General features: G+C 56.9%; 46 protein-coding genes, 1 tRNA gene and 4 pseudogenes (1 of these 51 only partly in view). 26 read left to right on the forward strand and 25 right to left on the reverse strand.

Annotated features, from left to right (window positions below; all coding sequences use genetic code 11):
• Positions 1-698 precede the first annotated feature (698 nt).
• Positions 699-1,088: a hypothetical protein gene (locus NDO75_RS06615; RefSeq protein ID WP_310905357.1), complete on the forward strand. Its 390-nt coding sequence runs from the start codon at positions 699-701 to the stop codon at positions 1,086-1,088.
• A 299-nt stretch (positions 1,089-1,387) separates the two neighbouring features.
• Complete coding sequence (locus tag NDO75_RS06620; protein WP_310905358.1) at positions 1,388-1,654, forward strand: hypothetical protein; 267 nt, start codon at positions 1,388-1,390, stop codon at positions 1,652-1,654.
• Between the two features lie 121 nt (positions 1,655-1,775).
• Here NDO75_RS06620 and NDO75_RS06625 read toward each other — a convergent pair whose 3' ends face one another.
• Positions 1,776-3,566, reverse strand: a complete 1,791-nt coding sequence (locus NDO75_RS06625; protein WP_310905359.1) for a bifunctional metallophosphatase/5'-nucleotidase — start codon at positions 3,564-3,566, stop codon at positions 1,776-1,778.
• A gap of 288 nt (positions 3,567-3,854) precedes the next feature.
• Between NDO75_RS06625 and NDO75_RS06630 the strand changes: the two genes are divergently transcribed.
• The 3 genes from NDO75_RS06630 to NDO75_RS06640 all read left to right on the forward strand — a co-directional run bounded on the left by NDO75_RS06630 (position 3,855) and on the right by NDO75_RS06640 (position 6,246).
• Positions 3,855-4,640: a sulfite exporter TauE/SafE family protein gene (locus tag NDO75_RS06630; protein ID WP_310905361.1), complete on the forward strand. Its 786-nt coding sequence runs from the start codon at positions 3,855-3,857 to the stop codon at positions 4,638-4,640.
• Positions 4,641-4,872: 232 nt separating this feature from the next.
• A complete protein-coding gene (locus tag NDO75_RS06635; RefSeq protein WP_310905362.1) occupies positions 4,873-5,499 on the forward strand; it encodes an isoprenylcysteine carboxylmethyltransferase family protein in 627 nt (208 codons plus the stop codon).
• A gap of 84 nt (positions 5,500-5,583) precedes the next feature.
• Entirely contained in the window at positions 5,584-6,246 is a 663-nt protein-coding gene (locus tag NDO75_RS06640; RefSeq protein ID WP_310905363.1) for a class I SAM-dependent methyltransferase, read from the forward strand.
• A gap of 410 nt (positions 6,247-6,656) precedes the next feature.
• Here the strand turns inward: NDO75_RS06640 and NDO75_RS06645 are convergent, their stop codons facing one another.
• Together NDO75_RS06645 and NDO75_RS06650 are read right to left on the reverse strand one after the other, a co-directional pair.
• A complete protein-coding gene (locus NDO75_RS06645; RefSeq protein WP_310905364.1) occupies positions 6,657-7,103 on the reverse strand; it encodes a hypothetical protein in 447 nt (148 codons plus the stop codon).
• A 75-nt stretch (positions 7,104-7,178) separates the two neighbouring features.
• Positions 7,179-8,105 (reverse strand): complex I NDUFA9 subunit family protein, encoded by a 927-nt coding sequence (locus NDO75_RS06650; protein ID WP_310905365.1) that lies wholly within the window; start codon positions 8,103-8,105, stop codon positions 7,179-7,181.
• A gap of 219 nt (positions 8,106-8,324) precedes the next feature.
• Here NDO75_RS06650 and NDO75_RS06655 point away from each other — a divergent pair, with 219 nt between their 5' ends.
• The 4 genes from NDO75_RS06655 to NDO75_RS06670 all read left to right on the forward strand — a co-directional run bounded on the left by NDO75_RS06655 (position 8,325) and on the right by NDO75_RS06670 (position 11,515).
• Positions 8,325-8,711, forward strand: a complete 387-nt coding sequence (locus tag NDO75_RS06655; RefSeq protein ID WP_310905366.1) for a DUF302 domain-containing protein — start codon at positions 8,325-8,327, stop codon at positions 8,709-8,711.
• Between the two features lie 183 nt (positions 8,712-8,894).
• Positions 8,895-9,323, forward strand: coding sequence for a multicopper oxidase domain-containing protein (locus NDO75_RS06660; protein WP_310905883.1), 429 nt, complete (start codon positions 8,895-8,897; stop codon positions 9,321-9,323).
• On the forward strand, positions 9,320-9,997 hold the full coding sequence (locus NDO75_RS06665) for a hypothetical protein (RefSeq protein ID WP_310905367.1): 678 nt from the start codon (positions 9,320-9,322) through the stop codon (positions 9,995-9,997). Before NDO75_RS06660 ends, NDO75_RS06665 begins: the two co-directional genes overlap by 4 nt.
• Before the next feature lie 51 nt (positions 9,998-10,048).
• Positions 10,049-11,515, forward strand: a complete 1,467-nt coding sequence (locus tag NDO75_RS06670) for an amidohydrolase family protein (protein ID WP_310905368.1) — start codon at positions 10,049-10,051, stop codon at positions 11,513-11,515.
• 998 nt (positions 11,516-12,513) lie between these two features.
• Here the strand turns inward: NDO75_RS06670 and NDO75_RS06675 are convergent.
• The 5 genes and pseudogenes from NDO75_RS06675 to NDO75_RS06695 all read right to left on the reverse strand — a co-directional run bounded on the left by NDO75_RS06675 (position 12,514) and on the right by NDO75_RS06695 (position 21,395).
• The gene (locus tag NDO75_RS06675) at positions 12,514-13,863 is read right to left on the reverse strand and encodes a helix-turn-helix domain-containing protein (RefSeq protein WP_310905369.1); all 1,350 of its coding nucleotides are present in this window, start codon (positions 13,861-13,863) and stop codon (positions 12,514-12,516) included.
• Between the two features lie 277 nt (positions 13,864-14,140).
• A pseudogene (locus NDO75_RS06680) lies at positions 14,141-16,381 on the reverse strand (PAS domain S-box protein).
• A 425-nt stretch (positions 16,382-16,806) separates the two neighbouring features.
• Positions 16,807-17,340, reverse strand: a complete 534-nt coding sequence (locus tag NDO75_RS06685) for a hypothetical protein (protein WP_310905370.1) — start codon at positions 17,338-17,340, stop codon at positions 16,807-16,809.
• A 646-nt stretch (positions 17,341-17,986) separates the two neighbouring features.
• A complete protein-coding gene (locus NDO75_RS06690; RefSeq protein ID WP_310905372.1) occupies positions 17,987-18,286 on the reverse strand; it encodes a HalOD1 output domain-containing protein in 300 nt (99 codons plus the stop codon).
• Between the two features lie 97 nt (positions 18,287-18,383).
• Positions 18,384-21,395 carry a GAF domain-containing protein gene (locus NDO75_RS06695; protein ID WP_310905373.1) on the reverse strand — a complete coding sequence of 1,004 codons (3,012 nt, stop codon included), beginning with the start codon at positions 21,393-21,395 and terminating at the stop codon, positions 18,384-18,386.
• 375 nt (positions 21,396-21,770) lie between these two features.
• Here NDO75_RS06695 and NDO75_RS06700 point away from each other — a divergent pair, with 375 nt between their 5' ends.
• Both NDO75_RS06700 and NDO75_RS06705 read left to right on the forward strand, forming a co-directional pair.
• A complete protein-coding gene (locus NDO75_RS06700) occupies positions 21,771-22,211 on the forward strand; it encodes a response regulator (RefSeq protein WP_310905884.1) in 441 nt (146 codons plus the stop codon).
• Positions 22,212-22,396: 185 nt separating this feature from the next.
• Positions 22,397-23,599: an ATP-binding protein gene (locus NDO75_RS06705; RefSeq protein ID WP_310905374.1), complete on the forward strand. Its 1,203-nt coding sequence runs from the start codon at positions 22,397-22,399 to the stop codon at positions 23,597-23,599.
• Between the two features lie 41 nt (positions 23,600-23,640).
• Here the strand turns inward: NDO75_RS06705 and NDO75_RS06710 are convergent, their stop codons facing one another.
• Positions 23,641-24,111 carry a response regulator gene (locus NDO75_RS06710; RefSeq protein WP_310905376.1) on the reverse strand — a complete coding sequence of 157 codons (471 nt, stop codon included), beginning with the start codon at positions 24,109-24,111 and terminating at the stop codon, positions 23,641-23,643.
• Between the two features lie 599 nt (positions 24,112-24,710).
• Here NDO75_RS06710 and NDO75_RS27735 point away from each other — a divergent pair.
• A pseudogene (locus NDO75_RS27735) lies at positions 24,711-25,092 on the forward strand (hypothetical protein).
• Between the two features lie 42 nt (positions 25,093-25,134).
• Here the strand turns inward: NDO75_RS27735 and NDO75_RS06715 are convergent.
• Together NDO75_RS06715 and NDO75_RS06720 are read right to left on the reverse strand one after the other, a co-directional pair.
• The gene (locus tag NDO75_RS06715) at positions 25,135-25,605 is read right to left on the reverse strand and encodes a response regulator (protein WP_310905377.1); all 471 of its coding nucleotides are present in this window, start codon (positions 25,603-25,605) and stop codon (positions 25,135-25,137) included.
• Between the two features lie 351 nt (positions 25,606-25,956).
• The gene (locus tag NDO75_RS06720; RefSeq protein ID WP_310905378.1) at positions 25,957-26,262 is read right to left on the reverse strand and encodes a HalOD1 output domain-containing protein; all 306 of its coding nucleotides are present in this window, start codon (positions 26,260-26,262) and stop codon (positions 25,957-25,959) included.
• A 316-nt stretch (positions 26,263-26,578) separates the two neighbouring features.
• Between NDO75_RS06720 and NDO75_RS06725 the strand changes: the two genes are divergently transcribed.
• From NDO75_RS06725 to NDO75_RS06740, 4 genes are all read left to right on the forward strand, one after another.
• Positions 26,579-27,046 (forward strand): response regulator, encoded by a 468-nt coding sequence (locus NDO75_RS06725; protein ID WP_310905379.1) that lies wholly within the window; start codon positions 26,579-26,581, stop codon positions 27,044-27,046.
• A gap of 450 nt (positions 27,047-27,496) precedes the next feature.
• On the forward strand, positions 27,497-28,165 hold the full coding sequence (locus NDO75_RS06730) for a helix-turn-helix domain-containing protein (protein ID WP_310905380.1): 669 nt from the start codon (positions 27,497-27,499) through the stop codon (positions 28,163-28,165).
• A 65-nt stretch (positions 28,166-28,230) separates the two neighbouring features.
• Positions 28,231-28,590 carry a hypothetical protein gene (locus NDO75_RS06735; protein ID WP_310905382.1) on the forward strand — a complete coding sequence of 120 codons (360 nt, stop codon included), beginning with the start codon at positions 28,231-28,233 and terminating at the stop codon, positions 28,588-28,590.
• Positions 28,591-28,900: 310 nt separating this feature from the next.
• The gene (locus NDO75_RS06740) at positions 28,901-31,114 is read left to right on the forward strand and encodes an MEDS domain-containing protein (protein ID WP_310905383.1); all 2,214 of its coding nucleotides are present in this window, start codon (positions 28,901-28,903) and stop codon (positions 31,112-31,114) included.
• Positions 31,115-31,397: 283 nt separating this feature from the next.
• On the opposite strand, the gene NDO75_RS06745 is transcribed toward NDO75_RS06740, so the two are convergent.
• Positions 31,398-32,429 (reverse strand): PAS domain-containing sensor histidine kinase, encoded by a 1,032-nt coding sequence (locus tag NDO75_RS06745; RefSeq protein ID WP_310905385.1) that lies wholly within the window; start codon positions 32,427-32,429, stop codon positions 31,398-31,400.
• Between the two features lie 154 nt (positions 32,430-32,583).
• Here NDO75_RS06745 and NDO75_RS06750 point away from each other — a divergent pair, with 154 nt between their 5' ends.
• Positions 32,584-33,564 (forward strand): ATP-binding protein, encoded by a 981-nt coding sequence (locus NDO75_RS06750; protein ID WP_310905386.1) that lies wholly within the window; start codon positions 32,584-32,586, stop codon positions 33,562-33,564.
• A gap of 345 nt (positions 33,565-33,909) precedes the next feature.
• On the opposite strand, the gene NDO75_RS06755 is transcribed toward NDO75_RS06750, so the two are convergent.
• On the reverse strand, positions 33,910-35,163 hold the full coding sequence (locus tag NDO75_RS06755; RefSeq protein ID WP_310905387.1) for a hypothetical protein: 1,254 nt from the start codon (positions 35,161-35,163) through the stop codon (positions 33,910-33,912).
• Positions 35,164-35,610: 447 nt separating this feature from the next.
• On the opposite strand from NDO75_RS06755, the gene NDO75_RS06760 reads away from it, so the two are divergent.
• Positions 35,611-35,973, forward strand: a complete 363-nt coding sequence (locus NDO75_RS06760; protein WP_310905388.1) for a hypothetical protein — start codon at positions 35,611-35,613, stop codon at positions 35,971-35,973.
• An 88-nt stretch (positions 35,974-36,061) separates the two neighbouring features.
• Here NDO75_RS06760 and NDO75_RS06765 read toward each other — a convergent pair whose 3' ends face one another.
• Positions 36,062-37,831, reverse strand: coding sequence for a PAS domain-containing protein (locus NDO75_RS06765; RefSeq protein ID WP_310905389.1), 1,770 nt, complete (start codon positions 37,829-37,831; stop codon positions 36,062-36,064).
• An 81-nt stretch (positions 37,832-37,912) separates the two neighbouring features.
• Positions 37,913-38,206: a HalOD1 output domain-containing protein gene (locus NDO75_RS06770; RefSeq protein ID WP_310905390.1), complete on the reverse strand. Its 294-nt coding sequence runs from the start codon at positions 38,204-38,206 to the stop codon at positions 37,913-37,915.
• Between the two features lie 144 nt (positions 38,207-38,350).
• Here NDO75_RS06770 and NDO75_RS06775 point away from each other — a divergent pair, with 144 nt between their 5' ends.
• A complete protein-coding gene (locus NDO75_RS06775; protein WP_310905391.1) occupies positions 38,351-40,810 on the forward strand; it encodes an MEDS domain-containing protein in 2,460 nt (819 codons plus the stop codon).
• A gap of 11 nt (positions 40,811-40,821) precedes the next feature.
• Here NDO75_RS06775 and NDO75_RS06780 read toward each other — a convergent pair whose 3' ends face one another.
• Positions 40,822-41,112: a HAMP domain-containing sensor histidine kinase gene (locus NDO75_RS06780; protein ID WP_310905885.1), complete on the reverse strand. Its 291-nt coding sequence runs from the start codon at positions 41,110-41,112 to the stop codon at positions 40,822-40,824.
• Positions 41,052-41,396, reverse strand: coding sequence for a histidine kinase dimerization/phospho-acceptor domain-containing protein (locus NDO75_RS06785; RefSeq protein ID WP_310905886.1), 345 nt, complete (start codon positions 41,394-41,396; stop codon positions 41,052-41,054). Before NDO75_RS06785 ends, NDO75_RS06780 begins: the two co-directional genes overlap by 61 nt.
• 312 nt (positions 41,397-41,708) lie before the next feature.
• Here NDO75_RS06785 and NDO75_RS06790 point away from each other — a divergent pair.
• The 4 genes and pseudogenes from NDO75_RS06790 (at position 41,709) to NDO75_RS06805 (ending at position 45,306) form a co-directional block, all read left to right on the forward strand.
• Positions 41,709-42,385: pseudogene (locus NDO75_RS06790) on the forward strand (IS6 family transposase).
• 67 nt (positions 42,386-42,452) lie between these two features.
• Positions 42,453-43,100 carry a hypothetical protein gene (locus NDO75_RS06795; protein ID WP_310905392.1) on the forward strand — a complete coding sequence of 216 codons (648 nt, stop codon included), beginning with the start codon at positions 42,453-42,455 and terminating at the stop codon, positions 43,098-43,100.
• Positions 43,101-43,413: 313 nt separating this feature from the next.
• The gene (locus NDO75_RS06800) at positions 43,414-44,070 is read left to right on the forward strand and encodes an HAD family hydrolase (RefSeq protein WP_310905393.1); all 657 of its coding nucleotides are present in this window, start codon (positions 43,414-43,416) and stop codon (positions 44,068-44,070) included.
• Positions 44,071-44,433: 363 nt separating this feature from the next.
• Complete coding sequence (locus tag NDO75_RS06805; protein WP_310905394.1) at positions 44,434-45,306, forward strand: universal stress protein; 873 nt, start codon at positions 44,434-44,436, stop codon at positions 45,304-45,306.
• Positions 45,307-45,837: 531 nt separating this feature from the next.
• Here the strand turns inward: NDO75_RS06805 and NDO75_RS06810 are convergent.
• The 4 genes and pseudogenes from NDO75_RS06810 to NDO75_RS06830 form a co-directional block, all read right to left on the reverse strand.
• Positions 45,838-46,125, reverse strand: a complete 288-nt coding sequence (locus tag NDO75_RS06810) for an amphi-Trp domain-containing protein (RefSeq protein WP_310905395.1) — start codon at positions 46,123-46,125, stop codon at positions 45,838-45,840.
• 1,048 nt (positions 46,126-47,173) lie between these two features.
• A pseudogene (locus NDO75_RS06815) lies at positions 47,174-48,280 on the reverse strand (site-specific integrase).
• Positions 48,281-48,715: 435 nt separating this feature from the next.
• Positions 48,716-48,790 (reverse strand) — tRNA-Glu (locus tag NDO75_RS06825).
• Between the two features lie 100 nt (positions 48,791-48,890).
• Positions 48,891-50,147, reverse strand: coding sequence for a hypothetical protein (locus NDO75_RS06830; protein ID WP_310905399.1), 1,257 nt, complete (start codon positions 50,145-50,147; stop codon positions 48,891-48,893).
• A gap of 167 nt (positions 50,148-50,314) precedes the next feature.
• On the opposite strand from NDO75_RS06830, the gene NDO75_RS06835 reads away from it, so the two are divergent.
• Positions 50,315-50,893: an MBL fold metallo-hydrolase gene (locus NDO75_RS06835; protein WP_310905400.1), complete on the forward strand. Its 579-nt coding sequence runs from the start codon at positions 50,315-50,317 to the stop codon at positions 50,891-50,893.
• A gap of 14 nt (positions 50,894-50,907) precedes the next feature.
• Here NDO75_RS06835 and NDO75_RS06840 read toward each other — a convergent pair whose 3' ends face one another.
• Both NDO75_RS06840 and NDO75_RS06845 read right to left on the reverse strand, forming a co-directional pair.
• Positions 50,908-51,738, reverse strand: a complete 831-nt coding sequence (locus NDO75_RS06840; RefSeq protein WP_310905402.1) for an ATPase — start codon at positions 51,736-51,738, stop codon at positions 50,908-50,910.
• Complete coding sequence (locus NDO75_RS06845) at positions 51,735-52,001, reverse strand: DUF5827 family protein (RefSeq protein WP_310905404.1); 267 nt, start codon at positions 51,999-52,001, stop codon at positions 51,735-51,737. Before NDO75_RS06845 ends, NDO75_RS06840 begins: the two co-directional genes overlap by 4 nt.
• Before the next feature lie 114 nt (positions 52,002-52,115).
• Between NDO75_RS06845 and NDO75_RS06850 the strand changes: the two genes are divergently transcribed.
• Positions 52,116-53,948: a histidine kinase N-terminal 7TM domain-containing protein gene (locus tag NDO75_RS06850; protein WP_310905405.1), complete on the forward strand. Its 1,833-nt coding sequence runs from the start codon at positions 52,116-52,118 to the stop codon at positions 53,946-53,948.
• 47 nt (positions 53,949-53,995) lie between these two features.
• On the opposite strand, the gene NDO75_RS06855 is transcribed toward NDO75_RS06850, so the two are convergent.
• Positions 53,996-55,123, reverse strand: a complete 1,128-nt coding sequence (locus tag NDO75_RS06855; RefSeq protein ID WP_310905406.1) for an RNA ligase — start codon at positions 55,121-55,123, stop codon at positions 53,996-53,998.
• Positions 55,124-55,250: 127 nt separating this feature from the next.
• Between NDO75_RS06855 and NDO75_RS06860 the strand changes: the two genes are divergently transcribed.
• Complete coding sequence (locus tag NDO75_RS06860) at positions 55,251-55,937, forward strand: RNA ligase partner protein (RefSeq protein ID WP_310905407.1); 687 nt, start codon at positions 55,251-55,253, stop codon at positions 55,935-55,937.
• Positions 55,938-55,970: 33 nt separating this feature from the next.
• Here NDO75_RS06860 and NDO75_RS06865 read toward each other — a convergent pair whose 3' ends face one another.
• Positions 55,971-57,671, reverse strand: partial view of an FAD-linked oxidase C-terminal domain-containing protein gene (locus tag NDO75_RS06865; protein WP_310905408.1) — the 3' portion only. The gene runs 1,329 nt beyond the window's last position; only the last 1,701 of its 3,030 coding nucleotides appear in the window; its start codon lies off the right edge, out of view; the stop codon is at positions 55,971-55,973.

Genomic DNA, 57,671 nt, shown 5'->3' on the forward strand with positions numbered 1-57,671 from the left:
CGCGATACAGAGTTCAACAGAATTCGAGCTGAATCATTAGCACCTCAGTATCCACCACGTCTGGCCAGAGGGCCAGGAGGCGTTCTCCTCTGGTACGTCGGCTTCCACCTTTCGGGTGTGTTTTTCATCGTCGATTGCTACGCCGTGATCCGGCTCGACGGACGGTCAGTTGCCGGCGCTCAAGGCGAGCGCGCGACAGACGGTCGACTGACGTGATCGTGGTCCGTAACCGTACTCCTGATCGTAGCGGTGCCGATCAGTCGTATTCGAATAGAGGAGTGACGTTCCGAAAGGTACTGACTTGAAATACGTCTCACACGTAGCAGTCAGGTGGCTTTTAACGGTCCCGAGTCCAGGATACGTTTGTGAGCACGACGGATCCGAAAGCGATGGCGAAATCTGTGTTCAACGGTGGCGCTCTCGAACGGTTTGTGGTGGCGAGCACGTGGTTGAACCTGCTGTTTGCGGTCCAGGTGATCGCCGGACTCTCGTTTGCGTACGCCACTGGGGAGACGGGACATCGAGTTACACTCTTTTTGATCCCATTTATCTGGAGTACTGCCTCTGTCTGGGTCGTCTGGCACACTCAACCCACCCCAGCACAGCGTCGCTTTCGAATTTTCGCCGCAGTCGTTGTCGCGGCGTATCTGCTAGTGCTGTTCTACCTCTCGGGGTTACTCCAATCGAGTACGCCGCTCATGGAACAGATAACCGGACCGAGCGGGATCGGGATCACGTGGGGTCGATCGCTGGGTTGGAGCCCGGTACTGATGTATACCGGAGAGTGGATCGCGTTAACGATCGTTCCGTACCAAGCGATCGGACTGGCCGCGCTGGCCTATCTCGTCTACGATGCGCTCCTCGAACTCGCCCGGTCGACGATCGGGGGCGTTATTGGAGCCGCTGCGTGTCCGGCGTGCGTCGGACCGGTACTCGCCCCGTTGCTCGCAGGCGGTGCCAGCGGTTCCTCGTTGGTCTTGGTAGTTGGACGGTACGGGTACGAAATCGCAACGGTCCTATTTCTCGTCGCGATCACGATCCTCTATCACCGACGGCGTCTCCACCGTCTCTACGCAAGCGTCCGGTGATGAGCCGACGAGTCCGGCACAGGTGAGCAGATTGTAGCCGTGGGCGAACTGACGGTCCCTTCGTTTACCTGCAAAGCGATCTTTGGCGACATTGTCGTGTCCTCTATTGTAAATAGAAGACAATACCTTGCGGGAACAGGAGCACTGGTCCCGAGCGGAGCGATCGGTGCTTCGGAGACCGGTCGCGCACACTAGGACGCCAATTCCGCCAGTCGGATAGGCGAGGAGACGGGCAACGGTCAGGGCCGGCGGCCCGGACGGTCCTTCACCTCTCGGGCGACGACGTGGTGGAGCAAGAGATGGCGCTGATGAACGCGAAGAACCTCTTGGAGGACCCGACGGTCAACAACCGCGAGATCCGATTCGTCGCCAACATGCGGGCCATCTTCGGCTACGTCGAGGGCGAAACCGAGCACGCGGACCTCGTTCGATCCCTCGCGGAGTCGGGCATCGAGTTCAAGGCATGTGAAAACGCCATGGCGACGCTCGATGTCTCAGAGTCCGAACTCCTTCCGGTTGTCGACACGGTCCAGCTTCGAAGCTGTCCTCGAGCCGCGTGTCGATGAGCGTGAACTGTTCATCGGCGTCGATCTTCTCCGCGAGTTGTTCCGCAGTGATGTTCTTGACCATTATCTCTCACCTGTATTCTGCCCGTGTCTACTGTTGAGTCGTTGGCTCTGTCGTCGTCTAGCGCTTGTGGTTACGCCCTTCTTCAGGGAAGGCATTCCCACGAGGGATCATCGCCGTCTCGCAGTAGGCCTCTCCGCCCTGGTAGTCGACGCCCGGTTGAATGAACGGATACGGCCCGTCGGCGGGCGTGTTCTGTGCGCGGCCGCCGTCGTCGGCCGTCTCGACCAGTCCCATCACCTCGTAGTCGACCGGCGAGCGCTCATCGAGGTACTCGACGATGACGTCGACCGGAATCGTCTCGTCGTCCACCTGAACGTCCTGGAACGGGAACCCGCAGTTGCCCAGGTCGCGTTCGGGGTCGCCGGGCCGGCGGAACGTTGCCACGGAGTAAGTCTCCTCGGGGTCGACCGGCTCGCCGTCGATTCGCATTTCGACGAGGCGACGCCCACGCTTGGCCGTCGGGTCGACGGTCACCTCGACGTTCGAAGAGAAGTTCCGGACTCGACCGTCCTCTTGGTCGTAGGGATACGGGGTGAAGTTGTCCTCGAGGAACTCCTCCATGTGATTCGTGAGCTGCTGGCCGTAGGCGACGCCGCGAGCGACCGGCGTGGTCATCGGGAAAAACGTGTACAGCTGGCCGAGCGTGATCTCGCCGGGCGGGATAGCGGTCCCGTACCGGAATCCGTGTGAGACGGCGAGATCGGTGTCGAAGTGCGCCTGCAGTGCGTCGTTGAACAGCGTGTTCCAGGCGCTCTCGAGGAACGACTGCCGGTAGAGCGACGTTTTCGTCTCCCCGACGATCGTATCGAGGGGACGGTCGAGCGTTCCAGCTCCCCGCTCGAACCCGGGGTCGTTCGCAAAGAATGGCTCGCGAACGGCCTCGACCGTCTCCTGTGCATCGGCGTCCGGTTCCGGCGTGTGCTCGCCGTCCTCGGTGAGACAGTAGAGGTGGTGTCGGAACTGCACGTCACCGTCGCGTACGCGGAGGCCGACACGGCCGAGTGCCTCGCCCATCCCCGACTCGACGACCACCGTCTCGGTCTCCTCGACGACGATCGGGTCGTAGGTGTACTCGTGGGTGTGCGCGCTGAACATCACGTCGACGCTCGGGCAGTCCTTGGCGGCCTGGACCATCCACGGGAGGCCGATCTCGGTGACGGCGACCACGACATCCGCGCCGTCTTCACGGGCGGCATGCGCTGACTCTTCGAGCAGCGCGGGGTGTTTGCCGAAGCGGTATTTTCCCTCGTAGAACGCTGGCGCCATCCGGTCGACGTAGACGTTCGTCATCCCGACGACGCCGATCGAAACTCCCCCAACGTCAAGGAGTTCGTAGGCGTCGTACAGTCGGTCGTCGGTCTCCCAGTCGTAGAGATTGTTCGCGAGGACGGGGGCGTCGAGTTCGTCCATCAGTTCCACGAAGTTGCCGTCCTCGGCAGCCTCGTTCGAGTAATCCCAGTTTCCTGGGACGTAGACGTCGGGGTCGATGTGCTCGTTGATGGGATCGAGCATCGCCCGCCCGTCGGTGTAGGTCGTCACGGCGGAGCCGTGGAACGTGTCGCCGCTCATCAGCGTACAGATATCGTGGTCCGTGCGGAGTTCCTCGAGTTTGGCTGCGAGGAGCGGAACGCCGCCCCCGCGCTTGATGACGCGGTCGTCGTCTCCGAACTCGAAGTTCGGTTTCGACGTCGAGTTATCGTAGTATACCTGGTAGCGTGGCGTGAGCTGCCCGTGGAGGTCGCTGACGTGCGCGAAGACGACGTCTGGGTCGCCCGCGCCGTCGCTGACAGGATCGCCACCGAGGGACTTCCGCTCACCGATGGACGTCTCGTTCTCGTTCCCGTTCATCGTGGCGCAGTTGCAGATACGTCCTCCTATTGTTCATTGATTGTGGTTACTATTCGAAATACCGAACAAGACCCTCTACGAACACTGTGTCGCAGAAGATTGGACATGACGGCCGAGGATCACTATCCTCGAGTTGGAAACAGAAACTCGTGGCGCAGTCGAGGTGTGATTTTAAAATGTGATAGGGGACGTCTCCTTGCGGTTCTTAGGGACAATTAGTCTAAGCGAGGAAGGCTTAATATCGCCTGCAAAGATGCGAACGCTAACTCGCTCGTGGAGGCGGTACCGATGACGAGTAACTGGGTGACGACGGGATTGTCTACGGTCGTCATTCTGGTGGCGTCCGCCATTCACGGGATCGCCGGATTCGGCTTCGCACAAGTGTCGATGGGCCTGATGCCGCTGTTCCGGTCGCCTTCGAGCGCCTCGATCATCTTCACGGCGACGGCGGTCGTGAGTAACGCCCGCGTCTGGTGGAGCGTTCGAGAGGCGTTCGACTGGGAGAAGTGGATCGTCCCTGTCGGCGGCCTCGTCGTCGGGATGCCGCTCGGCATCTACGTGTTCAGCCAGTTCAACAAAGCACAGATGCGTGTCGCCATCGGCGCAGTTCTCGTGCTCGCGGTCATTATCGTCGGCGCGACCCAGCAACTCGACGTCGTCACCGACTGGATCGAGGAGATGGACTACCGGCCGGGGAAGATAGTCGGCGCGACGGCCGGCCTACTCGCCGGGATTTTCGGCGGTTCCGTCGCCGTCCCCGGCCCGCCGATGATCGTCTACGGGGCGTTCATGTCGGCAAGCGGGTTCTGGAGTGATGAGGAAATGAAGGCCACGTTCACAGCCTTCTTCGGGACGCTCATGCTGTATCGTCTCGGGAGCCTCACGTACACGGGGGCCGTGACGACGCCGCTGATGATCGAGGCCGCAATAGCCGTTCCGATGGTGTTCCTCGGTGCGTGGGTCGGCGTCTACATCTTCGACCACATCCCCGAGCGTATCTTCCAGTGGGTCGTGCTGGCGCTGCTGACCGTGAACGCGTTTGTCCTCCTGTTTACAGCAGTTCCGGAACTCTAACCGCGTCAAACTGTCGCCAGTTCGAGGCGGTTCCAGTGACTCCTTACTGCACTGGTTACACTCGCTAAATCAGCATCCAGTGAGATACACTCGCCGACCGGTTTTCCCAAGCTAACCAGTGACTTACGACTGGGAGACGTAGGTACATCTCACCGCTATCGACCGGAGCACTGACGATCGACTGTGAATGCCGCTTCCAGCAATAATTGTAACCGAACGGGCGTGATCGACTGTGACCGCGACGACTGGAGTAAAGACACTGCTTTTTGACGTGGGGTTGGTAGCCGGTGCTACCCTCGTCGTTGGACTCGTCATCAGTATCCGTAGTCCGACGCGACGCTTCTGGCCGCACGGCGAGCCCGACTGGACGTTCTGGGTCGGTTGGGCGGCTTGGTTACTCTACTTCGGGGGTCTGTTCGGCGTGGCCTATCTCGACTGGTGGAATTGGTACCGACCTCCGACGCTCGTTCAGGTGATCAGTCTCCTGCTGGTGCTCGCTGGAGCCGTGTTGGCCACCTTGGCCGTGTGGCGCCTTGGGTTTTGGGAAAGTAGCGGCCTCGAGGGGCACCTGAACACCGAGGGCCCGTACCGGTATTCGCGTAATCCGCAGTACGTCGGATATGTCGCCATGCTCGGGGGTGGCGCTGTCCTCGCCGGATCGTGGTTGACAGCTGTCCTCGCTCTCGTCGGCATCGTCTGGTTTCTACTCGCCCCACTCGCCGAAGAACCGTGGCTCCGCGAGCAGTACGGGGATGCCTATGAGGAGTATCTGAGATCGGTACCGCGGTTCCTCGGCCGAAGACACCTCGAACCGTCGCGGCAGGACCAGACCGACCGATCGAAAGGAGGCAATCTGTGACCAGTGATTCCCCACAACCGATCGAAGGAAGCAGGTGTATCGTTCCACGTGGTAAGAACACGGTGATTTGAAGAGGAAACACCAATGACAGGCACATCACACCCGATATTTGCCCGACTGTACGACCCGGTGATGAAGCCGGCAGAGCGAACTGTGCTCGCTGACCACCGCCGCTATCTTGTGGATGAGATATCCGGGGCGGTTCTGGACCTCGGTGCGGGGACGGGCGCGATGTTTCCGTACATCAGTGAAGCCACTGCTGATGGTGTAGACGTCACTCTGTTCGCGATCGAGCCAGACCCACACATGCGCCGGCAAGCAGTCGAACGAGCACGCGAGCTTGGACTCGACATCGAGATCAAAAGCGCCAGAGCCGAAGCACTTCCGTTCGCAGATGACTCGTTTGATGTCGTTATCGCGTCACTCGTGTTCTGTACCATCCCCGATTTCGCCGCCGCGCTCTCCGAAGTAGCCCGGGTACTGAAGTCAGGTGGCGAATTCCGGTTCCTCGAGCACGTCCGCGGAGAGGGTGCCGTGGGTGTCGCCCACGACGTACTCGCCCCAGCGTGGCATACCGTCGCTGGCGGCTGTCACCTAAATCGCGAAACGGACGAGATGTTTCGAGACGACGATCGATTCGAACTTGTCGATTACACGCAGGTGGAGGACGTCCCACAGGTCGTTCCAATCGTCCGTGGGACGCTCAAACGCCGACGTGAGGGCTCGATTCTTTCTCAGTTCGTGTGAATAACGAAGCCAAGGTCATCTCTTCGCAATGGGGATGGCGTACTATAGGAACGGCAACGCGTGATGTGCATCCCCCCACCTGCTCGGTAGTCACCGATGGATCGATGTCATACGCTCGTGGCAGTCGTTCAATGATAGACCGGAACGGACTCCTGAGTAGCTGGAGGTACAGCGTCGTTCACTTCCAGAATTGCCTGACGCTGTGTCCCGTGATGTCTTCGACCGCTTTGAGGTTAAACCTCGCATCGTCGAAAGCGGCGTTGTACTGTTCGACAGTACCTAATGACGGTATATCCCACACCGCTGAAATCAACTGTCGTGTGAATCGCTCTATGACACTCTCGGTGGCTGTGGCTAAACTGCAAAAGTGCGTACCGGCTCCCCGGTATCGTTTCGATAGCGGAGAATCCTCAGTACCGACTCTTCCAGTAGAATGGATATCCCTTGACGGCGACGGCTCGTACGAACGCAGGTCCTCGACCGTGATAGACCATTCCGTTCACCGAGAGGAGAGCGTTACCCCCGCCGAGGTCCACAATTCTCGGATGCCACCGGACGTCGTGTCCGATCGGTCGTTGGCCTCGAAGTCCTCGGAGGAGGTTCTTTGCAACTGTTCTGGCTTCGAGTCCGGCGGAAAAGCCGTCCTTCATCTTCTCCGGGGAATTGACGACGTCACCTGCGGCGTACACGTTGTCGGTGTCGAGACAACGCAGATGCGAATCAACGCGCAGTCCGCACTCGTTTTGTGCGAGGCCGAAGTCCTCGATTATCGACTGTTCGACGCGCTCCGCCTCGTCGGACGCCGTGTCATGGTCGTGTCCGTACTCGTGGTCGAAACCGTGATCATGGTCGTCCATAGCACCTACGCGCCCGACTGTGATGGTGATAGAGTGCCCTATGGTCTACTGCGCCGCCCAGACGCACTGGTCGGCTTAGTCGCTCGGAACGGGGCGCCGCTGCGGGCGGTGTCGCTGCCCGTCCCTTAGATACGCCGAGAGCGTCGTCAGGTCCGACTCCTCGTACCCGAACGCGTCGACGTCGTTGTGGTCGGCGACGTTCGTCATCTTCAGCGCGCGCGCCTGATCGACGCCGAGAGGAATCGAGGTGATCGGATCGACCGCGTGCAGCGCGACCGTCGCCAGTCGCATTGGCACCGGAAGGATCTCGACCGATTTTCCGTCGGCCTCGTAGAGCATATGGGTAACGTCACCGAACGAGAGTACCTCCGGTCCGCCGAGTTCGTAGACCTCACCGTCGTAGGCGTCGTCCTCGATGCCGTCCGCGAAGATTTCCGCGCAGTCCCCGACCCAGATCGGCTGGAATCGGGGGCGGTCCCCGCCGTCCGGGAGCGCCGTCACGTACGGCGTGGTGTGGCGCCTGACGAACGTGAACGTCTCGCTGCCCTCGCCGAAGATGAACGACGGCCGGAAGACGATCCAGTCGAGGTCCGAGTAGCGAACGACTTTCTCGCCGAGGCCCTGGGTCCGCCAGTAGGCGGTGTCGCCGTTCGGATCCGCCCCGAGCGAGCTCATCTCGATGAACTTCGAGACCCCGTGTTCCTCGGCGGCCTCGACGGCGTTGATCGACCCGCCGATGCAGACGCTGTCGTGGCTGGTCTCCTTCGGCGGCTGGTGTAGCGGCGGCAGTGCCGCGAGGTTCACCGCGACGTCTTTCCCCTCGAACGCGCCCTCGATCGAGTCGTAGTCGGTCACGTCGCCCTGCTGTAGGTCCACTTCGCGCGGAAGGACTGACGGGTCGGGCGTTCGCGAGAGCGAGGTGACGTCGTGGCCGCGGTCGAGAAGTTCGGAACAGAGGTGTCGGCCGACGAAGCCATCGCCGCCCGTTACGAGTACGTCCATGTGTAGCGGCTACGCCGACCACAGGCGTAAAACGCCGGTACGTCTATCGATCAGTTGCCGGTGACGCACAGCAGATATTGCGCGAATTTCACAAGTATATCTAGTCTATCGACGTCTGCGGCGGCGCGGATGATAGAAATATGTGCTCCAGTCACTCCTCAGGATTCATCAGGTAGTGCCACAAAATGGGTAACAATCCCTCGCGCCGTATTGTGCTGTGTGGAATATACTACACAGACGCAGGTCGACGGCGAGTTCGACGCGGTCGTCGAGAGGACGGTCGATGCGCTCGAAGACGCGGGATTCGGCATCCTCAGCGACATCGACGTCCAGACGACGTTCGAGAAGAAACTCGACGAAGAGTTCCGACAGTACCGCATCCTCGGCGCCTGCAACCCGGGGCTCGCCCGGCAAGGGCTCGACGCCGATATCGAACTCGGCGCGCTGTTGCCGTGCAACGTGGTCGTCTACGAGAGCGACGACGGCGACGTCGTCGTGAGCGCCGTCGACCCTGAGCGCCTCCTCGGCGTCGCCGACGACTCCGACCTCGACGCGGTCGCACAGGACGCCGCCGACCGATTCGACCGCGCGCTGGGTGATCTGTGACCCTGTCGTCCACCTCCCGCCGTCGGTTCCTGCTGTCGCTCGGCGCGGCCGGCGCAAGCGCTGTCGCGGGCTGTCTCGATCAGGGCGGGCAGAACTCGAGTGACGACTACCAGCCGGTGGCCCCGAGAACCCGTCGACGCTCCCGCGGACGCGTCGACGGCGCTCAGGGCGGCGCCGGAGACGGTGGAGCCGGGCGCCGACGCCTCGGCCGAGAACTGGCTGTACGACGGCGAGTTCCCCGGGCCCGAACTCCGGGTGAGCGAGGGCGACGTGATCGAGACCGAGATCGCCAACGACGTCTCGGAGGGGACGACGATCCACTGGCACGGCATCCCGGTGCCCAACGCGATGGACGGCGTCCCGAACGTTACCCAGCCGCCGATCTCGCCCGGTGAGACGTTCACCTACAAATTCAGGGCCGAACCCGCGGGGACGTACTTTTCCACAGTCACGTTGGCTCCAGCTCGACCGCGGGCTCTACGGCCCGCTGATCGTCGAAGAGCCCGACCCGCACGTCGAGTACGACCGGGAGTACGTCGTCGTACTCGACGACTACCTCGAAGGGGAGCCCCGGCCACTTTCGGAATTCAACTCCGGCAGAATGGGCGGTGACGGCGGTCCTAGCGGAGGAGGCGGCCCCGGGCGGAATGGGCGGTGGCGGCAGGCGTGACGACGGGGGCGGCGGCATGGGCGGCGGAGACGGCGGCCCGGGCGGCGGAATGGGCGGCCAGATGGGCGACAGGCGCCCGCCGTACGCCGGCCTGCTGGTCAACGGCCGGCTCCCCGAGTCCGCGCCGACGTTCGACGTCAGGCACGGCGAGCGCGTCCGGTTCCGGTTCGTCAACGCTGGGAGCGCGACGGCGTTCCGCGTCCGACTCGCCGGGCACGAACTGACCGTCACGCACGCCGACGGCCGGCCGGTCGAACCGGTCGCGGCGGACTCGTTCGTCTTCGGATCAGGGGAGCGCTACGACGTCGTCGTCGAGGCCGACACACCCGGCGCGTGGGAGCTCCGGGCCGACGCGCTCGACGGTGACGAACTGCCGGCGCGCGCCGTCGTCCGGTACGAGGGGAGCGGAGAGTCCGGTTCGCCGACCGCGCCGTCCGCCGAGGGGCGACGACTCCAATACGGGGACCTTCAGGACATCTCGCCGCTGGAGGGCATCGACGGTCAGCCGGATCGCCAGTTCGACCTTGACGCTGTCGCGCGCCCGCGGGTCGGTCGAGTGGCTAGACGAACTGCGCCACAACGAACGCTTGCAGTGCGCCGGGTCCGTGGCTGGTAGATATGGAAAACGACATTTCGGATAACTCACAACCTTCAGAGATGAATACGGATGGCGGCTGACATCGCGATTTACGACGCATACGTGCTCACGGTCGACGATAGGAATCGGCTCTACGAACGGGGTACGGTACTCATCGAGGATGGTCGCATCACCGAGGTGCGAGCTTCCCGGGACGACGATGCGGACATCGCGGCCGCCCGCGTCATCGACGGCGAGGGCACACTCGTGATGCCGGGGCTGGTCAACGCCCACACTCACCTCGAGCTGACGCCGCTGATCGGCGCGTTCAGCGACCTCGACCTGATGGAGATGATGAGCGGGATGACCGCCATCTTCGGCCACATCGCCGAGGGCGAGTACGACTACCTCACCGAGGCGGGGTACAAACTCGCCGCACTCAACTTCCTCGCCGGCGGCGTCACCACCGTCAACTCGATGGACGTCCGACCGAGCGCGGGCGCGGAGACGTTCGGCGAGGCGGGCCTCCGCGGGTTTTTCGGAATGGCACTCTCCGACCTCTTCTGGGACGTTCCCATCGACGAGCAGTTCGCCCAGGCCCGTGAGTTCATCGACGAGTACCACAACACGTACGACGGGCGTATCCGGGCGACGATCAATCCCCATGATGACTGGTCGTGTACGCGCAAGCTGTGGGAGCGCACCGCCGATCTCGCCGCCGAGTACCCCGACCTGCTCGTTCACACCCACCTGCTCGAACTCGAGGAAAGCAACACGATGGCGCGGTCGAACGGCGCCGCAGATTCACTGGACCTCCTTGACGACGTCGACCTCCTCGACGACCGACTGTTGGCCGCCCACTTCCGGCTAGCCGACGACGAAGACATTCAGCGGACTGCCGATGCGGACGCATCGGTGGCGCACTGTCCGTCGATCTTCTGTTACTGGAACACGGACGGGGACGTACAGTGGACGCCGGTGCCGGAACTCCGAGAAGCGGGGGTCGACGTCGGACTGGGCATCGATGACCACTACTGGCATGACTCCTACAGTATGTTCGGCGAGGCCCGACAGGCCCGACTCGCAGCCAACCTCAAGCGGTCAACCGGTCAGTACCAGTCAATGGAACTCGTACGGATGCTCACCATCGAAGGGGCAGAGGCACTCGGCGTCGGCGACGAGATCGGTAGCCTCGAACCCGGCAAGCGCGCCGATGTCATCGTGCTTGACGTGGATAAGCCGAAGTTCACGCCCTTGACCAACATTCCGGCGCAGGTCACTAACAACGCGGCGCCCACCGATGTAGAGACCGTCATCGTTGATGGCGACGTGCTGATGGGTAATGGCAAAATCGAGACGATGGACGCCGATGCGGTGCGCGAGCGAGTTGAATCCGCAGTCGACCGCTTCGCGTCGGAGAGCGACTGGGAACTCGACATCGGAGGGAGTGAGCCGCCGAGCAAGATAGATATCGCCCGCGATCTGCCGAAGCGCGGCCCCGCCCAGTTGCTCGGCCGGCTGGCGCTTCAGTCCGCCAGGGACAAGTTCCCATTCTGATACAAGGCAGGAGAGGGTCATGTCTCCCGTTGGGACGGTGCGTTCGAGTTCAAGATGCATGGGCACCACGCCCGAGAGAACCCTCCCGAGCTGGAAGTCCTCGCCGTCGATAGTAAACTCCACGATGACACTCATACGGTTCACTTCGGCTCCCACGCGGATAGATGGAGTGCCAAATCGAACTGCGCTGCGCCATTCAATCAGTAAATCTGTGAACGTATGATGTCGCTTCGCTCACGTTGATGACTCAGGCTGATGCTATGTCATTACTGTCAGAGGTGTACGCGGTTCCCAGAGAAACTATTCAAAAATTGAGGTGGTTTGGTGGTGTTGAATTGAGAGAATATGCAGCAAACCGATGTTGTTTCTTCCGGCCGATTCGTGCTTAATCAGCCGATTAGTAGAGTTACGTGCTTTCTGGCGAGTGGCTGCCCGTTTGAGCGGCGGTTCGACGCGGTCACTTCGAGCAATGTTCGACAGTGGTTCTGCGCCATACCGACCTGCATTCCTCATCACAGAACGTGTGTATCCGAAGATTTCCGTGTTCCCCATCTTCTGTGACTGTGGGATATCGCACTCCCACCCTGAGCGGGGTTCCACAGTAGTCACACCGACCCGGAAACGGATCTGCGTCTTCGCTCATTCTTCTGACTGGATGACTACCTTACCACTGCTTTCGATGCTGACCGCACACCCCTCATACGAAAACGAGAGGTGAACGGCCCCCTCACGTGAGGGATCTATGAGAGCCTCGATTGCCTCCGGGTCAACGACCGAATGTAACGGATCCATCGCGGTAGGCTCCTGCCCAGTGACTCCCGATACAGCCCTGATAACCGTGAAATAGAGCGGGTCGTCCGACGTCCAATCGTGCTGAATGCGAGTCGGTTCCGCAGCCACTTCTGTATCGACGCGAGAACGATCGTCGGTTCGATTTTTGTTTGAGGTCATCACTCCAAAAGACGTGCCAGGGAGGAGTAAGAGGTGGTTCTGACTGGTCAGAGTGCGCCTTTGCCGGAGGCTTCGAATAACTGGTGGAGAACAGTTCGTTCAGCCCTGCGAAGATGGTGGTTGAACGTTTGCCGCGTTATGTCCAACCGGTTTGCTAACTCGTCGCCGGTACTCGTTCGTGGAGTGTCGAAGTACCCGCCGTAGTACGCTGTTTGCAGGGCCGCAAACTGTCGTTCAGTCAATTCATCTGCAACGATGTCGTACAAGAGGCGTGGCGAGTAGCGGAGTTCCTGTGACTCTAACTCGATGTCGGAGTGGGCTTCCCGAGCCGCTTGTACCGCTGTCCGAGGAGGAACATCTCCCGGTAGTTCTCCAGTAAGAGTGGGTGGTTTGTCAGGTTGGTTCTGCAGTAGCGAGGTGACTTCCCCACCGAGATCGGCGAAGACGAGCGGCACAGTCGGATCTTTGACGTGGATTTCGAGACGACAGTGGTCGGAAGCTGACTGGAGTAATCGGATATCGAGAACCGAGGGGTGTTGTTCGAACACGTTTGTCAATGCTTTTGCTGAAATGCCGGTCGCGGTAATATACTGTAACCCCTTCCCGTTCGGAAGATCCACGACCTCGTCCACGGCGATCTGGATTTCACCGTCGGCCGCGTCGAGAAACGGTTGGAACAGCTGTTCGGAATAGAGTTCGAGCACTCGTCTCTTCTCACTCGTCAGTTTATCCTCGCGTTCCTTCAGCGGCGTCGCGTCTTCGAAGCCGACGACCACGAACTCGACCCCGCCGTCGTCGTTCAGCACGGGTGCCGAATTGCTCGATAGCCACCGTTCGGTTCCATCCGGGAGTTGGATCCAGTGTTCGAATCCGAAGTCCGGCTCTTTCGTCTGCAAGACGCGAGTGACAGGGTGTTCGTCCACAGGGACTGGCGTTCCGTCGTCATAATAGATGTTCCAATCGGGTTGTCTGTATGTTCGACTCGTGATCTCGGCGTGTTCGAGCCCGAGTGTTTCCTCCGCACGCCTGTTCGCAAATACGATCTCACCTGAGGGATCAACTACAACGAGACTTACTGGACTGGCTTCGAGAATCCGCTCGATACGGGTACGATCTTTGTAGTCGTGTGTTGGGGTATCGATGTTGTCAGACGCACTATTGTCGGGACTCTGGCCGGTCGCAGTCGAGGGTCGCCACCATGCCTGTATTCGTTCGCCGAACTGCTTTGACTTGAGATGCCCCTGTTCGGTGAGGGTGTCTAACGTGTCATGTGCCACGCGCTGACTGCAACCCGTCGCGTCGGCGACCTCCTCTGCGGTGAGGGGCTCGGTACGCTCTTCCAGATGGTCGAAGACGCTGAGAACATCCTCCTCATCAATACCATTTGAGGAACCCATTCGTTTTCCAGTTGCCATCCCACGAGAAGACGTTTCTCCCAAGTTGTGTTGATGGTCAACGCAAAATCATAAGATAGTGCGTCTGGGAATCACGTGCAGCGTATAGACGGACTGACGAGTTACCACTTTCACAAATTGAGCCGAACCTCTTGCTACTTTCGCGCCCTGTATGCAGCATTTGATATGGAAATTACCGTGATTTTGTCAGAAACGCCGTGACCGATACAGAGGATAAACTCAGCACGAGGGGTTCGATTGTCACTCAGGCACGAGTCGTTTACTCGTGATGAGACGTTTTGGGCAGCGTGAACGAGAACGTTGATCCCTCACCGGGTTCGGAGTCAACCCAGATCTCGCCGCCGTGGCGCTCAACGATTCGCCGGCAGAGCGCCAGTCCGATGCCCGTTCCTTCGAATTCGTCGTGGCTGTGGAGGCGTTGAAACACCTCGAAAACGCGATCGGTCTCGTCCGAGCCGATACCGATACCCTCGTCGTGAACCGAGATGCGCCACATCGATCCATTTCGCTCCGCCGAGACGGCAACCCGGGGCGGTTCGTCGCCGCTGTATTCGATCGCGTTCGTCACCAAGTTCTGGAACACCTGACGGAGCTGTCCCTCGTCCCCGCTGACCTGCGGGAGCGAGCCAGCCTCGATACGGGCGTCGGACTCTTCGATCTGCAGCTGGAGGTCGGTGCGCACGTCGTCGAGCACCTCGTTCAACTCGACCGGTTCGAGCGGGTCGCCTCGCGTTTCGACGCGGGCGTATTCGAGCAGTCCGTCGATCATCTCCCGCATCCGCTCGGCACCATCAACCGCGTAGTCGATGAACTCCTCGGCATCCTCGTCGAGTTCGTCGCCGTAGCGCCGTTCAAGCAACTGGAGGTAGCTCGTGACCATTCGCAGCGGCTCCTGGAGGTCGTGACTGGCGGCGTACGCGAACTGTTCCAGCCGTTCGTTCGATTCCTCCAGCTTTCGGCGATACTCCTCGCGTTCCGTGACGTCTCTGATGACGCCGACGCGCCGTTCTCGCGCGTCCTCGTCCAGAAGGACGAACCGGTTCTCGACCGTTCGGGTCTCGTTCGGGCCAGCGTCGATCGTCTCCTCGAACGACGGGAGTTCATCCGGCGTCGCACGCTCTCACTGTTCGGCCTCGATGGACGCGAACTCGTCGCCGAACACCGTCGAGGCGTGTTGACCCAATAACTCCGATCGGGAAAACGAGGTCAGATCGACAAACGACTCGTTAATGAGTTCGAACCGCCGCTCCTCGTCGAGGACGTAGATACCATCGTGAGCCGTTTTGACGGCCGTTTCGTACTGTTCCAGCTCTCGTTCTCGCTCTAATCGGCCGGTGATGTCTTCGGTGGTGAACACGGCACTGTCGAACGCTCCGCTGTCATCGTAGACCGGCGCCCCGTTAACAGAGATCCAGACGCGCTCCCCATTCGGACGAGACACGCCACTGAGATGGTCGAACACCGGTTCTCCGGACTCCAGAATCTGCGAGAAGGGTTTCTCGTCATCCGGGAGGGGTTCGCCGTCGATGGAGACTTGGTTCCAGACGGAATCATCGAAGCTGAGATCGTTGATTTGCTCTTCGCTCCGCCCGTAAATTTCCTCGGCGCGGTCGTTGGCGAACTGCAACTCTCCGTCACTGTCAGCGATCATAATGCCAATCGGACTCGTTTTGACGATCGTTTCGAAGCGGGTCAGTTCTCGTTCACGTCGCTTCCGTTCAGTGACGTCTCGTCCGATGCCCGCCAACACCGTCTCGCCGTCCGGATCGACGAGCGTTGACGCCATGAACTCGTACGGGATGGAGGCACCGTCCTTAGTGAGTAACTCCGCTTCAACCTGTGCATTCCCCGTTTCGAATCCTTCCTCGATTGCATTAGCGACCCGGTCGTGATCGCTCTCGTCGAAGAACTCCAGCACGTGCATCGACGTGATTTCCGAATCCTCGTAGCCAGTTACCTCACAGAGACTGTCGTTCCAGCGGTGGAGCTTGCCATCAGTTTCGAGTACGTAGAAAACGTCGTGGATCGCGGTCAGCACGTCATCCGTATACTCCCGATAGCGTCCGAGTTGCTGGTTGCGAGTTTCGAGTTCGTATGTCCGCGTTCTCGCTTGCCCGTCGTTGATCCCCACGCCCAAGCCTGCAACGCTGGCAAGTGCGGTCAGGATCGGCGTTGATCTCATGGAAACGCTTTCGCCGGGCTGGAGGTGGTAGACAACGAGGAGGAAGGCCATGACGCCGAAGCCGGCGAGACACCAGCCAGCAATACGTGGATAGAAGTCGGGATCGATGTCGTCGCGTGCGAGCCAATATGCACCGTATACGAGGATGACTCCTGGGACGACAACCATAATCAAATTGATGATAATGTTAACATGGTGGTGAGCGTGGTCACTCTCAACGATCGCAAGTCCGACCGCAACCGCAACGAATAGGGTGCCGAGAAGACCGATGATGTATCTTGCACCGATAGCAGACAGCAGGCGTCTCCGAGGAACCATTAGCCCTTTTTTGAGAGGAAGCAGTATGGATCTTACGTTGGGCACTCAATTGTATTCCACGCTGGATGTGCGAAAATTGGTGGGCAGATGCCTTCGTTGTGCTGGATACGGACGGTCTGTGATTGGTTCACATCACGAAATTGTTGCTGATTCCCTCATGATGCCTCATTCGCGCTCTGTATTCAGCAAGACTTAATCGAACTACCGTACTACTGTCAAGATCGGTGTGCTGAATACAGAGGGTGAGTTCAGCACGACGGTCTCGTTTATTTCACTCCCACCCTACTGAACCAGCCGTTCCGTAGATCTACTTATTTAGCGATTAGAAATCTGTCAGAAAAGCAATGTTCGAAACATCCCGCTGAAGAGAGACGCTTGGCGGCTTTCTGTAAGCTATTAATAGTTTTCACCGCGCAAGCGCCGGTCTAGTCTTTAAATGATTGCGGCGTGACTCCTTTTGCGCCCGATTTGAAGCCTTCCCGCTCATCAGGTTTGAACCGAGACGTTTTGTGAATAACCAACCTATTCGGTCGATTCCCCCGTTCTCGCTCATATTGGTTAATGATTTGCTCAACGATGTCCTCTGCACTCTCTTTAGTCAGATGGTTGTTCCCTGATGACTCGTCTTTAACAGCTGGATCTCCACAAAGGACAAAGCTCTCCCCAGTCCCCAAGAATACCTGCGCCAAGGAAGCATGTGTTTTCCCTCGTTCTTGGCGGTCTCTGTAGAATGAGATTCCTGCATAGCAGGTATCATTTTGGAGGTATGCAAGTTTCCAGGGGCGACCTTCGCGCGACTTATACAACATCGCTACCGCGAGGTTCCAAGCAACTTCTGTCTTCTCCATACTCTGAGCTGTAAAATCGACGGTGCTAGGCCGGATAAGTTGAGTCGGAACATCGTATTCAAGCCCAAATGTCTTGATGCGATCGTGGAAATCTGTATTTCCGGCCTTCATTTTGGCCTTATCCACTCCGGGTGGGGTACACGCATCCCACCAGAACACATGGTTTCCATGAGGGTGTTACTAGGGAAGCAGTTTTATTTGGAATCGGAAATTCGGAGTTTCGATGTTTCCAAACCAACTGGCTCTGTTGGCACCCTATTAGTAGTCATCCTCTCGCACTGGATTCCTCTCCCACGCTGACTGGCAGCCTTCATCACAAAACGAATAGAGATTCAGGTGACCGTTCTCATCTGTTACTGCCCTCACTAACGGATTAACTTCCCCGACGAATCGCTCGCCGCAATTCGTACAACTATGCATCCAATCTGGCCATGTTGGATTCTCTGTCATAGATTTCCTCGGACCCAAAGCAGACGTACACATTCACTCACAGGTGTTTACCTCCCTTCCCACCTCGCACGACAGGCGACACTACAGAACGCATAGAGGTGGAATTCCCCATCCTCATCTATCCGTGCCGAAACTGGATGCCAGCTCGTGAGATCAACCCCCGACCCACACGTACTACACCGCGTCGTGCGATCCACCTCAGTAACGTCTTCTCTCGATCTTCCTCCGGAACTATCTCCCATAGTAGTCATCTGCGTTCTCCACCTTCCACAATCGTTGATTCATAAATGTCTCCCCCTATTGTATTCTATTCGAGTGAGTCTGGTGCTTTCATCGTATCCCCAGAACTCCCAGTCTGCGCTCCCTTCTCGTGTGTTTCACTCTGAGCCACCTCGACTGTTCCGTCCGCCTGAACAGTGACGTTGCACCCTGCCATCAGAAACTCAACATACCCTTCGGAAGTCTCATCCTGAAAGAGGCTGTTGAGACAATCCGGATCGATCCTGTTGTAGAGCGGATCAAGATTGAGTGGATCTGTCCCATTGGCGGCTGCTACCTTTTCGGCGACTCGGTGACTGATATCTGGTGTGTGAATTTCTCCCGTCATCGGTGACTCACTACACTCAGCCGTAGACCCCGCAGGGTGTTACGCGTTCTCAGTATCGTCTTTCAGCAACTCCTTCCGACGGGGTATATTGATACACTCACTTAGAAGCCCTATCGCCAAAGAGCATCGAGAACAACTTCTCCTCGCTCGAGCGAATATGCCGACTGACCGTCGGCTGGGAAATATCCAGAATCTCTGCAAGATCTCGAGCCGTGCTCTCCTTGGGCTGTTCGAAAAACCCTGCAAAGTATGCTGTCTTGAGGACTTCCTGTTGTCGTTCGGTGAGACGATCAATGTAGGCTCGTTCAAACTCCTCTTTCGTCTGGACGGGCTCGGGCGCTTCGCGTCGCCCAACGAGATCTACATCGTCATACTGTTGCTCGAAAAGACTGACGAATTCTCGGACGGACGCTGACTTCGACACTCGAATCGTGACTCGCCCTTCGTTTGGCGTCCCACGAATACTAGTCGGGACTGCACCCCGGTCGAGAAGCCGAACAATGAACGAGTCAGCCGCAAGCGACAGCTCGACGATTGTTTCCCCATCTCGTTCTCGAATCAGCGTCAGATCGTCAACTCCAGCGTGTTGCCCGACGAACGATTGAATCGCCTCAAGAGACACCTGTTCAAACGCAGCAAACACGCGTACCGTCCCGTCCTTTCGCTTCCCAATATTTTCGAGTCGAAACTCAGCTTCCTCGTCTCCGAGAAAATTCAATATTGGATCAGAGAAATCCCGAATGACGAACTCCAATTCAACGGAATCCTTCGATACGAGGGCCTTGTATCGCTCCATTGCATTGAGTGCATAGCCGATCATCTCTCCCAGTTCCGTCAGAACAGCTTGTTCCATCTCCGTGAACACTCCTGGTTCGTTCGCATAGAGATTCAATAACCCATACAATGTCCCTTGGTAGACCACTGGAACCGCGATACTTGCACGATACCCGCGCTGCATGGCTTCCTGTCGCCACGGCTCAAACGGTGGGTCCGCCTGCAGGTTATTCTGAATTTGTGGCTCTTGTCTCCGAATCGCCCGTCCAGCAGGCCCTTGACCGCTCTCACTCGTATCAGCAGTGACAGTCACCGCATCCAAATATCCCTCCTCAACACCCGCTGACGCGACCGGAACAATTTCGTCAGTAGCCAGATCTTGATCAGCGAACCAAACGAAGCGATATGGATCACTGTCCGCTAGCCGTTCACAGATGAGCTGTTTGATTTCGGTACTCGAATCAGCACCCATCAATGCCTCTGTGATGTCGCGGATTTCCTGGTTAACTCGCTGGACGCGTTCCAACTGGTCGTTCTTCGTTTCTAATTCAGATTTCTGCTCACGCAGTGTCGCTTCACGGACGAGGCGGTCGAACGCCGATTCCGTGTTTCCAGCAAGGATTTCGGCGAGCGTGACGCTTTGCTCCGAAAAGTCATTCGGCTCAGGGGACCCACTAATTAGAACTCCATGGGAATCTATTGGGATGATGATCGCACTCGAGAGCGGCGTCTCATCAGCCTCGAGGTCAGTTTCTTGTTCTAGGTCACTGTAGGCATGCGCTTCGTTCTGCACGAACGCCTCCCATGGGAGGTCACGATCCGACTTGAACAGAGGATCATCACCGACGAGTTCTTTCACACGGGGTGTACGTGCACACGGTTCAAGACGGCCTGTCTCTGCATTATACCGTTCAATTGTTGTGATCGAGAGATCAAGGATGTCGTGGGCCGCAGTAAGGGCTTGGTCGCACGCTTCGTCAAAACTCTCGGCATCAGTGAGATCTTGCCCAAGAACATTGAGACGTTCGAGTTGGCCAGTACGGCGCTTTAACTCAGTAATATCCTCAAAGGCAAAAACCGTGTTCGTCACGTCGTTGCTCTCATTGTGGAGGGGAGTACCATGGACAGAGAGCCACCGTCGATCGCCATTGGGGAATTCAATTTGTACATTGCGTCTTATGCCCTCTCCTGTCCGGAGAACATACTGATAGGGACGCTCATCTTCAGGAAGCGGCTCTCCGTCCTCGTCAAGTGTCCGATAGGGTACATCCTCAAACGATGGATGAGTCTCGTACTCGTCCGGGTGAAGCCGAAGAATCTCCTCTGCTCGGTCGTTCAGGTATGTGAACTCCCCATCGGGATCAATCACGACGATTCCAGTAGGGGTGGTTTTGAGAATATTTGAAAGAAGATTGCGTTCGTCTCGAAGGGCGATTTCAGCCTGTTTTCGAGCCATAAGCAGACCAAGATTTGCTGCGACCGTACGTGTGACTTCCACCATTCGCTCATCAACAGGCCGTTCTTCCGCCATCAGAAACACTAAAACTGCAACGACTGTTTCCCCAGAGGTAATTGGGACTCCCGCCGCAGCTTTAAGATCAGATTCTCTTGCAATGTCTGTCCGCTTAAAGGCGGACTCTTCAACAGTGGAGACATCAGGAATCCACTCATATTCGCCAGTTTCCCAGACACGTCCGACAAGCCCCTTTCCCTTTTCGAACGTCGTTTCAGTAGATACCTCTCGAAAGTCCTTGAGATCGTCTGTATCTGCTTCCCAGGCGGCCTCCCACGTGATCTGATCCGTGTCCTCATTTGGAACCCAGGCTTCTCCGTACACCCAGTTCATTGACTCGCCGAGGAGACGGAGTGCGTTTGTGAGTCCATCGGAGAAACTCTCGGCCTCGATCACGCCCTCTCTGGCGGTGTGAAGGAGTTCTCGCTCGGCTTCGAGCTGTTTTCGTTCAGAGATATCCCGAAGGATGCCAGTAAAAAATCGGTCTCCGTCCGTCGTGAATTCGCTGAAGGTTATCCCGAGTGGGACTTCGTATCCGTCTTTGTGTTGACCAGGAAGTTCCACGTAGTCCCAGTCAAGTCGCCGGTCACCTGTTGTGAGATAGCGGTCTACTGCATCCAAGTGGCGTTCCCCCAACTCCTCGGCCATGAGACTTGTTAGTGACTTACCGATCAAATCGTCTGGTGAATAGCCGAGGATGTCCTCTATCGCTGGATTGACGAACTGAATTTGGCTCTCTGTGTCGATCGTTATAAGCGCGTCAGGTGTCGTCTCTGCTAATGCACGGAGTTGCTCGGTGGTGTGTGCCTCGTCGATTCCCATATGGACTCTCTTTTCTCACTCTCGGAGGGCGGCTAGAGTGGATGCCGTCATCGTATTCTCCTTTCTCGGGCGGGATCAGTCAGATATCTGAGCAGCCGTAACCGAAGTATCGGTGCTTCACTGGCAATGGCGGTAAGATGGTGGCTTTCGTATTCGGGGTGTGAGTTCCTCACACTACCTTCAGTCGGAGAACGAAACCGGATGAAACCTCTCAAGATTGTGGATGAGAGCCTCTACATACTCCAGTCATTCAGTGAACCGCCTCGGGGTCAAGCCCCGAGGCACTCGGCCTGCTCCGCCTGTAGAAGACTTGAGATCACCCCTGTGAGTCACCTTATCGAACCGCTTATAGTGAGTTACCCAATTTATCACACGATGGGGTCCAGGTTATCCGAGGCAGTAATACTGCTAGTAGAAGACAACCCCGGGGATATCCGTCTAATCGAAGAAGCCTTCTCAGACGCCAACATCGGAAATACACTCAATACTGTCACTGATGGCCATGCAGCACGCGATTTTATCCACCAACGAGACGCGTACGAGGATGCTCCTCGACCAGATATTATACTACTTGATCTGCATCTGCCGAAGGTAGACGGTAAGGATATTCTGTACGAAATCAAACATCACCCTGAATTAGATGACGTCCCGGTAATCGTCCTGACCGGACTCAATAAAGACCTGGTTGAATCCCGAGAGCTTAATGATGACGCAGATGAAGACGCAATCCTCGAAAAACCCGTTGATCTTGGAGAGTTTGTTAAGGTGATTCAGTCTTTCGAGCAGTTCCGGGTGGCGGTTATGGTAGAATGCTGATGTTTGCGGCTTTTCCACCACCACCTTCTCCTGTACTTACTGTGCATGAAATGCACAGCTCCGAAGGAAGAGCGCATGTGTACTGAAGTCGGGCAAATTCTTTCTGATTTTGCACACTCATTTTCAACACATACCATTGCTCTTAGTCACCATCTTAATGCGACCGAATCTTCTACTGGCGTGTAATGGGGTCAAGGGAGTACTTCTCGTCGTTTGCCGAGGGGAGGAGAATCATCGCCACACTAGGTGTTCTGTACCTTACCATGGCTCTCACGTATCCGCTTCTCTCCTCCCTTCCATTCATTACGGAGCAACCGAGCGATGTCGACATAGTTATCGCTTTTACAACCGGTATTCCTGGTCTTCTTCTCCTCTCCGGCAGCTATTGGCTCCCACACACAAGTCTCCGGCCTGAAACCTTTTCGCTCATCAGTATCTGGTGTACTCGTGGGATTGCAGTGATGCTCGGACTCATTGGGCTGACAGCACTCGCCGCTGGCCTGAATGACCCCATTGCGAACACCCTCATGCTTACCGCAATCGGGAGTGCCTTGGGATTTGCCGCTGGCGTCCATGACGCACGAGCGAAAACACGGGAACTTGAACTCGAGGAAACAGTCGCTCAACTTCGAGCGACGAACGACCAGTTAGAAACAGCGAACGAACGCCTCGAGCGATTCACATACGCCGCCTCACACGATCTCCAAGAACCACTCCGTATGGTTTCGAGCTACCTCCGACTTCTAGAAAGCCGGTATCAGAGCGACCTCGACGAAGACGCACGAGAGTTCATCGCATTCGCCGTCAATGGGGCTGATCGCATGCGAGCGATGGTCGATAGCCTTCACGAATACTCGCGTATCTCCACTCGTGGCGAACCTCTTGAGCCGACAGACACCGAGCCGATCCTCGAAGCCGTTCTCGATGATCTGCAACCACAGATCGACGAGACGGAGGCGACGATCATCACCGATGATCTCCCCACAGTAGTTGGCGATTCGACTCAGCTTACACACGTGTTTCAGAACCTGCTCTCGAATGCCCTCACGTACAGCGGGGATACACCCCCTCAGGTGCACGTCAATGCTGAACGGAACGATGAAGACGATGTGTGGCAATTTTCGGTCGCCGATGAAGGGATCGGGATTGAGCCTGATCACCAAGAGCAGATTTTCGACGTCTTCGAAACGCTCCACGCCACCGACATGGAGTCAGACCCTAGATCAAGCGGGATTGGCCTCGCATTATGCGAACGAATCATTGAACGCCACGGTGGTGACATCTGGGTTGACTCGACTCCCGGCGAGGGAGCGACCTTCTACTTTACGCTCCCTGCACCTGCCGAAGAGGAACTAGAACCCACGACTCAGTCTCTTCCGCCCGAGTAGGCTGTGGTCCGCGAATACCGACCACAACATCAGAATAGGCGTCACTGTGGGCGTTCCGGGAAGTGTACGTGTTCGAACCAGAACGCTTCAACTGCCTCCACGAGTGAGACGAATCGATCGTGGTCTCTGGGTTTCGTCAAGTACGCGTTGGCAGTGGCGTTGTAACACCGTCTGATCTCCTCATGGTCATCAGAACTTGAAAGCATAATTACTGGGAGATACGGCAGATTTGGATCGTTCCTGATCGTCTCAAGAACATCACAGCCGTCTGCCCCAGGGAGATTCAAGTCGACAAAGATGAGCGCGGGGAGAGAACGTGATGGCTCTGTGCGACACTGGGTCAAGAACTCCATGGCGGCATCACCAGTCGGAACAGTATGGAGGTTCATTTCTCTCTTTGTCGCGTCGAACGCCTCTTTGAGGAGCCGAACATCACCAGGATTATCCTCAACAAGGAGAATCTTAATCGGTTCAGGGGAAGAGTGACTGTAGGAATTATTTGACACGGACATTACTGAGACGACACGTCCAATTCACAATTCAGGCTACGTTCCACAGATCGCGGTACTCTCAATTGGGGTAATTCTCTCATGCCCCTCTTTCGACCCACGAGAGAGCCGTTCAATAGCGAAGTCATCACTGACATAATGAACCTCCAGCAAATACCGTTTCTACCTATCTACGTTTGTCCCAGCTAACTCTTTCACCTATCAGTATTGGTCCCCCTCTCGTTCTGATAGAACCGATACCCCACCACCGGTTCAGAGTAGCCGTGCAGAAGAGGCGGTGAAACCCCTCTCGGTACGCTAGCAGAGGCGTCACCTACTCCCTAGTACTGTGCAGTAATGTCCACAAGCGGTACCTATGTCAGGCAGGTCTCCTGAACACGCCCAGAGTTAATTCTCACCCATGATGATTTCCCGAATAGGGCAGTCGTTGAGCGCTAGCCGTGGTGATCTTCTCCGCGAACTATAAACTCCATTGGTCCTCCTGAACGAGCTATGTCACAGGTCAATTCCCTTCGGAGAATGTGGGTGGAACCGGCAGTCTTGTTGCTAGTCAAACTATTGATGTGAGAGGCTCTCGTTTCACTAGAGCGGTGAAATATCGCGTGCACCCCGAGGACGGACATCACGTCAGTAGCCGGTGGAACCACGTCTTCAAGGCGCTCTCAGCAGAGCCCCGCCGCCAGTTGATCCTCTCATTACTTGATGCATCAGAAACTCAGTCCGTTCCCCTTCCAGAAAAGGCGATTCCCCCCTCGTGTCACTGCCGATTCTGAAACGGTCCGTCAGGAACTGTACCATACTCATCTCCCATTGTTGGCAGACCACGGGTTTATCGAGTGGGAAACGAAGCCATTAGTAGCGTCTCGTGGCCCACGGTTTGACCACGTCGCAATCGTTTGTGAAGCACTCCAGACGACTGCAACAGACATTCCCGACCCCCTCGTGAGCGGTTGCCAACGACTTGAACAAGAACGAGAAGAATAATGCCGAGATCAGTAATAGAAGACGCCTGGTCTTGAACTGCCTTCAATCTCCACTACTCTCCAGAGAGGGGAGTTGTGCAGAACTAAACCAGAATTGAGTGATTGACTGAACGAGGCGAACAAACTCGGTCGGGTCAAGTGGCTTCGACAGATAGGCATTCGCACCGCACTCGTATGCCTGGCGGATATCTTCGTCTGCACTCGAACTCGAGAGGACAATTACGGGCATGTACGTGAGACCACACTCATCGAGTTCACAAAGGACATCAATCCCGTCCGTCTGCGGGAGGTTCAGATCGAGAAGCATGAGATCGGGAGACGGAACGACCTCGTAGTCCTCCTCCTGGTGGACGAACTCAAGAGCGGCTGCGCCGTCAGTCACAACATGGATTGTCGACTCAATCTGCGTGTCACGCATCGCTTCTTGGAGCAACCGGACGTCACCAGGGTTATCCTCCACAAGGAGGATATCATATGGTGAATCACCCGAGTCGTGTGATTTTCCTCCAACCATTATCCCGTTCCCTCGCGCCGCTGGTCGTTGTGAAAGGACAGTTCACCCTCGAGGGACAGCGTCACCGTCTCGATCGAATGACCGGTCTCAACGAAATGCTCAACCGCTGCTTGTGATCGATCATATCGGTCGGTGTCCTGTGCTTCGTTTACCTGCCAACCGCAGTGGAGACAGTATTTCATTGGTGTATTTTCATAGAGTACCGCTCATGCCAGTTTTCTCGACATACCAGCTCACAGGCCGTGAGAGCAGGGTCTGCTATTCATTTTCCATGGGTGGAAGGCATCGGGCGTCTGTGGTAGTCCATCGCCACGCGCCCACATATCATAGGGCACCCTCCCCGTATCTGATCTAGTCGCCACTCGCTGTTTCAACCTGCACACTAGTCTGTAGCTCTCCCTCAGCTACTTCCACACTTCCATCAGCGTGCACCCGCACGTCACAGCCACCGTAGTCGAACATCACCATTCCAGAGTCGCGCGGGGACCCGCTTTTCGTCGGCTTAAAGAGCGCATTCAAGCTCTCTGGATTGATCACTTCAAATAGTGGCTCCAGCTCGAGTGGGTCAGTGTTTGTTGCGTCTGCGACGGCCTGGGTGACGCGCTGACTGACTGGAGCCGATTCAGGCAGTTCGATGTCGAAGTCAAGGTGGCTCATTGCAATTCGTAGGTAGGGTGGTACACGGGAAGGCATTACCAGTATCAGGTTAGCCCACTCGCATAGACGGGGCTATTATGCTAGCCCCTCAGTGCTCACCCTCTCAGCAACCCTTTGAATGAAGTCACGGCTGACTCTGGCTGAGGCTCACGTTAGCGGCCACAGTGTTGCTATCGACACCGATCCTCCATGAAAATGATCCAACTGATAGAAGCCCGAATGAACGACGGTCTGGATTGCTCCACTTTCATCGACTGGAGATTCCGAGTGCTGTTACGTTCCCCAAGTTCATGGTCGTTCGAATTGAGGGAGGAATATGACTGAATCCCCCTCGTCCTCTGAGTCAGATTCTTCTGCCGATCTTCTCCTGATAGAGGACAACCCAGGCGACACTCGGCTCTTGGAAGAAGCACTTAGTGACCTCCAATCCGCTCACGCACTTCACACCGTCACCACTGGGGACAATGCCCTCGATTTCGTTCACCAGCGTGGAGACTATACAGATGCACCACAGCCCGACCTAATCTTCCTTGACTGGAATCTGCCTAGAACAAGCGGTGAGGAAATCCTGGCACAAGTCAAAGAAGACCCGCACCTCGCACAGATCCCGGTGATTGTGCTCACAGGATCAACAGCGGACAAAAGCATTTGTACCGCGTACGCGAATCATGCGAACGCGTGTATTCGAAAGGGGACTGATCCGGAAACATTCCTCACCACGATTCGTGCCGTTGAAGATTTTTGGCTGTCTGTCGCCGAACTCCCTGCTCCTACTGAGAGTTGAAACGTCTCCGTACACAGTAGATGCTTAGGAACCACACCCAGATACACTTCGAACCAGATCACTAGCCGACAAGGTCATCCTCCGGAGGGAGACGGGTACGCGCCGTTTTTGTTCAGCTTTGACTCCTAAATTGAATATCGTGTTTTATTATTCGAAATGAGCCTTTGGGACAAGAACAGGCCTTGTGTCCGCTTACTGGACGTATTGAGCCGTCTGTTGAGTGCCAGACGATAGCTGCTTTTCCACAGCCGTCACAGAGGCCTATTTTCCGGTGTTTCTCCGCGCAAGGCTCGCCCATAACAGATACTGTATACGCCACCGTCAATAGGTGTTTCTAGATTCCGGTTGGGTGGACAATCCTTTGGTGAATCCATACTCTATGAATGTGTATTTATGGAGAAGAAGAGCGGATGAGCGTGCCCTTATCTCGATTGTGCTCGTAGGGGCAGTATGAGTCTGTTCGCCGAATTCACGCTCCCCACAAACGCCTTCGCGTTAGAAGAGACCCTCGCCACTCTCCCTAAGGCGGTTATTGAGGTGGAACGTGTTGTCGCCTCTGAGAACCTCCTCACACCGTACTTTTGGGTAGTGAATGTCTCCGAAGAAGACTTTGAATCGGCAGCCGAGACCGATTCCTCAGTGCGTGAACTCCGACGGTTAGATTCCTTCGAAGAGACAACACTCTACCGAGCAGAGTGGACCGAAAACATCGACTCAATTGTCTATGTGTACACCCATGTCGAAGCAGTGATCCTCGACGCAATCGGCCACCACGATACGTGGACGACCCAAATACGATTCGATGACCGCGACCAGCTCACCAGATTCCAGTCCTATTGCGCAGACAGAGACATCGACTTCACCATCAAACGCCTGTATGAGAATACCTATCCCCATACGGGTCGCCAATACGGTCTCACTGAGAAACAATACGAAGCCCTTGTGCTAGCATGGGAGGCTGGCTTCTTCGAATCGCCCGCTGAAACAACCTTAGACGAAATCGCGGCTGATCTCGGGATTTCTCAACAAGCCCTCTCTCAACGAATGCGCCATGGCTATGACGCACTTATTGTCAATACACTCATCACGGAACCACCTCCCTCGTCTGGGGAAGTATGAGACCCGATAAAAAGGCTTGTAGGAACAAGCCAACGCTTTCTCCCCCTGCTCTGCTTAACTAAGGTATGAGTAAACGCTCCACTGAATTCGACACCGTTCTCGAATTATGTCGACACCCACACCGACGTACTGTCCTTGCAGTACTCGCACAGCAAAAGCGAGCGATAACAATACAAGACATCACGAAAACAATCGCTAAACACACTCACGAGGCACCTCTCACAGAGGCCTCTGGCGAGACGCTCACACGGATTCAACACTCACTACATCACGTCCACCTCCCAAAGATCGAAGCCGCCGGAGTGATCGACTACGACGGGCAACGCCACCAGATCGAACCAACACAGCAATTGAGCCAACTACAGCCGTTCCTCACTGCCATCATTAAATCCGATCCGACCCTCGACCCACCGGTTGAGTTGTGAAACTGGGTTATTTCATCGTTGCCAAGGGGAGAGATCGATATCTTTCAGTGACAGTAAGCGAGAGTTGGAGTGTTAGTAGTGTCTTCTAACCGAATCTCTCTTATTGGCCTTGTAGCATCGAAGATAGCATTCCTAACAGTGGGTAGTAGTTCAGTTTCTTTATTCAATCTGAGTCGTGAATATGTATCGGTTGATTCGGTACGTACAGATGCATATCGAACACGAGACTATAGTCAGCAGAAACCCACCGATGGATCAGTAGTCACATTCAGGCGCGATACCTTTTACCATGAGGGGCCTTCAACTCGTAATGAGTTACCCCGAGGACTATGCCACGGCTGCAGAACAGGAGCTGACGTCGGTGCTTCAGTCCTTACGGCAGTTCCCCCGATCTCATGAATCAGACCTGCTCACTGAGCATGAGCAGGGGATCGGCCATTTCGCATCAATCCACGAAAACGCGGAGGATCGATTCGTTCCTGTTGTTTCCTTCATCTCCCATGGTCTTGAGCGAGACGAACAGATCCTCTGTCTAACCACCGATGAATTGAGAGAAAACCTCTTGACGGCGATGCGTGCTGGCGGTATCGATGTTGACATCGCACTCGATTCAGGGTCGCTCTCGGTCGAGCCGATTTCGGAGATTTCGTCCGAAGAAACCCCGGGTGAGACTACCGTGCCTGTGAAGCGACTGGAGCAAATTACCGAGGATACTGAAACGGATGAGGAAGTGCGGCTCATCACCCAGATGAGTGCCGTGTGTAGCGATGACCCGAATAGAGACGATATCGTTGACTATGAGCATCAACTCACCCATGCTTGTAAGGAGTTGGATGCAATCAGCCTCTGTCTCTACGACCGGACGCAGTTCCCATCGGCACTTCTCCGCGATGTGATTCGTCTTCACCCGTACCTGCTCACCGATACTACTGCCTCTCAGAACATTTACTTTGCACCACCTGACGACCTCATCGGTTTAGGCCAGCCTGAACGCCACGTCCAGCGGATGCTCGACACTGTACAGACGCTGACTGGGACGAAAACAACGCTCATGAAAAAGGAGGAAGCGCTCCAGCAGACTGACGAGCAACTTCGGCTGGCGCTCGAAGCCGGTGACCTAGGGATCTGGGAACTCGATCTACAGAGTGAAACGGCTCCCGTCCGTTCGCTTCGGCACGACCAGATCTTCGGGTATGACAATCCCCCCGACGACTGGGGGTTCGAGCACTTTCTCGAACACGTCCACCCCAGCGACCATGAGCGTGTCAAGCGGAGCTTCGACGCCGCCCTTGAGTCTGGCAACTGGTCGTTCGAATGCCGAATTGTTCGTGTAGACGGTGCTGAACGATGGGTTGCTGTCGATGGCGAAATCTACTACGACCGCGAGGGGACACCGATTAAGGCCATCGGTGTCATCAAAGATATCACCGAGCGTAAGGATCTTGAACGAGAACTGCGGACCGAGAAAGAACATTTCAGACTCGCACTCGAGAACTCGCCGTTCACCGCCTTTCGCCTCGACACCGACCTCCGATACACGTGGATCGGAAGTCCCCACGACGACTTCGATCCAGAGGGCATCATCGGCAAGCGCGACGATGAGCTGTTACCACCGGGGGCGGCGGAAACGGTTATGGAACCCAAACGCCGCGTCCTCGAGACTGGCGAGGGTGTCCGAGAGGAGTTGACCTACGAGTTGCCGAGCGGAACGGTCTCCTACGATCTTACGGTCGAACCACTCCATGACGAGTCTGGTGAAATTATCGGCCTTACCTGCGCCGCACTCGACATTACTGAGCGGAAGCAGCATCAGCGCGAACTTGAGGACACGATTTCACAACTTGAGGAGACCAACCAACGGCTCGAGCAGTTCGCCTACGCCGCTTCGCACGATCTCCAAGAGCCGCTGCGGATGGTCTCGAGTTACCTGCGCCTGATCGAGCAACGGTACGCCGACGCCTTTGACAAGGACGGCGAGGAATTCCTTAGCTATGCTATCAATGGGGCTGATCGGATGCGAGAAATGATCGAAGGGCTACTGGCATACTCTCGTGTCGAGACGGAAGGTGAACCGCTGGAACCAGTTGATCTTGAAACAGTCTTCGAGAATGCTTGCGAGGATGTGCAGGTGCAGATCGAGGAGTCGAACGCTGAAATCCAGAAGGAACACCTCCCTTGCGTTGAAGGTGACGCTAGCCAGTTACGGCAACTCTATCAGAACCTCTTGAGTAATGCGATCAAGTACAGCGGGGACGAACCGCCCCAGATTCACGTCGGCGCTGAGCGACGCGACGATTGGTGGCAGATCTCGGTTGCGGACGAGGGAGTCGGGATTGACCCTGATGAGCACGAGTATATCTTTGAAATCTTCAACCGACTCCATACTCGTGAGGAGCATCCCGGCAGTGGGATCGGCCTCGCGTTGTGCCAGCGAATTATTGAGCGCCACGGCGGCGAACTCTGGGTTAAGTCCGAACCCGGTCTGGGATCGACGTTCTCGTTCACCCTCCCAACCAGTGAGTGATTATGCTCTGTCAATCACCTGTATTCATCAGCGCGGTTGATCACGAATAAGCCATTGGGTAGGTCTGCGTAACTGAGCAGACTCGGTCGATGTACTGCAGAGTACGCTTTATCACCATAGAACTCCTTCCTATGGCAGTTATGGATGTTTCCTGTCCTGAGTGTCTGTCCACTCCCTGTGAGGTGATCACTCGGAAAATTCTCGATGAGGGGCTACAAACAACGTTTAAATGCGAGAACTGTGGCCATATCTGGGACGTGCTCTTTTGATCAGTACTATCTCTTTAGTAGATGATTTCAGGAAGCAAGAACCGGACGACATTTCCGCGGGGGTTGTTTTCTTCGAAGACGAGTTCGCCACCGAGCGCGTCAACACACCACTGCATTACCCACAGCCCGACACCAGAGCCGTGATATGTCGTACTCGCCGTGACTGGTTCCTTGAGAACGGTAGTCTCAACCTCCGGAATCGCTGGTCCAGTATCGATGACTCGGATCTCCCCCCGATCAGTTGTCTCCGTCACAACCACCGTGACGATGGGAGTCTTATGATCGGTATGGACGATCGCATTCTCAAGCGCGTGTTTCACTGCATATCGGAGACCTCTATCTGCATTTACTAACGTATTTGATCGAATATCGACAGTGAGTTCAACATCTAGGTACTGAGATCTAATCTCTGCGGCGGTCTCCTCCACTAGATCGCCGAGGTCCGTAGGTGACCGCTCTGTTGCGTCGGGTTCGGCAATCTCTTCGACTTGCCGAATAGAGTCACTCAATGTCCCAATCTCTGTGGCAATCTCTGAAATGGTCTCGACTTCGTCCTCAAGCGTCTCATCTTCGATGGCGCTCTTGAGTCGGTCAGCGTAGCCCATGAGCACGTTGGTCTCGTTTCGGAGGTTGTGCCGGACGACGCGGCTCAAAAGGCGGAGTCGTCGTTCCCGTGCCTTGTACTCCGTTATATCTCGGATTTCAGCAAGAACACACGGTGTCCCATCGATCATGGTCTGGTTGAGACAGACCTGAACCCAGACCAGTTCGCCAGTTGCCCGTTCGATCTGCCATTCGAAGACCTGCTCGTCTCCGTTGGCCGCGGCTCGAATCCGACGAAGCGCTTCTTTCTGTGAGAACCGAGTGGAAGTCGCCATAAAGTCCCCAACTTCCATTTCGCGCATGTTTGACCGAGAATAGCCATATAACTCTTCTAAGCGGGTATTGATATCGAGGATGCCGCCTGTTTCTGGCTCGTGCAATGTGACACCAACCTGCAGGTCATCGAAAACACGTGGCAGCCTCGTGGTGCTCATATCGGTCATAGCAATTACCAGAAAGTAAAATTATAAAAGGTCGAGAGCAGAGGAAGCGATTGCCTGTTGGTGAGTACCCATCATTTGAGTGGGATCTGTCCGGTATTTCAGGCCATCATCTTTAACATACGAAAAGTAATATTGGGAACTACTGACGCTATACATGGAAAGTACACACCCCCCACCAAATGGGCGACGAATTTTGATCGATAATTTTCCGAATGGGGTATTGGTCTTATTCGACGCTGATCTTTACTACCGGATCGTCGGCCCTGAGACGCTCCCATTTTCAGGCCGAAAGGCGAGGGATATGGTTGGCAAATACCTCTATGACCTCTTTCCCGAAGGGACTGCGGTCGAACTCGAGCCAAGACTCAACGCGACAATTAATGGGAAGTCCTGCTCGTTCGATATCGAATACGACGACCGGATTCACCATATTGAGACAAGACCAGCACGAATTGATGCGAACCCATACGGGGTACTGGTGACCCAAGAGGTGACTGAGGTTCGTCAGACTGCGGAGGAACTTGAACGCCAGAATAAACGCTTAGATCAGTTCGCAAGTATGCTCTCCCACGATCTTCGCAATCCGCTCTCGATCGCGCTCGGAGAACTTGAGCAGTACCGCGAAACCGGTGATGCCACGTACCTCGATGGGATTGAGGATGCGTTAGGGCGAGTTAATGATCTTATTGTAGATCTCACGGCACTCGCTCGATCTAGCATCCCGTCTCACGAGCACGAGCCGGTCTCGCTGGCAACAGTAGCTTGGAACGCTTGGGAGGTAATTGAGACTCGATCGGCGTCCCTCGAAACACAGGACTGCACAATCGTCGGTGATTGGAGTCAGTTACAGGCGCTCTTCGAAAATCTATTTAGAAATGCAATTGGCCACGGGGGAGTAGACGTAACTGTTCGAGTCGGCCCTGCGGGCGACGGCTTCTACGTTGAAGATACGGGGAAAGGGATCTCACTCGAGGACCGTGAGGAAGTGTTCAAGCACGGGTTCACGACGGGCTATGGTGGAAGCGGTGTCGGCTTGACAATTGTCAACCGAATCGCTACTGAACACGATCTTGAGGTTTCTCTCGCAGAAAGTGCTGAGGGAGGTGCTCGGTTCGAATTTCGAGATAGCGTATAATTGCCAGTGTGTACAAACTGAATACAGCGAAAACGCTCACCCTACCCTTAGCGATCACTACCTTCGCAAATCAGGCCAGATGTTGTGCGATATCCGTACTTTGTATCCAGCACGCTCGCAGAAACCTACCCAGTTTCTGTTAGAAGTCGCGTGCTGACTACAGAGGATGCATGTAACACCTCTCGTGAACTGAAGGCGTGAGCCATACGCCGCCAGCACCTCAAGACTCGTCTTGAGCAAGGCTTGTCTACGGGCCTGCTGGAACGCTCAGTTACTCTACACCACCCGTGCTGAACAGAATGTTGAATCAGGCCAAGCAGTGAGAGAGCAGTCAGCGGGAGAAAATCAGTTCACTGCTTTCGACAGTTCAGCTCCTGCCTTGAATTTTACCTCGTTCGACACTTGATCCGCGTTCACTAAGTGGAGAATCGGCGCATCCAACGCCACGTGCGTCACCACAATCCGCCCGCCACCATGACCATCAGCCGATCGTCCACCCGGCTTCTTGCGCCTGAAGCTGTCAACACTCTCTTTCTGACCCTCTGACAGCAGACCTGTCTTCACAAGCGTATCGACGGACCCGCTGACGACTTGCGAACCCTGCTCCTTGGAGAGCGAGCGCGCGATCCCGTCACCCAGCCCATCCCCATCCAGGTCCAAATCCCCGACGTCCACACCGATCACCTGCGGGACATCGGACGTCAATAGCACCGTCACCGAATCCTCGTACAGTGCAGCATCATCGATGATCCACCCACCTGTGTACACGAGCTGGTCATCACTCCGCCCACGCGTCACGAACAACAATGCCGGAAACGGGTGCGGACACTCTGGCGGCTGCACCAGTACCTGCGCGACCACGAACCCACCACTCATCGACGACCCCTCGGTCGTCCGAGCCCACACACCCGGTCCACACGGGTCATCACTCACCATCGCCGCACACGTCGTCGCCGACCCACCATCGGTCTCCGGCGGCGAATTCACCACCAGTACCGACCCGTCTCCAGAACGAAGCACCTCAAGCCTACCACTCGTCCCCGTCGGCCCCGTGATATCGGCCATCAAGTGAGGCGAAGTCCCACACACCGCTCCTGGGAAAAGGTCGTCGTCTTCATCATCACAATCACCCGACCCATCCGAAGCCGCCTTCGACGTCCCCCACGAGTACACCCGCCCACCAGCGTCAGACTTCCCCGTCATGTAATCAATGAATCGCTTTGGCGTTACCACCTCCGCGATACTCCCGTTCCCACTCGGAGCCTCCGCGTCAGGCAGGCAGACGGTAAACCGCTCAGCCACAACTGCATTCCCGCCCAGATACGCGAGAACCCGCTCCACCTCCTCGTCCGCGTCAGCCACACCATCCCCATCTGAGTCTCCGTCCGACGACCGCGTCCGGGGCTTGTTGCTCCGCGATGAGTTGTAGTCTGTCGCCATTATTGAGGACGACGTGACCCACCCCTCTAACTCGGCCTCGCCCGACAGCGTCGGAGTCAACCGACTCACGTGCGGCTCACCCAACAACTCCCCGACCGAGCTGCCCATCCCAGAGCCCGCGAACACCGCCGCAGGCGACGCCCCCGTGTTCGTCACCATCGACGCCACCCGATTCAGACATCCACTCAGCCCGCCAGCTACAACGAAACCGCTTGCTGTGAGTAGTTTTCGGCGTGTAATGGTAGCGGGTGTTATAGCAGCCGGGAGACTATCACTTCTTTGTGAATTCATCATCAAGCAGTAGAAGCGGTATACCGTCATAACCTTTCTCAGGCTACAAAATACAAATATATGTGCTGGTGGCCTGCTCGCGCTCTGTATTCAGCACGGCTAAGATCATCTGCTCAGATTCTGTCAGAACACGGTTGATGGATACAGAGGATAAGTCCAGCACAACGAATCCGTTTGTTTCACGCCGAGACCGGTGAACCACTCGCTCACTACACCTTGCGTACTGAACATATCCTAAGAATGTAGCGAGCATGTGCAAGCATACCAATATGGTTAGACAGTACCGCTTTCGCCCTTAGAGACGTTATTTCAGATATGATGGATCAGATGGAGGCATTTCGTATCCTTGCCAGCGCAGACCGTCAGTTGGTACTCCACGAGTTAGTAGAAAGGGATGAAACAAGCAGTATAACGGAACTCTCACGAGAGGTGGCTTCTCGGCGACATCAAATCTCTTCCCAAAAAATCAGCGATACAACGGTTGAACGTGCCCATATCCGATTGGTCCATGGATCCTTGCCACTGCTACGAGAGAAAGGAATCATCAACGTGAATTGGGAGGAGAATAAAGTTTCACTTGCCAGTAAACCAGAAGTCGAGCAACTGTTTGATGCTGCTGAAGAGTTAGAAAATTGGCCTCCAGATGATTTACTGGACCATCCATCTCGTAGTACGTAATTGCCCTATACTGAACACGGGTTTCGTGTTTAACTCTGGATAAAGAAACGTATTACCAACTACTACTAATTAAACGCAGCCAGCACGATCACTGGTGATTCCCGATTGCCTCCTTGGCGTCCAAAAGCATCAGTGTGATCTCATTGCCACCGGACGGATGCTCTGTGACGCTGATGATGCCACCAGACAGTGTAACAATCCACTGAACAAGCCACAGGCCGAGTCCACTCCCATGACGAAGGGGTGTCTCACCTTCACCCAGAAGTACCGTCTGTTCTTGCTCAGTAAGTAGTGGTGCCGAATCGATGACCGAAATCTGAACAACCGGCCAGTCTTCCCCCGCAGGATGAAACTGCTGAACCCCCCGCTCTGTTGCCACCGTGATTGCCGGACAGGAAGTCTCAGCATGCTTAATGCCGTTCTCAAGCAGTTCCTCAACCGCAACCGCAAGGGCACCTGAGGCGATAACAGACAGACCATCTGGAACTTCTGTTATAATCTCCGCATCGGGATAGGTACAACTGACGGCGTCAATAGCAGTCGCAGCAGCTTGCCTCACCGAGATAGCAGTGGGTTCGAAGTGCTCGTGGTCAAGCACGGCATCAATATCACGGGCTCGTTCGGCGATCTGAAGGAGTTCCGTCCCAGATTCGAGTATCGGGGTGATTTGGTCTTCCGCGAGTGCGGAGTTCTCTTCAAGCAATGAGGCCTGACCCAGGATGACGTTCATACCATTTCGCAGATTGTGGCGCAACACCCGATGGAGTAACTCCACACGCCGTTCCTCTTCAATTCGAGTTGTGATGTTCTGGTGGAAGCTGATGAAATGCGTGAGCCTCCCTTGTGGCTCAAACACTGGTGCAATCTGAACTTGGTTCCAAAAGGGAGACCCGTCTTTCCGGTAATGCACAATCGCAATTGAGATCGACTCGTGGGTATCGACAGCTGTCTGGATCTGTTGAATGGCCTCAGTGCGTGTTCGTGGACCATGGAGGAATCGACAATTGCGCCCCCGAACATCTGCCTCAGTATATCCAGTGAGTGTTTCAAAGCCTTCGTTCGCATAGACAATCGGATTGTCCGGCTGTTTGGGATCTGTGATCACAATCCCCAGTTCTGCCGTATCCATCGCTCGTGTCAGAAGTGTGCGACTCGTAATATCCTGAAGAAACACAGAGAGACCCATTTGGGATGGAACGGCAAGTATGTGAAACCAGGTTTCTAGCGGCTCATAGTAAATCTCAAATTCTATGTTCTCCCCCGTATCCTTTGCATGTCTAAATTCCTCAGGAACAATTGTCTCTGTGACTTCGGGGAATACCTCCCAGAGCGTACATCCAAGTAAGTCGTCTGCAGATTGTTGAAGTAACGTTTCAGCAGTTTTGTTCACGTATGTAAACCGCCAGTCATCGTCGAGTGTGTAGAACCCATCCGTGATTTGATTGAGAATCTCCTTGGACTGATCGTGAGTGTGTTCTTGTCCAGTATGGAGATACAGAATAACTTGCTGGATTGTCTCCTGAACACGACCAGAGACGTTAGAGCGGTGTATCGGAACAGTTGCTGTCACCTTCGATCGAGAGGTCTCAGTAAGCGATGTGCTCTCATCGCCAACTAGGGCGATTACTGGGAGAAGTGGCTTTTGTTGTCGCACTTGCCGAAGGAACTGGTTAGTACCCGTGTCGGTGAACCCACACCTGAACAGAAGCATATCAATTGATTCCTCCTCAAGAAAAGCGAGCGTCTGAGTTTCAGTTTCTGCCCTAAGAACCTCGAATTTGGCCTCCTGATCGAGTGTTTGGAGAAGATCACTCTGGACGGGTTCACCAACCGCACAGAGCAGGGTAAGAGAATTCATTTCATCATCGTTTCTTGAATAAGCATTAGTAGTTAGTCTTTCTCAACCCGATAGCTTGGGTGCAGCCATTCTCTTTCCATCTTAGTCGTCTGCCTCTCGAACCAGATACGTCTCTTCAGACGTCACCTCAACTACTCCTGACGCATGAACGCGCACATCATGCTCTCCAAATGCGAAGACAAGTTCTCCTTCACCACGTTGAGCATCTGACCCACGAAACAGATCGGCTAGCGCATCCGGATCAATCACATCAGCAAGTTTTGGACTCAACTCATCTGGGTCAACCTGCTTCGCTTCCGCAATAGCATTCACCACCGCGACCGGAAGCGCCTCAGAGTCGGCCTTTCGCATAATCGGTTGCTCTCCCGAATCCATTGCTGCAATCAACCGACTGCCGTTATATACGGTTTATAGCTATCAATATGTGCACCCGCCATATGTCGGGCCTATCAATATGGCCCTGCCTCTTTTCCCAGTCGAACGATTCCAGTCTTCTGAACGAGTCCCCTCCGCCTCACTATGACTAACACCTCGAATTCAGACACGGATACGGAGAATCAGCCGGTGACACCCTCTGAAATGCACGCCCCGACCGAGCAGCCACCCCCCACGCACGAGCCAGGGCCAGAGAATCATCTCGCATTGATTTACGAAACGTTCGACGAACAACTCGCGGCTGCGGTTCCCTTTGTCCGCCAAGGTCTCGAACAGAACGACCGCGTCATGTACGTCGCTGATGAGAACACGGAAGACGAACTCATCACCGCGTTCAAAGGAGCCGGTATCGATGTCGATGCTGCACGTGATTCAGGCGCGCTCTCATTTCAGACCCCCGCCGACCTCTACCAGCAGTCCGACGAATTCGACGTCGACGAAATGATCGATCTCATCGATGAGACTGCCCATGATGCGGTTGAAAACGACGAATACAACCGGTTTCGAATGGTAGCCGAAATGACGTGGTCCCTCACTGATGACAGTGAGACACTTGACAACCTCGTCAAATACGAAAATAAACTGAACAACTATTTCCCCGATCTCCCTGCTATCGGCCTCTGTCAGTACAATCGAACACGGTTCTCATCTGAACTGCTTCACGATATCATCCGGGCACATCCGCATCAAGTGTACAACGCCACAGTTACACAGAATTTCGCGTACCTGCCACCCGAGGAATTCTTCGAAGCCGAGACACCCACAATGGGTAGTGAAGAATTCGTTGAGACGCACCTTGACCGCGTGCGAACACGTGGAAAACTTCAGGAGCGCGACCGGAAACTGTCGGAACTTGCCGAGTCCAGCCGAGAACTGCTGCACGGGGACACAGAGGAAGTCGTCGATCAGGCAATTGCTACACTCAATAGCGGGATCTCTCCATCGCTTACAGCAGTGTTTTTCTACGATGAACAGTCTGACTCGTTACAGCCAGAGTCAGTTGCCCTTTCTACAGCAGACGATGCTGATACTGTCTCACTTCCCGATAACTATGTGGATCTTCTTTGGGACGTGTTCGTCGCTGACGAAGAACGGGTCTTCCAGAACTTCCAGTCGGAGACCGAACTGCCGGCACTAAATACGGTTCTTCAGAGCGGGATGGTATTCCCCCTTGATCGGCATGGCGTATTGTTCGTCGGGTCTACACATGCGGGCGCATTCGACGAGAGGAATATCGAATTCGCACAGACTGTCGCACGGTCGACGCAGGCCGCGCTGGAGCGGGCTGAGCATGAACGCATGCTCGAGAAACGGAACGAACAGCTGCGTCATCTGAACCAAATCAATCAGACGATTCGTCAGATTGACCAAGCACTCGTCCAGGCGTCGAGCCGTGAGGAAATCGAAACGATCGTCTGTAAGCACTTGGCTGAGACTGAGTCGTATCGATTTGTCTGGATTGGTGATCGTGATCCGCTTACCGAGACGTTCATCCCACAGCAGTGGGCAGGCGATGGGAACCCATATCTCGACGAACTGTACGCATTAACCGATGTAGATGGTGACAATACGGACTCCAGTACGCAGGACGTTATCGATAGTCCGTCTCGACGAGCCCTCAAGTCAGACGAGGTCTATGCCGTTCCCAACGTCTTGACGACCACAGAATTCGAGACATGGCGTCGTGTTGCTCTTGCGAATGGGTTCTATTCGGCTCTGAGCATCCCACTTGTTCACAGCAGTACTGAGTACGGTGTGCTGAACGTGTATGCGGATGAGCCAAACGCAATGACCGAGATGGAACAGAACGTCTTGGAAGAACTCGGTGCGACAATCGCCCATGCGATTGATGCTGCTGAGACAAGGGCGAGCCTCCACACCTCTCAGTTCACCGAAGTCGGTCTCCGAATCACGGACTCGCAGAGCCGGCTTCGCCGGCTAGCGAACCAGATTGAGGGCGACTTGGAGATAAACACAGTCTTGCCGGAAACAGATGATGGATTACAGTTGTTCTTCACGGTCTCTGATGTTCCGGGGGAGACGGTACTCACTACTGCCGAGAAATCGCCAAGTGTGACCACAGTTCGTCAGATTGCGGAGCGGGATCAGGGAACGTTGTTCGAAGCTGTGGTCGATGTGGAATCTGGTATTCCGATGATGATGGAACAGTTTGATGCTTCAGTCACACATCTTAGTGCGACCGAAGAGGCCGTTAAGGCGATCGTGGCGCTGCCACAGAGAAACGATGTCAGTACGTTCGTTGACCAATTCAAGGATGTCTACTCGGACACAACGGTAACGTCGGTTCAGCGCGTCACGCAGTCGGTAGAGACGGCGGAATCGTTCTATGCCGATATCGAGGACACATTGACTGACCGGCAGTTAGAGGCGCTGCAACTTGCCTATCATAGCGGCTACTTTGAGTGGCCTCGAGAAAGCTCGGCGACAGAGGTTGCCGAGTCGTTAGGCGTGACACAGCCAACGTTCAATGGCCATCTTCGAGCAGGACAGCGGAAACTCTTCTCCATGCTCTTCGATGAGTAAACACCATCTCCCTACGGCTCCTTCTTGAATTCAAACCGTGCGCCGCCCTCTGGACTGTCGGTAAGTGCGATACTCAGATCGTGACCGGTGGCGATCCGACTAACAATCGTCAGCCCGACTCCACTCCCACCATAGCCCGTCGTAAATCCATGCTCAAACACCTGCTCCTGTTTCTCTGGCGGGATTCCGTCACCCGTATCCTCAACGTAGAAACCACCATCGAGAGGACCAACTCGAACAGTTACATCCTCGCCACCATGACCGATCGCGTTTCGAAACAGATTTTCAAAAAGTGCCGCAATTGACTCCGATCACCAAGAAGTGTGGACCCTCGCGTTTCTATGGACGCTGATCGGGTTTCAATTCCATCCCATGCATCTTGTGCAACCGCCGAGAGCGACACCGACTGGTGTTCCTGTGCCGGTGTAGTGGATCGGGCCAGTGCTGTGAGATCTACGATTAGCTCCTCGAGTCGTTCTAAGGAGTCTTCGATCCCATCTAAGCAGGTGTCATCGCCTGTCGCTCGATACTGCTCGAGCTCTCCGGAGGCGACTGCTAACGGGTTCCGAAGATCGTGGGACACCATACTTGCAAATTGATCAAGACGCTCGTTTTGGCGCTCAAGTTCCTCCGTTGCCTGCCGGACATCAGTCACTTCCTGTGTGACTAACACACCATACGGTTCTCCATCAAGATGTACTGTCCGTGTCTCAATGTGGTGTACTCGTTCGTCATACTCAACATCAAATGAACGTGTCTTCCCTTCTATCGTCGCTCGGAGGTTCGGCTTCAGGAGTGCGACCGTCTCTTCAGGGAAGAGATCTGAGACATGCTTGCCAACGGCACCGTCTAGTTAGGGCGGTTTGAGAAACGAGCAGGTCGTAGAGCTAGTTTGGCTATGACGCTCGCAGACCTGCTCAGCGAGTGCTACGCGGCGGAATTTGATGAAGCTTGGGAGCGTGAGCGGACGGCGACGCCCGTCAGGGTGTTCGCCGTCCGTCTTCACGCGACCGGGTGTTCGCTTCGAGAGACACAAGCAATTCTTCGCTTGATCGGTGTAGAACGCACTCATCAAGCAATCTGGCACTGGGTACATGGCTGGCTGACAGCGTCCCAGACCCGCCGACGGCGCAGCCGTCGCGGGTCGCTATTAATAAAATTGCTGTCAAGATTAACGGAAAATGGTCTTGGGTATATGCTGCAATAGATTTAGACTCACGGCTGATTCTCGATGTCGCAGTGTTTGGACGGCGAGGCACCGATCCAGCCGCTGCATTCCTGCATAAATTGACCGAGAAACACGATCTCTCCGAGACGGTGTTTCTCGTTGATGGCTACGGCTATCTGACTGCCCTCTCTCGATTAGGGTTGAGCGGTCAACTCGACTACGGTGATCGAAACCTGATCGAAAAGTGGTTTCACACCTTCAAGATGCGAGTTGAGCGCTTCCATAATTCATGGGTGGGCAGTCGGGCGACCGTCAGAGAATGGATTGAACAGTTCGTACACCACTACAATACACAACGACCGCACCAATCACTTAACGGACAGATGCCAGCGGAGGTGCTAAACTAGACAGTGCCGCGTTCATCTATCAGTACTATCAACAGATGTTCAATCCCAGAGAGATTCCCTCGGAACGATGCAACGTCGCACGCTTCTCGGACTGGCCGCCAGCGCCGGGGTCGTCGGCGTCCTCGGAGCCAAAGCCGGGGTTGCCGACAAGCCCTCCATTCCACCAGCCACGTACGCCGAGGAGCCAGTACCTTCGACAGGTCAACGGAACAGCCCCGTCGTGGCCACCGACACGACGACGGCGGGAAGCAAGACGTACGGTACCGTTCGACAGTCCGCGTCAGTTCTTGACCTCGAATCGACAGATCGATACGCCCTCATTACCAAGTGTCAACTTATCCCAGGATCGAACTATGAGGCGAGGAACGGGTGGAAGACTGCCTCCCTGACGGTCGAACACGGCTGGAACTCAGGTTCTCTTGTCTCTCGCTCTGGAGACGTTGTTCCGGCTGACGATGGCAACGCCGACTCGAACCTTTACCTGGGAACTGACCGGTCGACGAGACGGTACCGGTGGCATCTGACGTTTGACGCCGCGACAGGGAATTCCCACACCTTTCGCTTCGCCACTATTGTGAACCATGAGGAGGCACCCGAGAAAGGTGATGCTCTCGTCAACGCGATGTTCGGTGCGGGCTTCACGAAGGGATTCCTCAGGGCCTCAGAACAGGACCTTGTGACGGCACGCCTCGTAATGCAGGGAACGAACAAGTAGAGCCGAAGTTGCCCACACAAATGCGTCGGGCAAACGACACCATGCACGTCTACCCCCGAGCGGTAGGTATCTCACCCGTATTGAGCGTTCGACCTTCCGCGTGGATCGCTCTCTGTCCGTGCCACATTCGCGCCCTGTATTTAGCAAGATCTGATCGAATTACCGAACTGCTGTCAAGGGGGGAGTGCTGAATACAGAGGATGTAGTCAGCAGGGGACACCCTTCATTCCAGACCACCAATGACAAAATAGCCGTTAGGTAGGTGTGCGCACATATCGAAACTCACTTTTCGAGAGACAGAGAGACGACTGTTATGACAACTACGGTGTATTTTGACCTTGACGGGACCCTTATCGACTACACCACCCCCTTCACAGAACTCTTTGCACAGACGGTCCCCACCGACGCCTCTGAGGAGATGGCTAACACATATTTTGAGCAGGTACTTTCAGGAATTACACAGGTGGAGGAAGATCCGTATAGGCGAGCGTTCGAGATCGTTCGTCAAGAGTACGATCTCGACGTGAATCCAGAGGCGATTGCGGCAACATACATCGAGAAAGAAGCCACTGCGACACATATTCGTCCTTCGGTACGACAGCTCGTGGAACGCGTCGCAACTCGGTGCCAGACCGGGATACTCACGAACGGTGACGGGCGCATGCAACGACGGAAGCTTGAGAAACACGGGCTTGCCGACCTTGTGGATACCGTCATCGTCTCGAACGAGGTCGGGTCACGGAAGCCAGAACAGGATATTTTCGAGGAAGCGAAGAAACGGCTCCCAGCGGAAACGTTCATCTATGTAGGAGATACATTCGAGGAAGACATTGTGCCTGCCCTTGAAGTCGGGTTTAGAACTGTCTACGTCGGCGAAGAATACCAGCCTGATGCACCAATCGCTGCCAGAGGAACAGAAGAATTGGCGAGACTTCTTCTTCCGCTGATCAGAGAAGACACTGTGAAGTAGGGCCTCTGTACTGAGCGATCACCGCTCTCGTAGGTCGGTCACGATCTCGTGCCGCATTCGCGCTGTGTATGCAGCACGCTCGCATAATATCCATCGAAGCTGGTAATTTCTCTAACTATCAGTTCCCCACCTGCCTAACGACTATTCTGGCAAGAAAGGTGTCGAGAAAATAGTATTTCAACAGAGCCTATTTGTTCAAAATCGCCCCTCTGACTTTCACGCATTCACGAACAGCGAACTCGTGCCGTAAGTACATGTACGTACTACCAGAGACGCGTGAGCGAAGTCACAATTTTTCTGTCCGCTTACCGTGAGGAGGCAAAATCATTAGGGACCTCTCATCATAGAATCCAAGGCTGAACTATGTACGAGGACATTTTACTTCCATTCGATGGAAATGACAGCGCAGCAGCCGTCCTCCACCATGCTGCCGAAATCGCCCACTGGGCCGACGCCACGGTTCACGTCCTTTTTGTCGCGGATACAACGCGTGATTCGGTGACTGTTATTAAGGGACAAACCGTGGACGCACTCCGCCAACAGGGGAAGGACATCGTCGCAGAAGCAGAAAAGACGCTCCAGACACTCGGTGTTGACTATGAGACAGATGTCGTTCAGGGTAATCCAGCACCGACGATAACTGAGTATGCTGAGCGATACGGGCATGACGTAATCGTAATGCCAACACATGGCCGTGAGGGGGTATCCCGCTATCTCATGGGCAGTATCACCGAGAAAGTGGTTCGTCTCTCGTCGGTCCCTGTATTGACAGCACGAATGCAACCCGATGAACAGTTTGCATTTCCGTACGAAGATATTCTTATCCCGACAGACGGGAGTAGAGGTGCGACTCGTGCGGCTGAACACGGGCTAACACTCTCATCGGCGCTTGACGCAACTGTCCATCTGCTGTCCGTCGTGGATGATGCCTCATTCGGCCTCGATGTCCGGTCAACTGCTTCGAGTGAAACTGGCGAGGCAGCCGCGCAGGAGGCTATTGACGACCTCGTTTCGGTAGCTGAGGAGTACGATCTCAGGGATATCGTCCACTCCATCGAGCACGGGAGCCCGGTGGAAGGCATTCTCGCCTGTATAGATGAAAACGAGATCGAGGCGGTTGTTATAGGGACGATCGGGCGGCGTGGGACCGACCGCGTTCTGTTAGGGAGCGTCGCAGAAAAGACTGTTCGGTCGGCACCAGTCCCGGTCATCACTGTTAGTGAATCTGAACAGTAGGACCTATCGCGCGGGTCCTCTGTATGCCGCAATAGCCGCTCTCCAGCAGGTCCAAAGAGGGCGTGCTGCTCGTCGAGTTTGTGACCGTGCGTCGGAGATCCAGTTCGATTTGAGTGTTCCAGAATGACCGAAGGTTATTGAGGAAAAGTGCGACCACTGGATTTGTCTCTTCTGCCTCATCGACCTATTTCCACCAGTCATCGGTTATGACGATATAGAGAGAAGAAACAGCGACTAACATACCGCCGAGTAAAGCCGTCGTATCTGGTGCTAATGTGTATGCAGCGGTCATGAGCCCAAGGCCGTATCCTATAAGTAGGATCGCCAGTACGGTGGGAGTCATCGCCTTGTCTGCCTGAAACGGTCGTTTGCTCTAGGAGAGAGTGGTTCTACAATCCTCATTTTCGTACTACTGTATATTTCCAACAGGCGTTAAAAATGTCGTCTACCGGGTTGCGTCAGTGGATAACCAAGGTACACCGCATGATGGAGACAGTCGTCTTAAGTGGTGGAAATCGAATGGATTACGATTCACTCGATTTCCAACTGGCCGCTCTTGCCGTCTCCCTCACTGCCGTTCTCGTCCCATTCGAGTTCGAACTCAACACTCAATTTACCGGGCCCGTCTGTTGGCCCCTCGCGTTCGGCTTTGACCTCAAACGTGGGGCGGGCTGGCGGTTCCATCGTCACGGACTCGGAACCAGATTTGAGCGTGACAGCATCGCCTTGTTCAAGTTTCTCAGCGACGCTGTGAAGATACGATGCGATTTCTTCTCGGGTTTGGCCACTCTCTGATTTGAACAGAACTTCTTCGGGCATACAGAGTACCAATCTACCCTTGCATCAATAAATGCCTGACCTGTACTGAGCACCACGTTCGTAGACCGGCCACAGTCTCGTGCCGCATTCGCGCCGTGTATGCAGCACGCTCGCAGAAACCTACCCAGTTTCTGTTAGAAGTCACGTACTGACTACAGAGGATGAGTTCAGTACGATGGTCTCGTTTCTTCCACGTCTAATCTAACGAACCAGCCGTTCCGTAGATCTGCGTACTGAACACCCAATTCGCTCTAAGGCGAGGCGGAAATATCCGCACAGCAATACTCTGTACAGAGGCGGGACTGATTACAGAAGCTTTCGGAACTTCCTATTTCCGCAGGAACAGGAACTGGTTCCGATTGGGCGGATTTCTCCCGATAATAATACCTTTGCGGCGTACACTGATCCGCAACGGTCACAAACGGCGACGACCCGCTTAGGATCGGCCATTGTGTTCACCCAGATTATTCTTACAGTCTCTGTCCCTTTTAGTCACCTCCCTCGCTATTTTGGCCGGTCAGTAGACACGGATGCTGAGCATAAAATCAGCTAATTCTGGTTGAATGAAAATCAGCAGTCACGATACTTCTTTCACCTGTACTTAGCGATCACCACCGTCGTAAATCAGGCCAGATGTTGTGCGACATTCGCGCGCTGTATGCAGCACGGCTGCTGAAACCTATCACCGATTGAGGGTTTCAACAAGGCCATACGAACAACATACGTTCCAAGCACAAAACCCAGCGCAGCTCTCATGAGAAATCATGGCACTGCTTTCTTCCAAGTTAATTCTTGAATAAATGAACCGCGTTACCAACTACTGTTACACCATTCACCTGTATTGATCGATCATAACCCTTCACAGATTGACTCTCAGTTCGTGTTACATTCGCGCCGTGTATCTTGCACGGCAGCGAGAACATCTATTGTAACTGGTAGAATGTCCAGTGGTAAGTACGCACACGTAGTTACCGAATCGCCTAATCCGTTTTCAGGAGATGTTTCTGAATAAAGAAATCGTATTACGGTCTACTGCTAAACTCGTATGTTAGCCCATACGGTCCAAGGCGTCCCGACGATCCTCAACTGGTGCTTGATCGTATTTCATCGTTGTCTGTTCACTCTGATGACGAAGTTGCATCTGTGCTGCTGCCAGTCCTTCTTCCCGTGTCATGTACGTCCCTACTGAATGTCGAATAGTGTACCAACTGATCGAACGGTTTGAGGTATCGATCTCTGCAAGGTCGCACAGTTGTTCGAGGAGATATTTGAGCGCGTGTGAGCGATACCCGTTCCCCTCGCGCGTCAGCCAGAGTGCATCCGTATCGTCATAATCTGGGTATGCGTCTCGCTCATCGAGCCAGTGATCGAGCATATCGGCTGTTCTGGAGTGGAGGCTCACAACCCAATTCTCCCTATTCTTGGAACTCTCGTCTTTGGGGATCCGCAGTACTTGGTTGCCGATATCGACCCAGTATGTACGCGCTCGTTCGACCTCGATCGGTCGTAAGCCCGTATCCAGACTCGTGGCCACGAGTGATGGAACCTTCCACCCGTTCGCATGATCCCAGTCACAGGCAGTCACTTCCGATTTCGGCTTCTCGAACCGCTGAGCGAGGTGCGCGCGCCATCGATCGCGTCCTGCCGGCGAGAGATCATTGTAACCGGGAATACTCCCGTACTCCAGAGTTGCGTCACGGAGTTGTCGCCGTTCTTCCCGTGTGAAAAAATCCTTCGGCTGACTGGCCGAATCCGACGTCGAAAACGTGATAGAGGGATCCCATTCGTCGATCCCGTGTTCGTGTGTACGCCACTTGAATAGCATCTGAACCGCTTTTTGATGATTCTATTTGTCCGCATTACTGGTATCACGGTAGGCGAGTTCTTTCATATAGGCGTCAGCATGCTCGTGCGTCGGTGCTGCAACGTAGCGATCCTCAGTGTTCCAGATCCACCGATAGAACATGTCCATGCGACTGGAGCGCGCTCTAACTGTCTCAAACGCGTACCCTTCTACGTGTTCGGGATCCTTGCCGAAATGAAGCAACCAGCGTAGACAGTTAGCTCGCTGGGTGCGGTAATCCGTGAGCTGTCGTTCATTAAGATACTCCTCTGCTGGACCTGTCACCAGCGTGATCCCGTCTAAATCACTCATCATGATCTGCCTCCTGATATCGAGTACAGCTCAAACCGATCGTTAGGAGTTCATCGGTTGCATCGATTTCTGCAAAGCCTGTGGTTTGCATTGATCGGTAAAAACCGTATAAAGTCGCTTTCACCGTGCGATTTCCCGTCTCTGCGTAGCTGATTTCAGCGTTTTCACGGGCGTCTTCTGGGTTTGTATGAGTACGCTGATACTCAGTGAGAGTCTGATTCGATGGTCGCGTTTTCTCCTTAGAAGTACCTGGCCGGAAAGAGCTTGACCCGTATTCGACCTAACTGAATCCGGCGAGTCTGGCTGTTGGGCAAGAGTAGCTCATCACCCGACTGCGATACGATACTCCGTTCCGAATTACGTGATTGCCCTGTGGCGACATTGGTAAACACCGGAAGCCACAGCTCAAAACCAGGAGACAGCGGAAGGAAGGAGTGCTCCGACAGGGATTCGAACCCTGGTCATTGCCGTGAGAGGGCAATATGATTGGCCGGACTACACCATCGGAGCGCACTTCGTCTGCATTCGATTGTTGCGCGGTACGATGTTTAAGGATTCCGTTTCGCCACGAGAGTGGCGCGCAGTACCACGAATCCGATCTCTGACAGGACTACTCGTCGAACGGCGATTTCGTCGCTTCGGGTTCGAATCCCTCGAGGCTAATGATGTTCTCGCGGCCGACCCGGAGTTTGCTGATGGTGCCGTCGTCTTCCATGTCCGAGAGGAGCATGCTGACCTTCGACTTCGACCAGCCGGTTTCTTCGACGATGTTGACCTGTTTCATTCGGCCGCCGTTTTCGCGGATGAGTTTCACGACGCGATCCTCGTCCGTCATCAGCTCCTCTTCCGACAGCGAGTCCGTTCCGGCGTTTTGGCCGGAAACGGCAGACGAGCCCGGTGATGACGCCTCTTCGCCTCCGGCCGCTGGTTCGCGACCGGTCGTCGATGCCGCCGATTCGGCCGCCGTATCGTCGTCGGTAGCTCCGAAGACGTTCCGCCGATACCAGACGACGGCCGCGAGAACGAGGACGACGACGACGAGGCCGCCAGCGAGGAACGGGACGGAACCCGCAACGGGTGACGATCCGTCCAATTCGTTGCCGCTTCCGGCGCCGGCTCCGGGACGATCGAACACCGCGCGCGGACGGCCGTCGACGAACTCCTGCTCCCCGTTCCAGCTGACCGAGTCGGCGTCCGCGAGCGAGCTGCCGGCGTACTGGCTGTCCGGTTCGACGGTCCGGAAGGTGAGGTCACCGCCGGCTTCGATCACGATTCGCTGATCGGGGCCGATGTAGAGGTCTTCGAAGACGTCACCGACGACGATGCGGTCGTCCTCGACGACGGCGAAGTTCGTCCAGAGGAACGACATCTCGACGACGCCCGTCGGAGTAAGCTGTTCTTCGATCCGGGCGGATCGGTGAAAGTTCGTCGCTTCCATCTCCCGGCCGGTCTCCTGGCTACCGGCCTGGGTCAGCAGTCGTGACTGGTTCCGAAAGCTATCGTAGAGTTCCGTCTGGTTGGCCTCGAACTCCTCGGCGAACGCGTTGAAGTTCTGTCGTGCCTCAGTCTCGTTCTCTCCGTTTCCGAACCGCTGTTCGTGACGGAACGTCCACGTCGCGCTCCCGTTTTCGTGAACGGTGATTTCGAACGTCGTCGTATCGACGTTCGAAACGAAATCCTGGCCCCGAACGGCACCGAACCCGGAGTCATCGAAGTCGGCCGTCCCGCCCCGTGTTTCGTCGGGAGCCGTTTCCATCGCGGTGGGGCCGGCCAGTCCAGACGGTGCGAGAACGGCTGATCCGCTAACGCCCACAACGGCTGCGAGGATGGCGAAAACGACGAGACCGACAGAGACCGGCCGATTCATTCGTCTACCCACTACGTGCCGGAGCTAAAAATCCTTGTGAATACTGGAACGGATACCAATACGGTTGCCTCACGGGTCATAAAGGGTACTCGAGGCCGTTTCGGGCTCGATTGGAGCGCCACGTCCGTGTCGACACCCACAAATCGATCGCCTGCATAGCGGCTGCCATGATCACTAATCTCGCGCAGGGCGTGCAGGCGTTTACGAGCAACGTCTTTCTCGTCGATGGCGACCGCCCCGTCATCGTCGATACTGGCGCGAACTTCGACGTCGTCGACGCCGTCCGGTCTCACGTCGACGACCTCGACGCGATTATTCTCACACACACCCACCGCGACCACGTCGGCAACCTCGAGGCGGTGAAAGACGCCTTCGACGTCGACGCCTGGGGGTACGACACCGCCATCGACGGCGTCGACCACGCTATCGCGGACGAGGAGACGGTCCAGTTGGGAGACTACGAATACGTTGCCCTCCATACGCCCGGGCACAAGAACGACCACCTCTGTTTCTACTCGGCAACCGCGGACGTGCTGTTCGCGGGCGACCTCGTGTTCCAGAACGGGAGCTTCGGCCGCACCGACTTAGAGGAGGGCGATCGGGACACCCTGATCGAGAGCATCGATCGCGTACTCGAGTGGATCGATCCCGACTTCGAGGCGATGCACACCGGCCACGGGCCGAGCGTCACGAACGATCCGTACGACCACGTCGAACTCTCGGCGCAGATGGCTCGCCAGATGTAGCGGGAGAGGCCCGGCTACACCCGTCCGGCGGCACCGAGCAGCGCGTCGTAGGCGTCCGCGTATTCGCGGGCGATCCGCGCGGGATCGTCCCGGTCGGCACCGCCGAGCGCCGGTAACCGAACGCGCTCGAGCGGATCGAGATAGTCGAGTACGTCGGATACGCGCTTTTCGATCGCGCCGTCTCTGGGACTCGAACTGGCAATCTCGCAAGCGCGACAGTAGCGTTCGCCGGAGTAGATTCTGGCGCGGCCGGGTTCGACGGCCGCGACGGCGGCGATCGACGCCGGGTCGAGCGAGGACAACGGGAGCGCGATGTCGCTGTAGGACTCGACGACGGCGATATCGGTCGCCTCGATCTCTGCGGCCAGCCGCTCGAACGCGGGGACGTACTCCCGCTCGGCGAGCTCGTTGAACTCGGCGACGGTCTCGACGGGAATCGCCTCCTCAAGCGGGAGCGCCTCAGCGACCGCGTCCGGCACGTCCGCCGCGGCGTTGCGAACGAACAGCGACTCGTCGGCCCCGCGGCCGACCCGATCGACGACGAATTCGCGGTCCGTCTGTCCGAGCAGCCCGCTGTCACCGCCGGGTGCGGGCCGCCAGAGCCGGTGGACGGGGTTCAGTCGTTCCGGGGGCCGGCCGCGGCCGTCGGCCGCCGAGAGCCGCGCCGCGTCCTTGCCGTAGAGCCGACCGTCGGCGAGCGCTCGCTGGCAGTCGTCCTGGTCGAACCAGAAGTCGTTACCGGCCCGGGGTTTGTAGCCGACCGCGCCGGTTCGCTTGAGCAGGCCGGTCGAAAAAGTCGTCTTGCCGGCGTCGACGCGGTCGGCACCGACCACGAGGAAGATCATTCTTTCAGACCGTAGTAGCCGGGTTCGTCCTCGTCGCGCGGCTCGGCGACGACAAGTTCGTCGGCGTTGGTCATGATCCACGGAATCGCCCAGTCGAGCAGGATGTCCTCGGTCTCGCGGTCGATGTCGGCGTCGGGCTCGAGGCCCTGTAGGAGCCGCGCAATCTCGTAGACGGTGTACATCTGATCGTCCTCTAGCAGCTCCGCGGGTGTGTAGAAGTCACACGGCGGCAGCGCGTCGAACTCCGATTTCGGTACGGGCATACGTCCTCGTACCCGCGGCCGACGCCTAAATCGTTCGTTCGCACTCGAGACGGGAACTACGTCCGTACACCGATGGCCACAGCATTTTATAAGATTGCAGAGAGAGTAGCTTTGATGGCAACCGGTCACGACGCGATTCTGACGATGTACGGACTGTCGGCAGTCGTCGGAATCGCGCTCGGCGTCGTCGTGTGGCGTCATCGCGAAAAGCGGGGGGCGATCCCGCTCTCGCTGTGTCTGTTCGCGACCGCCGTTTACTCCGGATCGCTGTTCGTTGCATCGGCCGTCGACAGCGTCGCGATTTCTACGTTGATGGTCCAAACGCTGTTCATCGGCATCGGCACGAGCATCGCGACGATCTTTCTGTTCGTCCTCGAGTATACCGGTCGCGAACGCCTCGTCACGCGAACGACGGTCGCGATACTCGCGATCGAACCGATCGTCGTCGTCGGACTCGTGTTTTTCAACCCGGGAAACGTCTTCTTCGAATCGGTCGAGCCGGATCCGGGATCGCTGACCGGAATCGAGATCGAGTGGGGAATCGCGGTGGGCCTTCACGTTCTCTACTCGTATGTGGTGATGGTGGCCGCGGCAGTGCTCGTGCTCGAGTTCCTCTATCGCTCCCGGTCGGTGTACCGCGGTCAGGCTGCGGCCTTGCTCGGCGCGACGATCATTCCAACGGCGGCGAACATCCTCTACGTCGCGGAGGTGTTTCCGTTCGATCCGATGCCGATCGGCTATCTGATAACCGGCACGCTGTTTACCGTCGCGATCTTCCGGTACCAACTAGTCGACATCGTCCCAATCGCTCGGGATCGCGTCCTCGACAACGTCACTGACGGTGTCTTCGTCCTCGACCGCGAGGACAGGATCATCGACACCAACCCCGCCGGACGGGAGATGCTCGCGGATGTGGAGGGCTCCGCGATCGGCCTCGACATCGATTCGATATTCGCTGACCTCCCCGAACTGCGCGACCTCTATTACGACCTCACGGCAGACACCGTCGAAACCGAACGCGAACTGGCGCTCATGGGCGGCCACTACCATATTCGGGTGACGCCGATCGACGACGGCCGCGATACCCACGTCGGCTGGCTGTTCATCGTCCGCGATGTCACCGAACGCAAGCGCCACGAGGAGCAACTCGAGCGCCAGAACAAGCGCCTCGAGCGGTTCGCCGACGTGGTGTCACACGACCTTCGGAATCCGCTGTCCGTCGCCGACGGGTACGTCGACCTCGCGCTCGAGACCGGCGACGTCTCCCACCTCGAGAAGGTTCAGCGGTCACACGACCGCATGGAGGCGATCATCGACGACGTGCTCGCGCTCGCTCGAGAGGGCGAATCGGTAAGCGAGACCGAACCTCTCGAACTGGCTGCAGTCGCCCGGCAGGCCTGGGAGAACGTCGATACCGCTGACAACGCGCTGTCGATCGACGGTTCCGCGGTGGTCCTCGCCGACCGGACGCGACTGCTTCGCCTGCTCGAGAACCTGTTTCGGAACGCCGTCGAACACGGTTCGCCAAGCCCCGCTTCGCAGGCTCAGCAGGACGCTGTCGAACACGGGGGACCGACGGACGGCGCTGCGAATACCGACGACGCGACCGAGTCGGTACCACCGCTGACGGTCTCGGTCGGCGTCCTCGGAACGCCGGTTTACGGGTTTTACGTCGCCGACGACGGCCGGGGACTGCCCGACGACGGCGAGCGTATTTTCGAGCAGGGGTATACGACTAACGAGGACGGCACCGGGTTCGGACTCTCGATCGTCGAACAGATCGCGACCGCTCACGGCTGGTCGATCGACGCCACCGAGAGCGAGGCGGGGGGTGCCAGATTCGAACTCGCCGGCGTCGAGACGACGGACTCGAGCGATGCGGTTCCCGGTTCCGAGTCCGTTCGCGGGGCGGATTCGACCGTCGAGACGCCGTCGTCCGGACCGTAACCCGTCGTGGCGGGAATCGATGGATACCCGCGACTGCGACTCGTCCGCTACTCGTTTCGCGACCCGCCGTTCAGGTAGTACCCGATCCGATCGCGGCTCGACTCGGCCACCTTCACGAACTCGACGACGCGCTCGCCGTCTTCGCGGCGATCGTCCTCGAGGTCGATGGTCATCGACTGATTGTGGAGGTGGGCGAACAGCGCGTCGATCGCGTCCGGATCGCCGCGGACCGTGTGCCGCTCGCCGACGGGCTCGCCGTCGGCTACGTCCCGAATGGTCGCCACCATCGGGCGGAGGATCGACTCACCGAGGTTCCGCGCTCGCTCCTGCAGTCGGTCGTCGTCCTCGTCGAACTCGGCGGCCTGAAACGCGTCGCGAACGATCCGAGAGAAGACGAAATCGCGGCCGTAGTCGAACGGCAGCGAGAACGCGTAGGCGAGTTCGGCGTGGTGCTGAGACTCGGTCGTATACTTGACCATCGCCGTCCCGTCGCTCGATTTGATGACGATCCCCTCTCGACCTGCGCTGTCGAGTTCGTCGATGGCGTTCCCGGCCACGTCGGCGGCGTCCGACGGCTCGGCCCACCCGAACAGCCGCGGCTGGCCGAAGTCCAACGTTGCGCACAGTTCGCGCCGCTCGGCCACCGGGAGCGGATCGCCGGACTCCCGGTCGCGGACGTCGAACACCCGGAAATCGTGGGAGTCGACGTTCGCGTAGTCGTGAGTCGTGTAGGGGGTCTCCGGCCCGATCAGTTCGGCACAGATCGTCTTCTCCGGGTACGCAGCGAAAAAGTCCTCGAGCGCCAGCAGGTCGCGCGCCCGCGCCGTGGTGTACGGACAGACGTAGCCGCTTCGGGTGAACGCGAGGGGCTCTCCCACGTCGGCGATCCGGACGTTGAACCCGTCGAGTTTCTCCTCGATCGCGACGCGCTCGCCCGCTTCGAAGAACGACGGAACGCCGGGGTCGAGCACCAGAATTCGCGGCACGCTCGGATAGCCGCGGACCACGGCATCGCTCTCCTCGACGATGACGGTCCCACGCTCGAGGCCGTGGCGCGCGGCGGTGAGGACGTGGTGGGTCCGCCCGGCGACCGACCGCTGCTCGAAGTGCTCGAAGAGGTCCTCGGCGTCGCCGGTGGTGGCGTCGAGCCGCTCGAGGTAGGCGTCCCGATCCATACGTCGTCCGACGACGCTCGCGGTGAAAAACACCGGGTGGGTCGCCGATCCCCACGAGCGGTCGGCCGACCGCTGCGGCGACCCGACTGGGATGACACCTATGTGGATTACCGTCCAACCGACTACTATGCCCGGGGAACTGCCGCGCCAACGGTTCGTCCTCGACACCTCGCTGTTCATCACCGAGGAGATCCGCGCGGACGACGAGTCGCTCGAGGACGCCGTGGAGCATCTGCTCGACCTGATCGCGACCGCCCGGCTCGAGCTCAACATCTCCTGTTACGTGCCGCCGTCGATCCACGACGAACTCGCGACGATGCTGCGCGAGCGCGACGTCGACGAGGAGGTGTTCTCCCGGCTCGATACGTGGGTCGTCCGCAAGAGCCCGGATCGGTACGGCGTCACGATCCCGGCGAACGTCGTCTACAACTTCATCGACGAGATGAGCGACCGGGTGGATCGCGGCCTCCGCGTCTCGGAGAAAGCGATCCGCGAGGTCGAACAGCTCGATCCGGACGAGCTCACCGCCGGCTCGGACGCGGAGGAGCGAAACGAGTACATGACCGACGCCGACAGGATCCTCTCCGACCTGCGGGACAAGTACCGCCGCGCCCTCCGACAGGGCGTCCTCGACTCCCGGGAGGACTTCGACCTGCTGATCCTCGCTCGAGAACTCGACGCCGGCGTCGTCACGGAGGACCGCGGGATCATCTCCTGGGCCGACGAATTCGGCCTCCGGTACGTCCGGGGCGGCCAGTTCCCGACGCTGCTCGAGGAGTACCAGCGCGCGACCGGGCTCGAGGACGAGGGGTGACCGGTCGTCGTTCAGCGACGGCCCCAGGCAGCCTTACCGCTCCGCCTCGAGCCCGCGTGCGAGCAGCTCGACGGGGTGTGCCGGCCGGTCGTAGCCCTCGAAGTCGCCGATCTGCGTGCGGCAGGAGGTGCCCGGCGCGACGACGGTCGAGTCCGCTGCCACTGCATCGCGGGCTGCGCTGTCCTCGAGTTGCTCTCGCAGCAACGAGCCGATCGCTTTTGAGAGGTCGTGGTGTTCGGCCTCGTAGCCGAAGCTGCCGGCCATGCCACAGCAACCCGAATCGACGGGGTCGACGGCGTAACCGGCCCGTCGGAGGACGCCGACGGCGTGGTGGTCCGCGCCGCGGGCCTTCTGGTGGCAGTGGCCGTGGAACGTCAGCGCGGTGTCCGTCGTCTTGCGCTCGTCGAAGGGAATTTCCTCGTCCAGGCGGTTCTCGTCCAGATACTCGCAGACGCCGTAGGAGTCGGCCGCGAGCGTTTCGACGCGGTCGTCCCCGAGCAGCGAGCGGTACTCGTCGACGACCATCGCCGCGTCCGAGGGCTCGACGAACAGGACCGACCAGCCGCGCTCGAGGTACGGCTCGAGGTCGTCCAGCAGCGCACGGCCCTGGTCGGCCGCGACCTCGAGCATCCCCTGGGAGTAAGCCGCGCGCCCGGTCGGCCCCAGCTCGGGGACGGCGACGTGGATCCCCGCGGCCTCGAGGACCTCGACGGCGGCCTTCCCGACCGCCGGATTCGAGTAGTTGGTGTCCGTGTCGGGGTAGAGGACGACCCCCGCGGTCGCGGTCTCGGGATCGACGCGTGAACCCCGATCGTCGTACCAGTCGACCAGCGTCTCCCGTCGAAACGTCGGCAGGGTTCGGTCGGGCGCGATTCCGACGGTCTTCTCGAGGAGGCTCCGCGCGCCCGGCAGCTCCGTCGCGCGATTCGCCAGCGGTGCGAACGTGCTTCCCAGCGACGCCAGGCGATCGACGTTCGCGAACAGGCGCTCCCGGCGGCTCGTTCCCTCGCGCTCGTGGTACTGGTGTTTGACCTCGGTCTTGAGCTTCGCGAGGTCGACCCCCGTCGGACAGTCGCTCTGGCAGCCCTTGCAGCCGATACAGAGGTCGAGCACCTCCGTCTGGAACCGCTCGCCGTACAGTTCCTCGGGGTCGATCTCGCCGCTGATCGCCGCCCGCAACAGGTTGGCTCGCCCACGCGTGGTCGCGATTTCCTCCTCGGTCGCCCGATACGTCGGACACATCACGTCGCCGTCGGTCTGCCGGCAGGTGCCACAGCCGTTGCAGAGCTCCACGAGGTGCGAGAAGCCGCCGTCGTCGTCGAAGTCGAGCGCCGTTCGGGGCTCGAGCGAGGCGTAGTCCGGCCCGTACCGGAGGTGCTCGCGGATGTCGGTCGGATCCTCGTTGCGGTAGACGACCTTCCCCGGGTTCAGCCGCCAGTCCGGATCGAACGCCGACTTGAGTTCCTGAAAGGCCGACCAGAGATCCGGACCGTACAGCTTTGGGTTGAACTCCGTCCGCGCGAGGCCGTCCCCGTGCTCGCCAGAGAACGACCCGTTGTGTTCGACGACGAGGTCGGTCACGTCGTCGGCGATCGCGCGCATTTTCTCGACGTCGTCCCCCTCTTTGAGGTTCAACACCGGCCGGATGTGAAGCGTGCCGACGCCCGCGTGCGCGAAGTAGGCGGCCGTGGTGTCGTGGTCCGCGAGGATCTCCTGAAACCCCGCCACGTACTC

Source organism: Natrinema sp. 1APR25-10V2 (genome assembly GCF_031626495.1).
In the GTDB taxonomy this organism is placed as follows: Archaea; Halobacteriota; Halobacteria; order Halobacteriales; family Natrialbaceae; genus Natrinema.

What these genes read in the sequence shown, in the direction of transcription:
- NDO75_RS06770 (WP_310905390.1), bottom strand. Translation starts at nt 38,206, where the DNA reads ATGGATTCGGGAGAGCAACCGATTATGCGAAAGGCCGACTCTGAGGCG.
- NDO75_RS06620 (WP_310905358.1), top strand. Translation starts at nt 1,388, where the DNA reads ATGGCGCTGATGAACGCGAAGAACCTCTTGGAGGACCCGACGGTCAAC.
- NDO75_RS06700 (WP_310905884.1), top strand. Translation starts at nt 21,771, where the DNA reads ATGGGGTCCAGGTTATCCGAGGCAGTAATACTGCTAGTAGAAGACAAC.
- NDO75_RS06740 (WP_310905383.1), top strand. Translation starts at nt 28,901, where the DNA reads ATGAGTTACCCCGAGGACTATGCCACGGCTGCAGAACAGGAGCTGACG.
- NDO75_RS06760 (WP_310905388.1), top strand. Translation starts at nt 35,611, where the DNA reads ATGATGGATCAGATGGAGGCATTTCGTATCCTTGCCAGCGCAGACCGT.
- NDO75_RS06690 (WP_310905372.1), bottom strand. Translation starts at nt 18,286, where the DNA reads ATGACGGGAGAAATTCACACACCAGATATCAGTCACCGAGTCGCCGAA.
- NDO75_RS06765 (WP_310905389.1), bottom strand. Translation starts at nt 37,831, where the DNA reads ATGAATTCTCTTACCCTGCTCTGTGCGGTTGGTGAACCCGTCCAGAGT.
- NDO75_RS06860 (WP_310905407.1), top strand. Translation starts at nt 55,251, where the DNA reads ATGCCCGGGGAACTGCCGCGCCAACGGTTCGTCCTCGACACCTCGCTG.
- NDO75_RS06775 (WP_310905391.1), top strand. Translation starts at nt 38,351, where the DNA reads ATGACTAACACCTCGAATTCAGACACGGATACGGAGAATCAGCCGGTG.
- NDO75_RS06835 (WP_310905400.1), top strand. Translation starts at nt 50,315, where the DNA reads ATGATCACTAATCTCGCGCAGGGCGTGCAGGCGTTTACGAGCAACGTC.
- NDO75_RS06695 (WP_310905373.1), bottom strand. Translation starts at nt 21,395, where the DNA reads ATGGGAATCGACGAGGCACACACCACCGAGCAACTCCGTGCATTAGCA.
- NDO75_RS06710 (WP_310905376.1), bottom strand. Translation starts at nt 24,111, where the DNA reads ATGTCCGTGTCAAATAATTCCTACAGTCACTCTTCCCCTGAACCGATT.
- NDO75_RS06645 (WP_310905364.1), bottom strand. Translation starts at nt 7,103, where the DNA reads ATGGACGACCATGATCACGGTTTCGACCACGAGTACGGACACGACCAT.
- NDO75_RS06650 (WP_310905365.1), bottom strand. Translation starts at nt 8,105, where the DNA reads ATGGACGTACTCGTAACGGGCGGCGATGGCTTCGTCGGCCGACACCTC.
- NDO75_RS06800 (WP_310905393.1), top strand. Translation starts at nt 43,414, where the DNA reads ATGACAACTACGGTGTATTTTGACCTTGACGGGACCCTTATCGACTAC.
- NDO75_RS06615 (WP_310905357.1), top strand. Translation starts at nt 699, where the DNA reads ATGGAACAGATAACCGGACCGAGCGGGATCGGGATCACGTGGGGTCGA.
- NDO75_RS06730 (WP_310905380.1), top strand. Translation starts at nt 27,497, where the DNA reads ATGAGTCTGTTCGCCGAATTCACGCTCCCCACAAACGCCTTCGCGTTA.
- NDO75_RS06855 (WP_310905406.1), bottom strand. Translation starts at nt 55,123, where the DNA reads ATGGATCGGGACGCCTACCTCGAGCGGCTCGACGCCACCACCGGCGAC.
- NDO75_RS06670 (WP_310905368.1), top strand. Translation starts at nt 10,049, where the DNA reads ATGGCGGCTGACATCGCGATTTACGACGCATACGTGCTCACGGTCGAC.
- NDO75_RS06785 (WP_310905886.1), bottom strand. Translation starts at nt 41,396, where the DNA reads ATGGTGTCCCACGATCTTCGGAACCCGTTAGCAGTCGCCTCCGGAGAG.
- NDO75_RS06845 (WP_310905404.1), bottom strand. Translation starts at nt 52,001, where the DNA reads ATGCCCGTACCGAAATCGGAGTTCGACGCGCTGCCGCCGTGTGACTTC.
- NDO75_RS06750 (WP_310905386.1), top strand. Translation starts at nt 32,584, where the DNA reads ATGGAAAGTACACACCCCCCACCAAATGGGCGACGAATTTTGATCGAT.
- NDO75_RS06810 (WP_310905395.1), bottom strand. Translation starts at nt 46,125, where the DNA reads ATGCCCGAAGAAGTTCTGTTCAAATCAGAGAGTGGCCAAACCCGAGAA.
- NDO75_RS06705 (WP_310905374.1), top strand. Translation starts at nt 22,397, where the DNA reads ATGGGGTCAAGGGAGTACTTCTCGTCGTTTGCCGAGGGGAGGAGAATC.
- NDO75_RS06720 (WP_310905378.1), bottom strand. Translation starts at nt 26,262, where the DNA reads ATGAGCCACCTTGACTTCGACATCGAACTGCCTGAATCGGCTCCAGTC.
- NDO75_RS06640 (WP_310905363.1), top strand. Translation starts at nt 5,584, where the DNA reads ATGACAGGCACATCACACCCGATATTTGCCCGACTGTACGACCCGGTG.
- NDO75_RS06675 (WP_310905369.1), bottom strand. Translation starts at nt 13,863, where the DNA reads ATGGGTTCCTCAAATGGTATTGATGAGGAGGATGTTCTCAGCGTCTTC.
- NDO75_RS06735 (WP_310905382.1), top strand. Translation starts at nt 28,231, where the DNA reads ATGAGTAAACGCTCCACTGAATTCGACACCGTTCTCGAATTATGTCGA.
- NDO75_RS06745 (WP_310905385.1), bottom strand. Translation starts at nt 32,429, where the DNA reads ATGACCGATATGAGCACCACGAGGCTGCCACGTGTTTTCGATGACCTG.
- NDO75_RS06805 (WP_310905394.1), top strand. Translation starts at nt 44,434, where the DNA reads ATGTACGAGGACATTTTACTTCCATTCGATGGAAATGACAGCGCAGCA.
- NDO75_RS06625 (WP_310905359.1), bottom strand. Translation starts at nt 3,566, where the DNA reads ATGAACGGGAACGAGAACGAGACGTCCATCGGTGAGCGGAAGTCCCTC.
- NDO75_RS06795 (WP_310905392.1), top strand. Translation starts at nt 42,453, where the DNA reads ATGCAACGTCGCACGCTTCTCGGACTGGCCGCCAGCGCCGGGGTCGTC.
- NDO75_RS06685 (WP_310905370.1), bottom strand. Translation starts at nt 17,340, where the DNA reads ATGAAGGCCGGAAATACAGATTTCCACGATCGCATCAAGACATTTGGG.
- NDO75_RS06630 (WP_310905361.1), top strand. Translation starts at nt 3,855, where the DNA reads ATGACGAGTAACTGGGTGACGACGGGATTGTCTACGGTCGTCATTCTG.
- NDO75_RS06715 (WP_310905377.1), bottom strand. Translation starts at nt 25,605, where the DNA reads ATGGTTGGAGGAAAATCACACGACTCGGGTGATTCACCATATGATATC.
- NDO75_RS06840 (WP_310905402.1), bottom strand. Translation starts at nt 51,738, where the DNA reads ATGATCTTCCTCGTGGTCGGTGCCGACCGCGTCGACGCCGGCAAGACG.
- NDO75_RS06830 (WP_310905399.1), bottom strand. Translation starts at nt 50,147, where the DNA reads ATGAATCGGCCGGTCTCTGTCGGTCTCGTCGTTTTCGCCATCCTCGCA.
- NDO75_RS06850 (WP_310905405.1), top strand. Translation starts at nt 52,116, where the DNA reads ATGGCAACCGGTCACGACGCGATTCTGACGATGTACGGACTGTCGGCA.
- NDO75_RS06725 (WP_310905379.1), top strand. Translation starts at nt 26,579, where the DNA reads ATGACTGAATCCCCCTCGTCCTCTGAGTCAGATTCTTCTGCCGATCTT.
- NDO75_RS06755 (WP_310905387.1), bottom strand. Translation starts at nt 35,163, where the DNA reads ATGGTGACGAACACGGGGGCGTCGCCTGCGGCGGTGTTCGCGGGCTCT.